General features: G+C 36.3%; 47 protein-coding genes. 20 read left to right on the top strand and 27 right to left on the bottom strand.

Annotated elements, in window-relative coordinates; translation table 11 throughout:
* Positions 1 to 2,931 (top strand): T9SS type A sorting domain-containing protein (locus tag ACFO7M_RS16025; RefSeq protein WP_379736847.1); only part of this gene is annotated, 2,931 nt, incomplete at its 5' end.
* 32 nt (positions 2,932 to 2,963) lie between these two features.
* Here the strand turns inward: ACFO7M_RS16025 and ACFO7M_RS16030 are convergent.
* The 5 genes from ACFO7M_RS16030 to ACFO7M_RS16050 all read right to left on the bottom strand — a co-directional run bounded on the left by ACFO7M_RS16030 (position 2,964) and on the right by ACFO7M_RS16050 (position 10,694).
* A complete protein-coding gene (locus ACFO7M_RS16030; RefSeq protein ID WP_379736849.1) occupies positions 2,964 to 3,413 on the bottom strand; it encodes a hypothetical protein in 450 nt (149 codons plus the stop codon).
* Between the two features lie 68 nt (positions 3,414 to 3,481).
* Positions 3,482 to 3,898, bottom strand: a complete 417-nt coding sequence (locus tag ACFO7M_RS16035) for a response regulator (RefSeq protein ID WP_379713044.1) — start codon at positions 3,896 to 3,898, stop codon at positions 3,482 to 3,484.
* Positions 3,885 to 5,006, bottom strand: coding sequence for an ATP-binding protein (locus ACFO7M_RS16040; protein ID WP_379736851.1), 1,122 nt, complete (start codon positions 5,004 to 5,006; stop codon positions 3,885 to 3,887). Before ACFO7M_RS16040 ends, ACFO7M_RS16035 begins: the two co-directional genes overlap by 14 nt.
* A 271-nt stretch (positions 5,007 to 5,277) precedes the next feature.
* Positions 5,278 to 7,680 carry an alpha-ketoacid dehydrogenase subunit alpha/beta gene (locus tag ACFO7M_RS16045; RefSeq protein WP_379713040.1) on the bottom strand — a complete coding sequence of 801 codons (2,403 nt, stop codon included), beginning with the start codon at positions 7,678 to 7,680 and terminating at the stop codon, positions 5,278 to 5,280.
* A gap of 182 nt (positions 7,681 to 7,862) precedes the next feature.
* A complete protein-coding gene (locus tag ACFO7M_RS16050; protein WP_379736852.1) occupies positions 7,863 to 10,694 on the bottom strand; it encodes an aminopeptidase in 2,832 nt (943 codons plus the stop codon).
* Positions 10,695 to 10,873: 179 nt separating this feature from the next.
* Here ACFO7M_RS16050 and ACFO7M_RS16055 point away from each other — a divergent pair, with 179 nt between their 5' ends.
* Entirely contained in the window at positions 10,874 to 12,853 is a 1,980-nt protein-coding gene (locus ACFO7M_RS16055) for an endonuclease (RefSeq protein WP_379736854.1), read from the top strand.
* Positions 12,854 to 12,877: 24 nt separating this feature from the next.
* Here the strand turns inward: ACFO7M_RS16055 and ACFO7M_RS16060 are convergent, their stop codons facing one another.
* From ACFO7M_RS16060 to ACFO7M_RS16070, 3 genes are all read right to left on the bottom strand, one after another.
* Entirely contained in the window at positions 12,878 to 13,228 is a 351-nt protein-coding gene (locus ACFO7M_RS16060) for a hypothetical protein (protein WP_379736855.1), read from the bottom strand.
* 113 nt (positions 13,229 to 13,341) lie between these two features.
* Entirely contained in the window at positions 13,342 to 14,205 is an 864-nt protein-coding gene (locus tag ACFO7M_RS16065) for a bestrophin family protein (RefSeq protein ID WP_379736857.1), read from the bottom strand.
* Complete coding sequence (locus ACFO7M_RS16070; RefSeq protein ID WP_379713030.1) at positions 14,206 to 16,179, bottom strand: KUP/HAK/KT family potassium transporter; 1,974 nt, start codon at positions 16,177 to 16,179, stop codon at positions 14,206 to 14,208. It lies immediately after the preceding gene.
* Between the two features lie 112 nt (positions 16,180 to 16,291).
* Between ACFO7M_RS16070 and ACFO7M_RS16075 the strand changes: the two genes are divergently transcribed.
* Positions 16,292 to 17,347: a WD40/YVTN/BNR-like repeat-containing protein gene (locus tag ACFO7M_RS16075; protein ID WP_379736859.1), complete on the top strand. Its 1,056-nt coding sequence runs from the start codon at positions 16,292 to 16,294 to the stop codon at positions 17,345 to 17,347.
* Positions 17,348 to 17,373: 26 nt separating this feature from the next.
* Here the strand turns inward: ACFO7M_RS16075 and ACFO7M_RS16080 are convergent, their stop codons facing one another.
* Genes ACFO7M_RS16080 through ACFO7M_RS16090 form a run of 3 tightly spaced genes read right to left on the bottom strand, consistent with a single transcriptional unit; the run spans position 17,374 to position 18,793 of the window.
* The gene (locus ACFO7M_RS16080; RefSeq protein ID WP_379713026.1) at positions 17,374 to 17,829 is read right to left on the bottom strand and encodes a sensor of ECF-type sigma factor; all 456 of its coding nucleotides are present in this window, start codon (positions 17,827 to 17,829) and stop codon (positions 17,374 to 17,376) included.
* Between the two features lies 1 nt (position 17,830).
* Positions 17,831 to 18,220, bottom strand: a complete 390-nt coding sequence (locus ACFO7M_RS16085) for a hypothetical protein (RefSeq protein ID WP_379736860.1) — start codon at positions 18,218 to 18,220, stop codon at positions 17,831 to 17,833.
* Between the two features lie 30 nt (positions 18,221 to 18,250).
* Positions 18,251 to 18,793, bottom strand: a complete 543-nt coding sequence (locus tag ACFO7M_RS16090; RefSeq protein WP_379713022.1) for an RNA polymerase sigma factor — start codon at positions 18,791 to 18,793, stop codon at positions 18,251 to 18,253.
* Positions 18,794 to 18,896: 103 nt separating this feature from the next.
* On the opposite strand from ACFO7M_RS16090, the gene ACFO7M_RS16095 reads away from it, so the two are divergent.
* Positions 18,897 to 19,556: an HAD family hydrolase gene (locus ACFO7M_RS16095; protein WP_379736862.1), complete on the top strand. Its 660-nt coding sequence runs from the start codon at positions 18,897 to 18,899 to the stop codon at positions 19,554 to 19,556.
* On the opposite strand, the gene ACFO7M_RS16100 is transcribed toward ACFO7M_RS16095, so the two are convergent.
* Together ACFO7M_RS16100 and ACFO7M_RS16105 are read right to left on the bottom strand one after the other, a co-directional pair.
* The gene (locus ACFO7M_RS16100; protein ID WP_379736864.1) at positions 19,553 to 20,851 is read right to left on the bottom strand and encodes a cryptochrome/photolyase family protein; all 1,299 of its coding nucleotides are present in this window, start codon (positions 20,849 to 20,851) and stop codon (positions 19,553 to 19,555) included. The genes ACFO7M_RS16095 and ACFO7M_RS16100 overlap by 4 nt on opposite strands.
* Positions 20,841 to 21,308, bottom strand: a complete 468-nt coding sequence (locus tag ACFO7M_RS16105; protein WP_379736866.1) for an SRPBCC family protein — start codon at positions 21,306 to 21,308, stop codon at positions 20,841 to 20,843. The genes ACFO7M_RS16100 and ACFO7M_RS16105 overlap by 11 nt, the downstream gene beginning before the upstream one ends.
* A gap of 119 nt (positions 21,309 to 21,427) precedes the next feature.
* Between ACFO7M_RS16105 and ACFO7M_RS16110 the strand changes: the two genes are divergently transcribed.
* Positions 21,428 to 22,273, top strand: a complete 846-nt coding sequence (locus ACFO7M_RS16110; RefSeq protein ID WP_379713016.1) for a DUF2911 domain-containing protein — start codon at positions 21,428 to 21,430, stop codon at positions 22,271 to 22,273.
* 50 nt (positions 22,274 to 22,323) lie between these two features.
* Here ACFO7M_RS16110 and recG read toward each other — a convergent pair whose 3' ends face one another.
* Positions 22,324 to 24,429: an ATP-dependent DNA helicase RecG gene (gene recG, locus ACFO7M_RS16115; RefSeq protein WP_379736868.1), complete on the bottom strand. Its 2,106-nt coding sequence runs from the start codon at positions 24,427 to 24,429 to the stop codon at positions 22,324 to 22,326.
* A 173-nt stretch (positions 24,430 to 24,602) separates the two neighbouring features.
* Here recG and ACFO7M_RS16120 point away from each other — a divergent pair, with 173 nt between their 5' ends.
* Both ACFO7M_RS16120 and ACFO7M_RS16125 read left to right on the top strand, forming a co-directional pair.
* Entirely contained in the window at positions 24,603 to 27,461 is a 2,859-nt protein-coding gene (locus tag ACFO7M_RS16120; RefSeq protein WP_379736870.1) for a LodA/GoxA family CTQ-dependent oxidase, read from the top strand.
* Between the two features lie 2 nt (positions 27,462 to 27,463).
* Positions 27,464 to 28,573, top strand: a complete 1,110-nt coding sequence (locus ACFO7M_RS16125; protein ID WP_379736872.1) for a tryptophan 7-halogenase — start codon at positions 27,464 to 27,466, stop codon at positions 28,571 to 28,573.
* Positions 28,574 to 28,597: 24 nt separating this feature from the next.
* Here the strand turns inward: ACFO7M_RS16125 and ACFO7M_RS16130 are convergent, their stop codons facing one another.
* From ACFO7M_RS16130 to ACFO7M_RS16140, 3 genes are read right to left on the bottom strand one after another with little or no spacing between them, the layout of a single operon-like run.
* Complete coding sequence (locus ACFO7M_RS16130; RefSeq protein ID WP_379736874.1) at positions 28,598 to 29,293, bottom strand: aspartyl/asparaginyl beta-hydroxylase domain-containing protein; 696 nt, start codon at positions 29,291 to 29,293, stop codon at positions 28,598 to 28,600.
* Between the two features lie 2 nt (positions 29,294 to 29,295).
* A complete protein-coding gene (locus ACFO7M_RS16135) occupies positions 29,296 to 29,787 on the bottom strand; it encodes a hypothetical protein (protein ID WP_379713006.1) in 492 nt (163 codons plus the stop codon).
* A 3-nt stretch (positions 29,788 to 29,790) separates the two neighbouring features.
* Positions 29,791 to 30,528 (bottom strand): diphthine--ammonia ligase, encoded by a 738-nt coding sequence (locus ACFO7M_RS16140; RefSeq protein ID WP_379736876.1) that lies wholly within the window; start codon positions 30,526 to 30,528, stop codon positions 29,791 to 29,793.
* Between the two features lie 76 nt (positions 30,529 to 30,604).
* Between ACFO7M_RS16140 and ACFO7M_RS16145 the strand changes: the two genes are divergently transcribed.
* Entirely contained in the window at positions 30,605 to 32,674 is a 2,070-nt protein-coding gene (locus ACFO7M_RS16145) for a M1 family metallopeptidase (protein WP_379736880.1), read from the top strand.
* A 29-nt stretch (positions 32,675 to 32,703) separates the two neighbouring features.
* Here ACFO7M_RS16145 and ACFO7M_RS16150 read toward each other — a convergent pair whose 3' ends face one another.
* Positions 32,704 to 33,225, bottom strand: coding sequence for a hypothetical protein (locus ACFO7M_RS16150; RefSeq protein WP_379713000.1), 522 nt, complete (start codon positions 33,223 to 33,225; stop codon positions 32,704 to 32,706).
* A gap of 94 nt (positions 33,226 to 33,319) precedes the next feature.
* On the opposite strand from ACFO7M_RS16150, the gene ACFO7M_RS16155 reads away from it, so the two are divergent.
* The 3 genes from ACFO7M_RS16155 to ACFO7M_RS16165 all read left to right on the top strand — a co-directional run bounded on the left by ACFO7M_RS16155 (position 33,320) and on the right by ACFO7M_RS16165 (position 37,111).
* Positions 33,320 to 35,659, top strand: coding sequence for an ATP-dependent helicase (locus ACFO7M_RS16155; protein ID WP_379736882.1), 2,340 nt, complete (start codon positions 33,320 to 33,322; stop codon positions 35,657 to 35,659).
* Entirely contained in the window at positions 35,652 to 36,323 is a 672-nt protein-coding gene (locus ACFO7M_RS16160; RefSeq protein WP_379736884.1) for a hypothetical protein, read from the top strand. The genes ACFO7M_RS16155 and ACFO7M_RS16160 overlap by 8 nt, the downstream gene beginning before the upstream one ends.
* 167 nt (positions 36,324 to 36,490) lie before the next feature.
* Positions 36,491 to 37,111: an L-threonylcarbamoyladenylate synthase gene (locus tag ACFO7M_RS16165; protein WP_379736886.1), complete on the top strand. Its 621-nt coding sequence runs from the start codon at positions 36,491 to 36,493 to the stop codon at positions 37,109 to 37,111.
* A gap of 229 nt (positions 37,112 to 37,340) precedes the next feature.
* Here ACFO7M_RS16165 and ACFO7M_RS16170 read toward each other — a convergent pair whose 3' ends face one another.
* From ACFO7M_RS16170 to ACFO7M_RS16185, 4 genes are read right to left on the bottom strand one after another with little or no spacing between them, the layout of a single operon-like run.
* Positions 37,341 to 38,174: an OmpA/MotB family protein gene (locus tag ACFO7M_RS16170; protein WP_379712992.1), complete on the bottom strand. Its 834-nt coding sequence runs from the start codon at positions 38,172 to 38,174 to the stop codon at positions 37,341 to 37,343.
* Between the two features lie 25 nt (positions 38,175 to 38,199).
* On the bottom strand, positions 38,200 to 39,189 hold the full coding sequence (locus ACFO7M_RS16175; RefSeq protein ID WP_379736888.1) for a glycosyltransferase family 2 protein: 990 nt from the start codon (positions 39,187 to 39,189) through the stop codon (positions 38,200 to 38,202).
* Complete coding sequence (locus ACFO7M_RS16180; RefSeq protein WP_379736890.1) at positions 39,182 to 40,084, bottom strand: hypothetical protein; 903 nt, start codon at positions 40,082 to 40,084, stop codon at positions 39,182 to 39,184. The genes ACFO7M_RS16175 and ACFO7M_RS16180 overlap by 8 nt, the downstream gene beginning before the upstream one ends.
* A 2-nt stretch (positions 40,085 to 40,086) precedes the next feature.
* Positions 40,087 to 40,530 carry a type I restriction enzyme HsdR N-terminal domain-containing protein gene (locus ACFO7M_RS16185; protein WP_379736892.1) on the bottom strand — a complete coding sequence of 148 codons (444 nt, stop codon included), beginning with the start codon at positions 40,528 to 40,530 and terminating at the stop codon, positions 40,087 to 40,089.
* A 42-nt stretch (positions 40,531 to 40,572) separates the two neighbouring features.
* Here ACFO7M_RS16185 and ACFO7M_RS16190 point away from each other — a divergent pair, with 42 nt between their 5' ends.
* The 5 genes from ACFO7M_RS16190 (at position 40,573) to ACFO7M_RS16210 (ending at position 43,100) form a co-directional block, all read left to right on the top strand.
* Positions 40,573 to 40,974 carry a four helix bundle protein gene (locus tag ACFO7M_RS16190; protein ID WP_379736894.1) on the top strand — a complete coding sequence of 134 codons (402 nt, stop codon included), beginning with the start codon at positions 40,573 to 40,575 and terminating at the stop codon, positions 40,972 to 40,974.
* A 23-nt stretch (positions 40,975 to 40,997) separates the two neighbouring features.
* Positions 40,998 to 42,002, top strand: coding sequence for a DNA polymerase III subunit delta (holA, locus tag ACFO7M_RS16195; RefSeq protein WP_379712984.1), 1,005 nt, complete (start codon positions 40,998 to 41,000; stop codon positions 42,000 to 42,002).
* Between the two features lie 6 nt (positions 42,003 to 42,008).
* Positions 42,009 to 42,374 carry a hypothetical protein gene (locus ACFO7M_RS16200; protein ID WP_379736896.1) on the top strand — a complete coding sequence of 122 codons (366 nt, stop codon included), beginning with the start codon at positions 42,009 to 42,011 and terminating at the stop codon, positions 42,372 to 42,374.
* 15 nt (positions 42,375 to 42,389) lie between these two features.
* On the top strand, positions 42,390 to 42,803 hold the full coding sequence (locus ACFO7M_RS16205; protein ID WP_379736898.1) for a hypothetical protein: 414 nt from the start codon (positions 42,390 to 42,392) through the stop codon (positions 42,801 to 42,803).
* A gap of 120 nt (positions 42,804 to 42,923) precedes the next feature.
* Positions 42,924 to 43,100, top strand: a complete 177-nt coding sequence (locus tag ACFO7M_RS16210; protein WP_379714984.1) for a CAL67264 family membrane protein — start codon at positions 42,924 to 42,926, stop codon at positions 43,098 to 43,100.
* Between the two features lie 124 nt (positions 43,101 to 43,224).
* On the opposite strand, the gene ACFO7M_RS16215 is transcribed toward ACFO7M_RS16210, so the two are convergent.
* Together ACFO7M_RS16215 and ACFO7M_RS16220 are read right to left on the bottom strand one after the other, a co-directional pair.
* Positions 43,225 to 44,103, bottom strand: a complete 879-nt coding sequence (locus tag ACFO7M_RS16215; RefSeq protein ID WP_379712978.1) for a hypothetical protein — start codon at positions 44,101 to 44,103, stop codon at positions 43,225 to 43,227.
* Between the two features lie 118 nt (positions 44,104 to 44,221).
* A complete protein-coding gene (locus ACFO7M_RS16220) occupies positions 44,222 to 44,974 on the bottom strand; it encodes a hypothetical protein (RefSeq protein ID WP_379736900.1) in 753 nt (250 codons plus the stop codon).
* 304 nt (positions 44,975 to 45,278) lie between these two features.
* On the opposite strand from ACFO7M_RS16220, the gene ACFO7M_RS16225 reads away from it, so the two are divergent.
* The 4 genes from ACFO7M_RS16225 (at position 45,279) to ACFO7M_RS16240 (ending at position 51,100) form a co-directional block, all read left to right on the top strand.
* Complete coding sequence (locus ACFO7M_RS16225) at positions 45,279 to 46,319, top strand: hypothetical protein (protein WP_379736902.1); 1,041 nt, start codon at positions 45,279 to 45,281, stop codon at positions 46,317 to 46,319.
* A 17-nt stretch (positions 46,320 to 46,336) separates the two neighbouring features.
* Complete coding sequence (locus ACFO7M_RS16230; RefSeq protein ID WP_379736904.1) at positions 46,337 to 46,705, top strand: hypothetical protein; 369 nt, start codon at positions 46,337 to 46,339, stop codon at positions 46,703 to 46,705.
* Between the two features lie 343 nt (positions 46,706 to 47,048).
* Positions 47,049 to 48,737: an energy-dependent translational throttle protein EttA gene (gene ettA, locus ACFO7M_RS16235; RefSeq protein ID WP_379712970.1), complete on the top strand. Its 1,689-nt coding sequence runs from the start codon at positions 47,049 to 47,051 to the stop codon at positions 48,735 to 48,737.
* A 128-nt stretch (positions 48,738 to 48,865) separates the two neighbouring features.
* Positions 48,866 to 51,100 (top strand): ATP-binding protein, encoded by a 2,235-nt coding sequence (locus ACFO7M_RS16240; RefSeq protein ID WP_379736907.1) that lies wholly within the window; start codon positions 48,866 to 48,868, stop codon positions 51,098 to 51,100.
* Positions 51,101 to 51,130: 30 nt separating this feature from the next.
* Here the strand turns inward: ACFO7M_RS16240 and ACFO7M_RS16245 are convergent, their stop codons facing one another.
* The 3 genes from ACFO7M_RS16245 to ACFO7M_RS16255 form a co-directional block, all read right to left on the bottom strand.
* Positions 51,131 to 53,056 carry an OmpA family protein gene (locus ACFO7M_RS16245; protein ID WP_379736909.1) on the bottom strand — a complete coding sequence of 642 codons (1,926 nt, stop codon included), beginning with the start codon at positions 53,054 to 53,056 and terminating at the stop codon, positions 51,131 to 51,133.
* A gap of 16 nt (positions 53,057 to 53,072) precedes the next feature.
* Entirely contained in the window at positions 53,073 to 53,990 is a 918-nt protein-coding gene (locus ACFO7M_RS16250) for a type IX secretion system membrane protein PorP/SprF (RefSeq protein WP_379712964.1), read from the bottom strand.
* Between the two features lie 7 nt (positions 53,991 to 53,997).
* Positions 53,998 to 55,401 (bottom strand): gliding motility-associated C-terminal domain-containing protein (locus ACFO7M_RS16255; protein ID WP_379736911.1); only part of this gene is annotated, 1,404 nt, incomplete at its 5' end.

Here is a 55,401-nt window from a genome sequence, read left to right on the forward strand (position 1 = left end):
TCGTTTACTGATGTTCCCGGCGGAACGGCACATTGGACGTTCTCGAATCCGAACTATGAAGACGAATCGGGTGATGTAGCCATAGTGATTAACAAAGCCGATGCGAATATAACTGTGAATGGTTACACTGGTGTTTATGATGCTCAGGCACATGGTGCTTCGGGCTCAGCAACGGGTGTAGGCGGAGTGGTTTTAACCGGATTGGATTTAGGCGCTTCGTTTACTGATGTTCCCGGCGGAACGGCACATTGGACGTTCTCGAATCCGAACTATGAAGACGAATCGGGCGATGTATCCATAGTGATTAACAAAGCCGATGCGAATATAACTGTGAATGGTTACACTGGTGTTTATGATGCTCAGGCACATGGTGCTTCGGGCTCAGCAACGGGTGTAGGCGGAGTGGTTTTAACCGGATTGGATTTAGGAGCTTCGTTTACTGATGTTCCAGGAGGAACGGCACATTGGACGTTCTCGAATCCGAATTATGAAGACGAATCGGGCGATGTAGCCATAGTGATTAACAAAGCCGATGCTAACATAACTGTGAATGGTTACACTGGTGTTTATGATGCTCAGGCGCATGGTGCTTCGGGTTCAGCAACGGGTGTTGGCGGAGTGGCTTTAACCGGATTGGATTTAGGAGCTTCGTTTACTGATGTTCCCGGCGGAACGGCACATTGGACGTTCTCGAATCCGAACTATGAAGACGAATCGGGTGATGTAGCCATAGTGATTAACAAAGCCGATGCGAATGTAACTGTGAATGGTTACACTGGTGTTTATGATGCTCAGGCACATGGTGCTTCGGGCTCAGCAACGGGTGTAGGCGGAGTGGCTTTAACCGGATTGGATTTGGGAGCTTCGTTTACTGATGTTCCCGGCGGAACGGCACATTGGACGTTCTCGAATCCGAATTATGAAGACGAATCGGGCGATGTAGCCATAGTGATTAACAAAGCCGATGCGACTATAGTAATTATGCCGTATTCAGCTATTTATGATGCTCAATACCATACTGTATCAGGAACTGCAACCGGTATTATGGGAACCAATTTGAATTCAGGTTTGAGTTTTGTAACGACTTTTAGAAATGTTCCCGGAGGATCCACGGTTTGGAATTTTAATGGAGGTATCAATTACAATAATGCTTCAGGTTCGTCATCGGTTGTTATAAGTCCGAAAGATTTAATCGTATCAGCTTCAGGAATTAATAAAATTTATGATGGTTCAACTGCAGCAACAGTAAATTTGACATCTGATAAAATTGCAGGTGATGCCTTAATTCCTTTGTATGCCAATGCTTATTTTGCCAATTCGAATGTGGGAACATGGACTGTAAATGTAAATGGAATTACTATTGAAGGGGCGGATAAAGACAATTATACATTAACAAATACAACTGCTGTAACGTCGGCATCAATCACTTCGGCTACCACTGCATTGAGTCTTCAACTTAGCGCAGCGAGTGTACGATATATGGATAATCTGACTTTTACAGCCAAAATAATTCCATTAAACTCAGGAAGTCCTTTAACAGGTTCAGTAAAATTTACAGTAAATGGGGTGGATTATGGAACTTATCCTGTAGTACCAATACCTGGTGCAGCGGACGGATCAGTTCAAGCGATGGTTAGTAAACAAATTGTGAATTTACCGGGAAATTATATTGTAAAAGCAGAGTTTTTAAGTGGCAATGTCAATTATGAAGGCAGTTATCAGGAAAAAGCGATTGTAGTAATTGCTAGAAATGCAGCACCATATAACGCAACTGGATATTATACTGGCGATTTGTTTGCATGGACAACTGGACCAAACACGAGTACGGCAACTTTAACTATGTCAGCTGTTATAAAAGATAATAATATTCCGAAAGGTGATGTAAGAGGTGCTAAAGTTAGTTTTTATATTGTAAATGGATCAACAATGTCACCAATACCAAGTGCTCAAAATTTACCCGTAGGGCTTGTAGATGTTTCAGATGGAAGTTATGGTTCAGCTAGCGCTATCGTTCAATTGAATATTGGTTCGGCCAATGCAGCAAGCTTTCAAATTGCTGTGAAAGTAAGTGGTGCCTATGAAAATAATCCATGGTCAACTCTTTCTCAGTGTATTGTAACGGTATCTAAGCCAGTTGCAGGAGGTTATATTGTTGGTGGTGGAAATCTATTGAATTCCAATTCTTCGGGCTATGTGAAAGGTGCGAATGGGCAATTAACAGGATTTCAGTTTGATGTGCAATTCAATAACAAATTAACCAATCCGCAAGGTAAGGCAATGATTTATATATCTAGTTACAATAAACCTGACGGGACTTTAGACAATAAACTGCATACCTATATCATTACAACCAATGCGATTTCACTATTGAATATAACGCTCCCAAAAGCGCAGTTTAGTAGTAAAGCCAATATTGTTGAGCAATTGGAAAATGGTACTATTGTAGCGCTTGAAGGTGGTGCAGCATTTCAAATGTCAATGACGGATAACGGAAATAGTATTTCACAAAAATCGATTGGGATAACATTAAATCGTAAAGCTGGAGGTGTTTGGTTTTCAAGCAATTGGAATTTGAGTCAGTCCAAAACCATTGAACAACTACTAAACGGTGGCTCTTTACAAGTAAGAACTTCATCAAGTACCACGTCAAGAGAGGAGTCCGAACAACCAATTGAAGAAAATGAGAAAATTGATTTTAGCGTTATAGTGTATCCTAATCCTACGAATAACAAATTCCAATTTGAAGTTAATAACGACTGGAGTGGATTGACAACAGTCAAAGTTTTCGATCTTTCCGGAAGATTTGTCCAACTGATAGAAAGACAAAACGAGAAAGAGTTTTCTTTTGGTGAGGATTTGCCACCCGGAGTCTATTTAGCAGTAATTGAACAAGAAAAAATGTCAAAAAAAATAAAACTAGTAAAACAATAAAATTGAGAAAGTCCCGCTTTTTGCGGGACTTTTTATAATGGTTTTGGCTTTATTTCTTTGGTAGAGATGGCTGATACCTTATTTTCTTTATTGATTGTTACAGAAAGTTCGCGCATGAAATATTTTTTTTCATAATCAATTTTGTATCGGAATATATAATCATCGGATGATTTGATATAAGTAATATCAATAAGTTTGATGAAATTGAATTTTCCATTCCTCTGGCGGATTTTTTTACAGGTAGCTGATATTTTATCTAGCGTAGCATTTTCTATAACTTTTTCTGTAGCTTCTTCTTTTGAAAAGGGTTTGAATCTAGATGTATTACAAGATTCAAGCAGTCGCGTTCCTAAATCAAAAGCTCTATTTTTCTTTATAGCTTCTACTTTGCTGGATTCGACAATGACTGCCGTATTTGATGTCTTTCCAGTTTTACAGGAAATAACAAGCAATAGCATAAAAAGGGCAAATTTGTATTTCATTTAAAACGTTTTAGATACAACGCTTTAAAAATGAGTATAGTATATAGGTGTAAAAAACAGATAATATATTAATGTATTTTTTTTGGTGCATAGGAATGCATGATTTGTAAGAACATTTCTTTTGTCATCGGTTTCACTATAAAATCAATTACAGAATTGATTGATTTTGATTTTTGGATATCAATAGGATCAATAGAAGAGGAGATGATATAGATGGGTATTTTTTTGGGCAGTTTGGACTGAAGATCCATATACGCTTTTAAAAAACCCCAACCATCCATTACAGGCATGAACAAATCCAATAAAATGATGTCCGGCAGTTTTTTCTTATCAACACTAACGGATTCTAAAAATTTAAGGGCATCCAATCCATTCGAAAACACATCTATTTCTTTCACAAGATGTGTATCCGAAATTATTCTGTGAGTCAGATACTGAAAAATTTTGTCATCATCAATTAAACAAACATTTTTAATTTTTCCCATGTTTCCCCATTTTATATAGTTGAACTGTAAATATACTTCCTTGATCGATGTTACTTTTTACCTGTATGTTGCCACCTGATGCTTCTACATGAATTTTGGTTATGAATAACCCAAAACCTTTTGCTTTTGGATGATCGTGGAATGTTTTATGAAGTTTGAATACGTCATTTTTATTTTTTTTGAGATCAATTCCCAATCCGTTATCTTTTACTTCAATACAAATCCAATCGTCTTTTTTATAACTGGAGATGTGTATTTTTGGACTTCTTAGTGGCGATCGGTATCTTAAAGCATTACTGACAAGATTTTTCATGATAGAACTAATATACTTCTTCGAATAGAAAATATTTTTTACCTCTGTAAAATCAACTGTAATAATCGCTCTTGTGGATTGTATTTCTTCGTCAAATTGGTCTTTTGTTTTCTCAACAATCCTATCCAAATCAATCAAATTCTTTTTGATGGTTGAATCCATTTTGATTTGTGTAGCGTCAACTAATTCTTCAAAGGTTTGCTGTAGTTTTGCAATGATTGGTTTTTGCATCTCAAAATAGTTGAGCTTTTCCTCAATAGTATGATTTTCGGCAAGCATTTCGCCCAAAAGCAAAAGATTACAAAGTGGCGCTCTCAGATTATGGGATATAATTTGGCAAAACTCCTCCAATTGTTTTTTTTGATTGGATATTTGAGTGAGCAATTCATTTCGTTCATTTAATTTTCTCTTGAGTTCAGCTTCAGTTTTCTTAAGTTTTGTAATATCAGATGAAAGTATCAGAATTCCCTCCGGAGCAGGCTGTATACTCAATTCAAACCAACCTTTGGAACCATCCGGGAAATCAAATTCTGAAGGGATTTCCAAAGGAATACGCTCTATCATACATTGTTGTAAACATTTGAACATTTCAGTAGATTCAATCCCCGGATATTTTTCCATCATCGTATGTCCTAAAAGTTCTTTTTTGGTTGATTGACCTTGAATCACAATAGATTTGTTTACATAAAAATAACGCCAGCCGAAGTCGATAACTTGAACACCTTCAATCATGTTATCGAAAACGGCGTACTTCTGATGGGTTAAATCAAACCCGTCTTTTACTGTATATGGCATTTTTTTCACGATAGCCAAATTTATATTAGGATATAAGAATGCTGATTTTTTAATAAGGCGCATAAGTGATCATAAAAACACATTATTATGATACTTGCGAGATAAATGTAATGTGAATTGTAACTTACCCAACTTAAAATTAATTCATTATGGGTTACTTGTTGTAAGGTTTTGCCGTATAAAGTGTTAAAGCAGAGTGGATTATAAATAAAAAATCTTAGCTATTCATGAAGTGTTTAGCTAAGATTTTAAAAAATGTTATTTGAAGTCTTTAGTATAAACTAGGATATTTGGAAGGGTTGCTTTCGTGCATCATAGCATATACTTTTTCAAATATATCTTCTGTAGAAGGTTTAGAAAAATAATCTCCGTCTGTTCCATATGCTGGGCGATGTGCTTTCGCAGCCAATGTTTCTGGTTGACTGTCAAGATATTTGTATCCTTTTTGCTCGTCGATAATTTGTTGTAATAGGAATGCTGAAGCTCCTCCCGGAACGTCTTCGTCAATCACTAATAATCGGTTAGTTTTGGCCAAAGATTTTACAATATCATGATTAATATCAAATGGTAACAACGACTGGATATCAATGATTTCAGCATCAATTCCTACCTCTAATAATTCTTTAGCAGCTTGCTCCACTAAGCGTAAAGTTGAACCGTAAGAAACTAAAGTAATATCAGAACCTTCTTTGATGGTTTCAACAACACCAATTGGCGTTTTAAATTCACCTAAATTGGTAGGCATTTTTTCTTTTAAACGATATCCGTTCAGACATTCAACAATTAAGGCTGGTTCGTCAGTTTCTAATAATGTATTGTAAAAACCGGCTGCTTTGGTCATATTTCTAGGAACTAAAACATGAATTCCTCGAATAGCATTAATAATCATACCCATTGGTGAACCTGAATGCCAGATTCCTTCCAAACGATGTCCTCGTGTTCTGATAATTAATGGTGCTTTCTGGCGACCTGCTGTTCTATATTGTAACGTAGCTAAATCATCACTCATGATTTGAATTGCGTACAATAAATAGTCTAAATATTGAATTTCAGCAATTGGACGTAAACCGCGCATAGCCATTCCAATTCCTTGACCTAAAATCGTAGCTTCACGAATACCGGCATCGGCAACACGGAATTCTCCGTATTTTTCCTGCATTCCTTCCAAACCTTGATTCACATCTCCAATGTTTCCTGAATCTTCACCGAAAATTAATGTTTCCGGGTATTTAGAAAATAAGGCATCGAAATTATCTCTTAAAACCAGACGAGCATCTACTTCTTCAGCAGTTTCATCATAGGTTGGTGCTACTTCCGCAACAGAAAAAATGTTGTTTTCAGATTGTGAAAATAGGTGAGAACTGAATTTAGGCTGAATTTTTTCTGTATAGGCTGTAATCCATGATGCCAAAGTTGCTTTTCCACTTTCTTTAACAATCATGCGTAATACTTTACGTGCCAAAGTAATCAAATCTTTACGAATAGGCTCTTTGACAGCTGCTAAGTCTGCAGCATATTTTTCAATAAATATTTTATTGTCTGAAGAAGCTGCTACTGAATTCAACAACGCAACTAATTCGTCTCTTTCTTCTTTGATTGGAGTCGTAAAATTAATCCAAGCCGCTTTTTTACCTTCTAAAACGTCTTTTTTAGCCTGGGTATCAATTTCTTCTAACTCTTCTACAGTAGCTAAATTATTTTCCAATAACCATTTGCGCATCTGAGCCAAACAGTCAAATTCAGCCTCCCATGCTAATCGCTCTGCATTTTTATAACGCTCATGAGAACCAGATGTAGAGTGACCCTGAGGTTGTGTTAATTCATCCACATGAATCAATACCGGAACATGCTCGGCTCTGGCAACAGCAGAAGCTTTTTGATAGGTTTCCACTAAAGCCGGATAATCCCATCCTTTAACGGTCATAATCTCATAACCGTTATTCTCTTCATCACGTTGGAATCCTTTTAAGATTTCAGAAATATTTTCTTTGGTGGTTTGATGACGGGCGTGAACGGAAATACCATATTCGTCATCCCAAACACTCATAACCATTGGCACTTGTAAAACACCGGCAGCATTAATTGTTTCAAAGAATAAACCTTCCGATGTCGATGCATTTCCGATAGTTCCCCATGCGACTTCATTTCCTTTATCAGAGAAATTGGTCTGGTCAATACCTTCTACATTTCTGAATATTTTGGATGCCTGAGCCAATCCCAACAAACGAGGCATTTGCCCAGCAGTAGGAGAGATATCAGCACTTGAATTTTTTTGTTGGGTAAGATTTTTCCAGTTTCCTTTTTCATCCAATGAATGCGTAGCAAAATGTCCGCCCATTTGACGACCGGCACTCATAGGGTCAAAGTTCAAGTCGGTGTGACCATATAAACCAGCAAAAAACTGCTCGATTGTCATTGCTCCAATGGCCATCATAAAGGTTTGGTCACGGTAATATCCGGAACGGAAATCACCATTTTGAAATGCTTTGGCCAAAGCCAACTGTGGCACTTCTTTACCATCGCCAAAAATTCCGAATTTCGCCTTTCCGGTAAGCACCTCTTTTCTTCCCAAAAGACTACATTCGCGACTAATTCTTGCAACTTTATAATCGTTGATTACTTCTGTTTTGAAATCTTCAAAAGTCAAATCTTTTTTATCTTCCACTTGTATCATATTGTGTACATGTAATTACGACAAATTTAAACAAAAACACGATATATTCTAATCTTACTGAAAAAAAAGTAATTGAATAATTCTTATAAAGAATGTTTATATAAAAGGTTTTATTTTAATAATTCAATAAAAAACAGTTATTTGTTAAATTATATTTAATAATCGGTGTGTTTTTTTAACTATTAAAACCATTTTCTGGTAAAAAGATTTATTAGCGTTTTTGGATTTAATGTAGCCATAAATCTGATTTTCTGAGGATAATTGTTTTGAGACGGTTCAAATCCGTTGGATGAATATAATGGAAAAAACAACTCAAAATAATCGGGTACTAGATTGAAATGAATTCCGCTATCATAGACAAATTGGGCTTTACTGCCTTTATTTTTATAAAATCCTGCATCTCCGTACAATTGTATCCATTTCCAAATCGAGGAAGTAGTATTTACTGTTGAAATCCATTGATTGGCGTATGGATTAATGAATTTTGACTTGAAGCCTCCTTCGGCAAGTATGATCTGTTGACTGAAAATTCCTGAATTTTCCGAACGCCCATAATATTGGTAGTCAAACAAATAATCTTTGGGTCTGTCTAGTGCAAAATTGAAGTAATCGGTTGTCGTTCTTTTGTATAAGAATGTACCCGTATAAAAACGTAACCCAAGTTGGTAATTGTTTTCAAAAAGTTTTCGATAGATACCTTCAATAGTAAACTTTCCAAATTGATCCGAAAATTGTAAATTACCCGAAAGGCTATAGGTTTTGGCTGTTTCACCGTCACCAATTCCATATCTGAGATCAAACACCGAATAGTGTAACGGATTCAAATCATTAACCAATAATGGACTGGATTCTTTGCTTACCGTTACTTGTCTCAAACTAATGCTCTGCCAGAAGTTATCTCTTAAATTGTCATTATTTCTAAATTTGAATAAGACAGACGGTGTTACTCTTAAATAACTGGCATCTTGGATGTAATGAAAATAGGCACTACCTAATGAATAGCGTATTTGAAACAGATCGGAATTTTTTCTTTGTTGTGTAAAATTCGCAATACCAAAACCGGTAACCGAACCTGTATTGGTTGAAAAACTTGGACTAACCGTAAATGAAAAAGGTTTTTCAATGAGCGCTTTATTGTTGAAACTCAACGAAACGATGGCACCATCATATACATTGAATCCAATTTCGGGAACATAAAAAATTTGAAAATAGGCCGGATTTTCAATGTCTTTCAGGAAAGAAAACTTAATAGGTTTGTTGAGACTGAAAAAACCTTTCAATGACTTGAAGTTATTACGGTTATTGATTTCAGGAATATCATTTTTATGATTTAAGATGATTTTGTCAACATCTGTGTTTTGTATAGTGATGGTGGTATCCGATGCTGTGGGCGAATACCACTGTTCAAATACTTTCTTTCGTTTTTTAAATCCCGATAAAGAAAACGGAACCGCCAAATGGGTTTTGTTTTGTACTTCAACTGTAAGATCATCTCCGTTTTTTTTGACTTCGCCAAAGGTAACATCAATCTGGTCTGGAGCTGTAACAATGTTGTCAAAGAACCAAGTAATATCTGCACCCGCATTTTTTGTCAGTTGTACTTTAAAATCTTCGGCAGTAGTTTTTTGTTGTTTGTTTACGTTAAAAAATGCTTTGAAACCTGCCTCAACACCATTATTTCTTAAATATTTTCTTAGAAACGAATAAGCAATACCGGCTTTGTATTTATTGGCTATTTGCTCGTTAAATTTGACAAGGTTTTCTTTAGAGGTCACGAGGCTCTGATCCAAATTTTTTCGGGCCATAAGCATATAAAGTAATTGGTATTGGTCATTGAAATTGGCTTTGGCAACCTGGTAACCTTTTATGATTTTGAGCTGACCCAAACCGCCCAATAACTTCAAATCAGGATAGTTCTCTTCAATGTAAGTCATCAGTAAATAGGTTTGAATGGCGTCGAAAAGATGATGATCTTTCCTGAAATCAATATTCAAATTTTGACGTAAATAATTTCCGGTGTAGGTTTTTAGGAATTTGAGCTCAAAAAGAAAGGAATTTGGAAACGGACTCAGAAAATTAGGTAGCTGATTTAGACCGTAAAAGGGATTTCTGTCATATTCGGCTTGGGTTATAAGGAATTTCGATGGGAGTGTTTCGCCTAAATTCGCTGCCGTAAAATTGATGACTTTGTCTATAATTAGTGCTTTTTGATATTCCGTAATTTTGGAATCGTACAGATTGGTTTCTACTTCTGCTTTCTCATTTCGGTAGGATTCAAATGTTTTCTTCTTTTCAATGATTATTTGAATGTCGTTTAAGTGCTGACCTTCGAATAGCAATTCTTTTTGTGTCGTATTGTTTTCTGTTAGTAAAGTTAAATTAGTAGAGGCTACATATTCTATAGGTACTACTAATTTTAATCGGGCAAAATCTGTTTTCTCGTACGATGCATCATCGATGTTTTCATTGCTATATTGGACCGAATTCCCATTCGTATCAATGCGTGCGATATTCAGCAAAAAATCCTTCAGATAGTAATTCCCTTTGTCAATGCCGTATCTGGTAAACTTAGCTTCAGGAAGTTTTAGAATATATTCCAAATGGATGTTTACCGCCTCCGCTGGATTTAATTTTTGTTGTAACGGAATTTCTATTAAATCAATTTGATTATTTACTCTTCTCCAAAATGTTTCTGTATTGTTGATACTAATCGTTTTGATGGTCGTAAAACCTCTCTCGCGTTCTCTGGAAAGATGAAAATTTCTGGAAAACTCATCGGAAAATCTTCGCCCTAAATGGGAATCTTTATCCGAATACGCATGATTCCAATCATTTATAATCAAATGGTCAATGGGTTTTTCAGAGGTATTGACAAAGGCTATATCCTGTACAACGAGTAAATGTCCTGTTTCACTGTCTAATGTCAAAACAGCGTTCACATTTTGTTGACTCAATCCAATAACCGAATTCAGTACAAGTAGTATAAAGTATATTTTAGTTAGGCTAATCTTCAATTTTCAAAATAAATGCAATGTAACATTAAAAATGCAGATAACAGTCATAAAAAATATAAGTTTTTTCTGATGAATTTTACAACTACAACGTTGTAGTTGTGATTTATTGATAATTTAACGGTAATTAATACGCTAAATCTTTGCTTTTGTCTAAATTGCTCTTCCCAAATTTAAAGGATATGGTGAAAAAAATACTCTTCTTATTACTTTTTTGTAATGTGTCTTTCGGTCAGGTGGTTATCAATGAATTGGATGCCGATACGCCTAGTACTGATGTCTTAGAATTTATTGAACTGAAAAGCACCACACCTAATTTTTCTCTCGATGGTTATGTTTTGGTCTTTTTTAATGCAGGTAACGCAGATACAGCCTACATGTCATTAGATTTGGATGGTCTTACCACAGATGTTAATGGTATCGTCACTCTCGGTAATTCGGCAGTAAGCCCGTCACCGGATCGTGTAATCAATAATAATACTATTCAAAACGGCCCCGATGCTGTGGGTTTATATTTGGGTAATCCTTCCGATTTTATCAACGGAACTACCGTGGCCAATACAAACAATCTGATCGATGCTTTGGTACATAAAACAAACGATGCGAATCCAACGAGTCTCATGACTGCACTGGGGGTTTCAATCGCTTATGATGAATACATTAGTGCAGCTAGTCCAAGTGATGTGAATTCAATTCAGAGAAAAGAGGATGGTACTTACGAAACAAAAACACCAACTCCAGATGTTCCTAACGATGGATCGGGTGTCGTGTTCAATACAATGACTGTAACGATTTCTCCTACTGGTGAACAAACCGAACCCAATAGCTTTACCATTCAATTTTCGTTGACTTCAAATGTTACTGGTTCTAATCTTGATTTTACGTATACATTAGCAAATGGAAGTTTCACTACTGCAGATTATACTGCCAATCTAAATGTAACAATTCCAGTGGGTGCCAATTCGGTAAGCCGAGTTGTTGCTTTGGTTGATGATGCCATCAATGAAGGCGATGAAACCTTAATTATTAAATTGGGGGCATTACCAAATGGATATACTAAATCAAATGATAATATTGAAGTACGAATTCATGATAACGATTATGAGATCAAGCCTTGGGGACCACCCAACGCTCCAACGTACGGTTTGTGTCCCAATTTAACTCCGGCAGGTTATTATGATTCGTTGGAAGGTAAATCGGGTAACCAACTCAAACAGGCTATTCAAGACATTATTGCGAATCCGGCGGTGGTGAGAGAACATAACTATGCTGAAGTTTGGGATATGTTGAAAGAAGCCGATCAAAATCCTCTAAACAGCAGTCAGGTTTGGTTGATGTATGTTGAACAACCAAGATCGAAATTGGACCAACAATCTGGACCTAGTGGTGTCGGAAAGTGGAATCGTGAACATATTTACTGTCAGTCCCGAGGAAATTTCTTCTTAGACGATATGTTGCCTAACGATGGTATCGATGTATGGACTAGTACTGATGCCAATGATATTATGGCAGGTGGTGCCGACGGTCATCATTTGCGTGCCGAAGACAGTCAGGAAAATACGTCCCGTAATAATAAAAATTATGGGGTAGACCCAACAGGTACCGACGATTATAACGGTCCTGCCGGTACTTCAGGTAGCTGGAGAGGTGATGTGGCACGATCTTTATTTTATATGGCGGTACGTTACAACGGTTTGAATGTTGTTAATGGTTTTCCTGGTGAACCAACTGGAAATATTGGTGATTTGGCAACTTTGCTAACTTGGAATGCTACTGATAAAGCCGATGATTTTGAAATGAATCATAATAATGTAATCTACAATTGGCAAAGAAATAGAAACCCTTTCGTGGATTATCCTTTGCTGGCCGATTTCGTTTTCGGAAGTAGAGTAGGGGAAACCTGGTATTCGTCTCTTTCGAATGATGATTTTGGATCAACTTGGAAGGTGAATGTATATCCAAATCCTGCCAAAGATGTTATCTCTATCAGCGGATTGAAAGAAATCGCTACAGTTGAAATCTATTCGATTTCAGGTATGAAAATGTTTGAAGGCGAATACACTCCGGATGCTCAACTAAATTTGAACTTGTCAAGCGGGATTTATATGGTGAAAGTTACCGAAGCCAATAAAGCAATCGTGAAAAAGTTAATCGTTAGATAGTACTGTTTTTGTGAAATTTGAATACTAAGAGTCCTGATCTTTCGGGGCTCTTTCTTTTTTGGTAAATGATATAACTGCCAAAAGAAAATGAACTCCTGTCAAAAGGATTTTTGCTTCTGTCAAAAGAATTCTTGCTTCTGTCAAAAGGATTCTTGCTTCTGTCAAAAGGATTTTTGCTTCTGTCAAAAGAATTCTTGCTTCTGTCAAAAGGATTCTTGCTCCTGTCAAATGAAAATTAGCTCCTGACAAATAGAATCTTGCTTCTGTCAAGTTGGAATTTGTTCCTGTCAAAAGGATTCTTGCTCCTGTCAAAAGGATTCTTGCTCCTGTCAAATGAAAATTAGCTCCTGACAAATAGAATCTTCCTTCTGTCAAGTTGGAATTTCTTCCTGTCAAAAGAAAATCCCTTCCTGCACAAAGAAATTTTCTCAGTACAAAAAAGGATTTTCTTTTATCAATTAGAATTTGGAATTTTGATCTTGGAATTTTTACAAAATCTCTTCAATATTTTTCTTAATGTTTTCCGCTATTCTTTCTGTCGGTAAGTCATTTTCATCATTCCCGAAAGGATCTTCAATTTCTTCAGCAATTAATTCCAAACTCGCCAAAACATAGAATATGAAAATAACGACAGGTATGGTATAATACCCTAAACTGAAAACATATCCAAAGGGTAAGGTCATGACATAAAAGAAAATGAACTTCTTCAAAAAGACACTATAAGAAAACGGAATAGGAGTGTTTTTGATACGTTCACATGCTCCGCAAATATCAAGTAATGCGGTAATTTCAGGATTTAAAATCAACAACTGCTCGTCGGATATTTTTCCCTGCTTTTTCAGTTCATTCAGCTTTTTGAAAAGTAACTTAACAATCTGATTCGGTTTGTGCTTCTTGTGCTCAACATTAATATTGAATTCTTCAAAAAGCTCCTGACTTATTTGTTCGTCTTTCAAATGCAAATTCAATGCATACGCATAATAAGGAATGGTTTTTCTGAAAAATAGTTTGTCTTCTTTAGTTTCTAAAATTCCTGATAATTTTACCGCTAAATTCCGACAGTTATTTACTAACGCTCCCCATTGTTTTCTTCCTTCCCACCAACGATCGTAAGCAGTATTCGTTCTAAAAACCAACAACAATGAAATCACAAAACCCAGCATGCTGTGCATCATGGTAATGTTCTTTACATGACTTGTTTCTGCTAATTTAAAATACTCAATCTCGAGATATGCAATAACACCACAATAAATAGCAATGCTAATAATCAAAGGCAATAATGCTCTGAAAGTATCTGCTTTGTGGAATTTAAAAATAAAGGTAAACCAGTCTTTCGTATTATATGAAATCATCTATTCTTGTCTATAAACTCTAGTCATTTCAATTTTCTCTGGAGCATGAAGTACCATTGGGAATTTTTCCACTTTTACAGAACTACTATCTAAACCGAAAGCTCTTTCCTCAGATAATGAGAATTTCTTGAAGAAGAAATACGCGTTCATAATGAACTTCTCATAATAACTCATAAAGCTGTCGTACGAAAGGAATTTCTCAGAAAGTACAAACTTAAAGTCACCAATAATGTTATTCTTATGTAACGATTCGTAACGGCTAGTGATATCTACTTCTCCCTTCGCTACCATGTCTTTGATTACTTCTTTGAACATCAAATTGATTTTGGTAGGTTCCCTGAAACCAAGATTGAAATCAATTCGATACAAATCGTCTTTCAAAATTTCGGTTACTTTGTATTCTTTTCTATACGGTTCATTAGTTACATTCACGTGAATGAACCAATACATATCTGCTCTTTTCGGTCTTTTTTGTAAGATCGAGTACATCACTTTCTCTTCTATTTCATCAACACGGTTGGCATTCGTCATATATACTAAATGTGTAGCATATTTCGGGATGGTAAGATCCACACTTAACTCGGCCAATACTTTTTTGTAATGGTCAATTTTTACAATTTTCGTATATTCTTTACTGATACGTTTTGCCGTATGCCAAATGGTCATTACAAATATCAATACTGATGCAATGATTAAAGTAACATATCCACCATGAGCGAATTTATCCAAACAAGCAACTAAGAAACTGAATTCAATTGCTAAATACAATAAAATGATAGGGATAATGATATAACTAGCAATACGTTTCATTACCATGTAGTACATCAATAATAAGGTAGTCATAATCATACATAATACGATTGCCAAACCATATGCTGCTTCCATTTTACCCGATTCTTTGAAGTACAATACAATTCCAATACAGCCTGCTAATAATAACCAGTTAATCGAAGGAATGTACAATTGTCCTTTTAAATCGGTTGGGTATTTAATTGTAACTTTTGGCCAAAAACTCAAACGCATAGCTTCATTGATCAATGTAAATGATCCCGAGATTAAAGCCTGGGAAGCAATAACTGCAGCCATTGTTGCAATTACGATTCCGAAAGGTAAAAACCAATCCGGCATGATAAAATAAAACGGATTCACATTGTTCGCATTGATGCTTGTCAATACTTCACCTTCGTGTTTGATTAAGTAAGCACCTTGCCCGAAATAGTTCAATAACAAAGCAACTTTTACAAAAATCCAACTGATACGAATGTTTTTTCTTCCACAATGTCCCATGTCGGAATACAAGGCCTCAGCTCCCGTTGTACATAAGAAAACAAAGCCTAAAACATAAAACCCTTCAGGATGTATTTTTAATAAGTGAATAGCATAGTAAGGATTAACAGCACACAAAACATCAGTATTATGACTAATTTGGATAACGCCCAATACCGCTAACATACCGAACCAAATCGTCATCATTGGCGCAAAAAACTTACCTACTAAACTGGTTCCGAATTGCTGAATGATAAACAATACACACAAAATGGCAATTACAATTGGAACTGTATTAAGTTCTGGATAATAGGTCTTCAATCCTTCCACTGCCGAAGATACAGAAATAGGAGGAGTAATGATACCATCTGCCAAAAGTGCCGATCCACCAATAATGGCAGGAACAATTAACCATTTTATTTTAGTACGTCTAACCAGTGCATAGAGCGCAAAAATTCCACCTTCGCCGTTGTTATCTGCCGAAAGGGTTATGATAACATATTTTAGAGTGGTCTGTAAAGTAAGTGTCCAGAAAATAGCAGAAATACCGCCAAGAACAACGTCTGTTGCAATAGCATGCGTACCTATTATGGCTTTCATTACGTACAAAGGCGATGTTCCAATGTCTCCATAAATAATTCCTAATGTGATTAAAACTCCTGCAAAAGTGAACTTACTATGAAGATCGTGATGATTTGAAGAACTCATTAAAATTTGATTTAAAACACCAAAATTATAACATTTTAAGAATCCTAAAGTCTTTTTATTTAAAAATTATAAACCTAATTTTACAAAATATTGTTAATTAGTTCGTTATAAAATGAAAAAAGGAATCATTATATTGTTTATTGTCGTTTTAACCCTCTCTTGTTCAGCTGATAAGAGCTATATGGCTAACCCCAAATTTACTAGCGTCCGTATTGATACAATTTTGAATGAGAAGGTAAGTTCAAGAGCAATTCTTATCGATAATGAAAAGGTTTGGTACGCAGGTAACTTTGGAAAGTTTGGAGCAATTGATTTGAAAAATCCAAATGATAAATATAATGGACTTATCGAACGTGAGAATTTGAAATTGGAATTTAGAAGCAGCGCACAAACCAAAAAATATATTTTTATACTCACAGTAGCGAATCCGGCATTGCTCTATCGTATTGATAAGGAAACTAAAGAAATCAAACTGGTATACGAAGAAAAACATCCAAAAGTATTTTACGACAGTATGCAGTTTTTAAATGATAGTGAAGGTTTTGCTATTGGTGATCCAACCGAAAATTGCCCTTCATTTATCAAAACCTCTGACGGTGGTGAAACTTGGCAAAAAGTTTCCTGCGATAACTTGCCAAAATTTGAAGATGGAGAAGCTTTTTTTGCCGCCAGCAATACCAACTTGATTTTAAGAGGAAATTCTATGTTTATGGTATCTGGAGGGAAGAAATCTAGAGTTTCGGTTTCTGAAGATAAAGGTAACAATTGGTCAACGTACAATACACCTATAGTGCAAGGCGAAGCGATGACTGGTGCCTTTTGTGCTGATTTTTATGATGAAAAAACGGGTATCATTGCGGGAGGAAATTATCAGAAGTTGGAACAAAATTTTAAAAATAAAGCGATTACTACCGATGGAGGCAAAACTTGGCAATTGGTTGCAGAAAATCAAGCCTTTGGATATGCTTCCTGTATTCAATATTTGCCAAAAAGTAATGGTAAAGCCATCGTTCAAGTTGGCGCAAATGGTGTATTCTATTCACGAGACGGTGGAACTAAATGGAAGCAATTGAGTAAGGATACAGATTTTTTGACGATACGATGTATAGACAATAAATCGGCTATTGCTACAGGTAAAAACAGAATTGTAAAATTGACATTTCAGTAAAAAAAAAAGAGTCAAACGACTCTTTTTTATCTTCTAAATCTTCCGCCTTCCCTGCGTTTTTGAATTTGTTTCAATAGTTTTTGTTTGAATTCTACTTCAATCTGACGTAGCATTAAGATTTTTTGGTTTGGAATAACACCTTGTAATTCCTTAACCAACTGTCGGCGGCTATTTTGAATGTCATTTTCCAGACGCTCGTCTTCTTCCATCAGTTTTGCTGATTCTTTTTCTGAAAGCGTACTCGCATTTTCCGGACGCAGTTTCATCATTAATTGTCGCTTTTGCTTCTGTAATTCAGATTGTCTATCATCAAACTGATTGAAAATTGGCCAGAATTTCTGAGCTTCATCCGGAGTCAGTTGTAACTTATCTGAAATATAGGCTATTCGGAGCGCTTTGATTCGCTCAATTCGATCTTCTGCATCTTGACTATAAGTTACAAGTGTTGCTAATAATAAAAGTAGTGTATATATTTTTTTCATTTTAATTCAAATATTCGTTGATGTAGGTTTCTGTTTTGGTATCATAAAGCTGCATTTCATTTTCTAAGGAAGCAATATCTTCGTCGGTCAAATGTTCAGCAATATCTTCAGTGGTTAAATCATTTTCATAGGCCAAATATTCACTTGATGAAATCATATTGTTCGCATTCGTTTGCGCAAAATAAGTCCAAATACCAAAGCTGAGTAGGAAAACCGCTGCAACACTCGAAATCCAGAATGATTTTCGTTGCCACAATTGAATTACTTTGGTGTTATTTTCTTCAAACGGAAGTTGTTGCATCAATCGTTCTTCGAAGGTATCAAAGTAATTGTCTGGGATTGTAAAACCGCTTTCAATTTTTGGATCGTTATGTAAATCAAACTTCTTCATATTCGTAAGACAAAATTAATAGTAAAAGGTTTAATTGGAATTTAAAAATTCTTCGATTTTTTTAACAGCATGGAAATAAGATGCTTTTAGAGCGCCAACCGATGTCTCTAATACTTCCGACATTTCCTCATATTTCATTTCTTCAAAGTATTTCATTTTAAAAACCAATTGCTGTTTTTCGGGTAATGTAGCTACTGCTTTTTGTAGTTTTAATTGAATTTCATTACCGTCATAATCCACATCAGCTTCCAGTTTGTTAATCAGACTGTCTTTCAGTTCGCTACTCGAAATACCACTTTTTTTTGCTCTTGTATTGATAAAAGTAATGGCTTCATTTGTTGCAATTCGATACACCCATGAATACAATTTGCTTTCTCCTTTGAATGATTTGAGATTTTGAAAAACTTTTACGAACGTATTTTGTAAAACATCATCTGCATCATCGTGACTTAAAACCATATTCCGAATGTGACTATACAGCGGACGCTGGTATTCGCGTACCAATTTTCGAAACGCTTCGTTCTGCGTTTTGGGATTTAATAATTCGGCTATGAATATTTTTTCGTCCTGCAATTTGACTGATTTTCAGATAAGACTAAAGATATTGAAAAAGGTTTAACTATCATGTGGAAAAAATATTTCGCTTTGTATCTTTGGCCTTTCCAAATCAAGAAAAATGATAAAAACAGTTATTTTCGACATGGATGGTGTAATTGTTGACACTGAACCTGTGCACAAGTTTGCTTACGATCAGCATTTTGATGAATTGAATATTGAAGTGCCTGCGGAAATGTATGCGACTTTTACAGGAAACTCAACTCGAAATGTTTTTCAGAAATTAAAAGAAACTTTTCTATTGGAGCAAGATGTCGAAGAATTGATTTTGCGAAAACGAGCATTGTTCAATGAAGCTTTTGATACGAAACCTGATTTGGAGTTGATCGAAGGAGTACTGACTTTAATTCAGGATTTACACCGCAACGGAATGCAGTTGATTTTGGCATCTTCGGCATCTAAAAGCACTATTAATAGGGTATTTAACCGATTCAATTTGAATCCATACTTTACACATAAAATTAGTGGTGAAGATTTCCCAAAATCCAAACCACATCCAGCCATTTTTTTGCATGCTGCCTCATTATCCGTTGCTCCTAAGTCAGAATGTATTGTTATTGAAGATAGTACTAATGGTATTATCGCCTCCAAAGCTGCAGACATTGTCTGTATTGGTTATGATAGTGCCAATTCCAAACATCAGGATTTGTCATTGGCAGATTATGTCATTCAGGACTTCAGTGCAATCAATTTTGAAAAATTACAGCAATTACAATTCTAACCGACTGCCTTTTTGTAGGTAGTTAGGCATTTTTCTCTAGCTTGTTTATGATCCACTATGGGTTTCGGATACAGCGTTGTATTCAATTCCGGAATCCACTTTTTGATATACTTTAAGTCTTTATCAAATTTTTTAATTTGTTCTGTAGGATTGAATATGCGGAAGTAAGGTGCCGCATCTACTCCTGATCCAGCAGCCCATTGCCAGTTGCCCACATTGCTGGATTGTTCATAATCTAATAGTTTGGTTGCAAAATAAGCTTCGCCCCAACGCCAATCAATTAACAAATGTTTGCATAAAAAACTGGCCACAATCATGCGTACACGATTATGCATATGACCTGTTGAGTTCAATTCTCTCATTCCAGCATCAACAAAAGGATAACCCGTTTTGCCTTCACACCATTTTTTGAATAAGGTCTCGTCATTCTCCCAAACGATTGCATCGTATTTTGGTCGGAACGATTGATTGACCGTTTGAGGAAAATGCCATAAAATTTGCATGAAAAATTCCCTCCAAATTAATTCGTTTAGAAAGGTGTCATTGGTTGAAGTAACTATTTCTTTAATTATTTTCCGAATGGAAACTGATCCAAATCGTAAATGAGGCGCCAAAAGGGAAGTACCGGAGATGGCAGGAAAATTACGGGTTTCGGAATAATTATCAACAAGATTTGGTTTGATATTGAATACAGGAACTTTTATGGTAGATTCAGTGAAACCGATAGCTGCTAACTGTAAAAAAGGGTAGTTGTGCTTTTGAATTCGGTGTAATAATTCTTCAGACGGATGATGTGGTAAGGGATTGTGCTTGAATCTTTCTTTCCATTTTTTAGAATAGGGAGTGAATACAACATAAGGTGTTCCATCGTCTTTAATGACTTCATTTTTTTCAAAAATCACCTGATCCTTACAGGTTTTGAATGCAATTTGATGCGTTTTAAACAATTCGTTGAGTTCTTTGTCGCGTTTTCGGGCATAAGGCTCGTAATCGTGATTGGTATAAACAGAATGAATGGTTTGATTTGCAATCAGTTGTTTAAATATTTCCATCGGTTTACCATGAAATACCGCTAATGATTTGCCTTTCGCATTTAGTTTTGATTGAATCTCTGAGAGTAAGTCATGAATGAATGTTACACGTGCATCATTTGGCTCTAGTTGAGATAAAATAGAGGAGTCAAAAATAAAAATAGGTAATACTTCATTCGTAGATTCTAATGCATGAAATAATCCAACATTGTCTTCCAAACGCAAATCTCTTCTAAACCAGAAGATAGTAACTTTATTTTCCATCGTATTCACCAAAAATTGATCGTAATTTTTCTGTTCTGAATGCAAATATTTCTTCCAATTTTGGACGAACTACAATTGGATGCAAAACGTTGCCCAAAACTCCGAAAGGCATTTTGTAATGTACGATATCTTCCATTAAAATTCCATTTTCTATTGGTGTAAAGAAATGTTTGTGATGCCAAAATTTATAAGGACCAAAACGTTGTTCGTCTACAAAGAATTCATTGTTTTTGACATGAGTGATTTCAGTTACCCATTCCATTGATACAAACGGAAATGGACTAATCTTATAATGTATGATCTGTCCCTGAAACATTTTGCGATCATCTCCTGAAAGTGTTTCAAATCGCATTGAATCGGGTGTGATGGTATTCAGATTTTTGGGATCGCTAAAAAAAGACCATGCTTCTTCGATGGTGATTGGTAATTTTTGAGTGCTGTGTAAACTGTATAACATAGACGAAGTATTGTTTAACAAAATTACAAATATCTTAAACAAATTTATTGTATTTTTATACTTTTATTAACAATCGATATCCAATTGAAATTTTAACTTTGAAAAAAATAACAAACAAAATGGTAAGAGTAATTATAGCACTGGCTATGTTCGTCGCTTCATTATCAATTGAAGCACAAGTAAAAGTTCCGCAAGCAAGCCCTAAATCGACGTTAACACAAACAGTTGGTTTGACAAATGTTGAAATTGAATATTCACGCCCTAGCGCAAAAGGAAGAGTGATTTTTGGTAATTTGGTGCCTTTTGGAACGATTTGGAGAGCTGGAGCCAATGCGAATACAACGATTTCTTTCTCGGATGATGTTGTGATTAGTGATACTACCTTGAAAAAAGGTAAATATGCTTTGTATGTTTCGCCTAAAGCAGATGAATGGGAAATCTACTTCTACACTACTACAGACAATTGGGGTACACCGGAAAAATGGGATGATTCTAAAGTTGCTTTAAAGACTAGAGTGAAAACTGAATTATTAACCAGAAATGTTGAGACTTTTACGATTGGCATCAATAATACAGATAATAACTTCGCTTATTTGGAACTATCTTGGGAAAAAACTTTAGTGGCATTAAAATTTGAAGTGCCAACACATAAGATTGCGAGTGCAAGTATTGACAAAATACTTGGTGGTCCATCTGCTGCTGATTATTATTCAGCTGCCCAATATTATTTCCAATCTAACGGTGATTTGAATAAAGCATTGAGCTATGTGACTAAAGCTTATGATATGCACGAGAAAAAACCCTATTGGTATAGTCGTTTGAAATCACAAATTCAAGCGAAATTGGGTGACAAAAAAGGTGCAATTGAAACGGCTAAACTATCTTTAGCAGGTGCGCAGGCTGAAAACAATCAAGATTATGTAAAAATGAACATGGACAGCATCGCTGAATGGTCAAAAAAATAAATATAAAGAATTATAATAAATTAAAGCTCAGGTTTTCCTGGGCTTTTTTATTAACTGATATAATTCCAAATGTTTTTCTTTTTTCCTAATTCAATGAATATTTCTCGTAATTTCTGATGTTCTGGTTTCGTCATTGAAGCATCATCTTTCAATAATTTAATGGCATGATGACGTGCCAATTGTAAAATATCACGGTCTTTTACTAAGTCAGCAATTTGTAGATTTAAGACACCACTTTGCTGAGTTCCCATGATATCACCAGGTCCTCTCAGTTTTAAGTCGACTTCCGCAATTTCAAATCCGTCATTAGTTTTACACATCGTTTCCAATCGGGTTTTACTTTCATTACTTAATTTATGCCCCGTCATTAGTATGCAGTAACTTTGTTCGGCGCCACGTCCAACACGACCACGTAACTGATGCAATTGTGACAAACCAAAACGCTCTGCGCTTTCAATAATCATTACTGAGGCATTCGGCACATTTACTCCAACTTCAATTACGGTGGTAGCAACCATGATGTTGGTTTTTCCTTCAGCAAAACGACGCATTTCTTCGTCCTTTTCAGACGGTTTCATCTTACCATGAACAATAGATACAGAATACTTGGGTAAAGGAAAATCTCTGGAGATACTTTCATAACCATCCATTAAATCTTTATAATCCAATGTTTCCGATTCTTGAATCAACGGATATACAATATAGATTTGTCTCCCTTTTTCAATTTCATCCCGAATAAAACGCCATACTTTTAAACGATTACTGTCATAACGATGAACAGTTTGAATGGGTTTTCTTCCCGGAGGTAATTCGTCAATCACAGAAATGTCTAAGTCACCATATAAACTCATTGCCAATGTTCTAGGAATAGGAGTGGCAGTCATTACCAAAACATGTGGCGGAATAGTATTTTTTTTCCATAGTTTACTACGTTGTTCTACGCCAAATCGATGTTGCTCATCAATGATAGCCAAACCTAAATTTTGAAACTGTACTTTGTCTTCCAGTAAGGCATGGGTGCCAATTAAAATATGTAAATCTCCATTGATTAATTCTTCGTGTATGATTTTTCGATCTGAAGTTTTAGTAGAACCAGTAAGTAATTTTATATTGATATTCAATTCTTTAGCTAAAGAAGTAATTCCGTTAAAATGTTGGGATGCCAAAATTTCAGTAGGTGCCATTAAACAAGCTTGGAAACCGTTATCCATTGCCAATAGCATACACATTAACGCCACAATTGTTTTTCCAGATCCTACATCTCCTTGTAGCAAGCGGTTCATTTGCGCATGACTTCCTAAATCATTTCGAATTTCTTTTAGTACTTTTTTTTGTGCATTCGTGAGTTCAAAAGGAAGATGATTATTGTAAAATCCAGTAAAATAATCGCCTACTTTTTCAAATGGATGCCCTTTAATTTTGTGTTTTCGGATTAAATTTTTAGTAATCAATTGCAATTGAATAAAGAACAATTCTTCAAATTTCAGACGAAATTGAGCTTTACTCAATAAATCCTGATTCTTTGGAAAGTGTATATTGAATAATGCTGCATTTTTAGGAATCAATTGTAATTCCTGAATCAGATAGCCCGGTAATGTTTCGGTGAATAGGCTATGGGTTTCAATGAACAATTGCTGCATCATTTTATTGATGACTCTATTCGAAATCCCTTTATTGTTTAGTTTTTCAGTACTAGGATATACGGATTGCATCGCACTTCGTAAACTTGCTTTGTGTTCTTCTAATCCTTCCATTTCCGGATGAGGCATCGAATATTGTCCATTAAAATGATTGATTTTTCCAAAAATGACATAAGGAAAATTTACTTTTAGACTTTCCCGAATCCACTTTATTCCCTGGAACCAAACTAATTCTATTTCTCCGGTATCATCAATGAAGGTTGCTGTAAGTCGCTTTTTTCCTTTCCCGAATTCAACCGTTTTAATATGGATTATTTTTCCAATTATCTGAACTTCAGAGGTAGTATTCTGCAATTCATTGATTTTGTAATACCTTGTTCTGTCAATATAGCGATTCGGATACAAATTGATTAAATCACCATATTTATGAATACCAAGCTCCTTACGTAACAATTCGCCACGCTGCGGTCCTACGCCTTTTAAATATTCAATTGGGGTTTCCAGAAGGTTATTCATTCCTAAATCAAAGCTTTCAATCTATGCGAAGATAAGTTTTTAAAGAGAGATTTTAAAATAGATTGTTTCATCTCAATTTTGAAAACACGTAAAAATACCTGTTATCTGAAACTAAGAATTCAATACTTTAGTTTGTAAGTAAATACATAAATAAACAACTAAAAAAAAGTAGTATGGAATGTTGGAATGATAGAAATTCTTCAGAAAGACTCAAGGAAATGTTTGTTGATATTGTTCAGCAGAACCGCATTAACTTAGGGCAGTCTCCAGCCATGAGACCCGTTTTCTTAAAACCACATGGCGTTGCTCATGGTTATTTTGAAATGGTTCATGACTTACCGAATGAAATGAAAGTAGGTGTTTTCGCCTTGAATAAATTAGAGGCATGGGTGCGCTTTTCAAGCGATACAACGCCTTCTTCTGCCGATTTAAAAACAACCTGTGGAGTAGGTATAAAATTGTTTGATGTAAAAGGAGAAAAGTTACTGGGGGATGGTGATACCCAAGATTTCATTCTTCAAAATTATGACGTTTTTTTTGTTGATAACGCTAAAGAAATGGCTGATTTTACCTCAGCTGGAGTAATCGATAAAGATTATGATGCTTATTTGGCCAAACATCCTAAAACAAAACGTATCCTAGATGAAATGGCTCAGGTTGTAGGGAGTACATTAACTACCAATTATTGGAGCGTTTTGCCGTATGCTTTCGGTGATAATAAATATGTAAAATACAAATTAGAACCCGTCGATCAGCCTGAAGCTGTTCCTTTTAACGATCCAAATTACTTGGCAATTGATTTGGAAAACCGACTGAGACAAAGAGCGGCTTCGTTTCGTTTTATGGTACAGTTTAGAACAAATCCAGAGAAAATGCCTTTGGATGAAGCTACTGTTCGTTGGGAAGAAAGCGAAAGTGAACCAATTCATATTGCGACACTTCACCTTCCTCAACAAGATATTTGCGCGAATGGGCAACCGGAATACGGTGAAAATTTATCCTTTAATCCATGGCATTGCTTAAGAGAACATCAGCCACAAGGTAGTATTTCGGATGCAAGGAAAGTGGTTTATCAGGCTTCTGCCGAAAAAAGACACGATGCCAATGGTATTCCTACACAAGAACCACAATGTCCATACCATTTTAAAAAAAATAGTGTTGAACCAAAAGTAGTTGATGATTGCATTGTTACAGCTGCAATTTATCCTCCAATCGGAGTATGCAGAGTAGGTAACAGTAAAGAAGGGTATTTTATTGGCCCCGAAGTTACCGATCCACTACCGGAGCTACCTGGGTTTTATAGAGACGAGACTGGAGCTATAAAAAGACAGGCCGCTCGATTCCGTATTTATGGATTGAATGCTAAAGGGGAACCTGTTCGAGAATTAACAGCAGAGGAAGCTAAAATCAAATGGAATGTGCATCTTGCCAATCATAAGGCAGCTTGGTATCAGTTCCAATTGGCTTTAGATATTCCAGAAGCAAAAATGGCACCACCCACACTTTTAAGGAATTCTACAGTTACTGACCGTAAACGTTTAATTGTTGATCCGGGTGAACATACTATCTCTGGAATTAATTCCCAAAGTAAAGCGCTTAATGGACATTTTATGGATATTGAAGTTTATTTGGGTGAATTGAAAACAGACGAAAAAGGACGCTTAATTGTTTTGGGAGGTCACGGAAAATCGGGTTCTTACGATGGAAGCAAAGCGGTAACTTTTGCCAACAATGAAGGCTGGTACGATGATACCTCAGATGGTCCGGTTACAGCCGAAGTGGAATTCAAAGGGGAACTTTTGAAGGTTCAACCGGCTTGGGTAATTGTAGCACCTCCAAATTATGCTCCAATGCAAAAATCGGTGAGAACCATGTGGGACTTAATGCGAGATACTTCAATTCAAGCCAATACATTGCCTTGTCCTCCAATGCCTTCGTTTACTAACGATATTCTACCAATTTTTGAACGAATGACTCGTTTACAATGGGTAAATGCCGGATTCGCCTCTGCTTTTGGTTTTGGCGGCCCTTTTAATTTTACAACATCGGAATGGGTTCAAAAATTGAATAACCCAAATCCAGCTTATAGGGAATTAAGAAAAAATTTAGCCAACCAATTCAGGGTTTTTGAAAGAGATTCTTGGTCTCCTGTTCCATTTCCTTGGTTATATGGTGACGCAATGAATATACCTCCAGCACCAACACCGAGACAACATGCCGCATTGACCGATACACAACTTAAATTCTTACAGCAATGGGCTGCAGGCGATTTTATTGCTGATTTTGATGAAAATTACCAACCACCAAGATCTATTGATGATGTACCACCAAGTCAGCAGCCGGATATGCTTACAAAAGCCGCAATGGAGTTCTGTCTCGCCGATGCTTTTCACCCCGGTTGTGAAATGACGTGGCCAATGCGAACTGCAAGTATGTATATGGCGCCGTTCCGTTTAAAACATGCCACAAAAGGATGGATTGAACCCGGATATGGTCCGCTTTTAAATAGTGATGTCTTAACCTTACCAAGAGGTCCTTTGAGTGGAGGGCAGCTTCCAGGTGGTGTTACCCGTTGGATGGCTATTCCATGGCAAACCGATACAGCAAGTTGTCGTTCTGGTTATGATACTACGTATGATCCTTACGTACCTACGTTTTGGCCCGCAAGAGTTCCAAATCAAGTCATGTCTGAAGAACAATACAACACGGTAATCAATTCGAATAACGAATTAGGACTACGTTTACAGGCTTTTGCAAATAGAGCGAATTGGCTGGAACCACTTGGTTTAGATAAAGGTTATACTTATCAGATCAATCATATGATTCACCATTTTGATGAAATGGGAATTGTAGAAGTTCGAAAAGGGGTAACAGATAATCCAAACTTTCCCGCAATAATGGAAGTGGAAAATAAGAAAGTACAAAAAGAAGTGAAATTGTTAGCTAAAACACTTCACTTGGAAGAAAAAGAAGAAGAAGCTGGAGATATCTACGATTTATCATTGATAGAAAAAGTAAAACGTTTCCGATAAGAATGATAGATATAGATGTGTTTATATTAGGTGCTGGTCCCGCTGGTTGTAGCGTTGCGCTCAATTTATCTCCTTTTTTTAAAGTGATGATGATTGATAGAAATGCTTCACCGCAGCCACGTGCCGGTGAATCTTTGCCACCAGCAGCCAATAAACTTTTGATGGATATGGGCTTATGGGACGATTTTATACAACAAGGTCATCTCCCAAATTATGGCAACCAATCCGTTTGGGGAACCGATGAAATCAATGAAACGGATTTTATTAAAGATCCTTTTGGACACGGATGGCATCTCAACAGGCAAAAATTTGAAATTTGGTTGCAAGAAAAAGCAAAACAAAGAGGCTGCTTTTTTCTAAATGATACCCAAATGGTAGATTTTAATTGGCGAGAAGGTTTCTGGGAAATCAATATTTCGAATGATTCCAAAACGCAAAAACTGAAATCAAAACTATTGATTGACGCCAGTGGAAGAAATCCTTTTATCGCTAGACAGCTTGGAGCCAAAAGGATTGCCTTGGACCACTTGGTATGCGGTTGGATGATTGGAAAAGATAATCCAGTGAAGAGTTTACAAGGAAGGAGTAAAATTCAGGCAGACTCTGAAGGTTGGTGGTATACCACTGCGGTTCCGGGAAACAAAAGAATCATTGCATTCCATACTGATGCACGTATTCCAACCATCAAATCGATTCGTTCTAAAAGAAAATTGTTAGCACTGATTCAAAAAAATAAGACACTGTCCGAAAATGTCTGTCTGGAAACTTTTACATCGTTCGTCGACGAAATCGAGTATGGTACAACAGCCGCTAACTCAGCATTTACGAAGCCTTTTTCGGGAAATTCTTGGCTTACCGTTGGGGATGCTTCCTTTAGTTTTGATCCTTTATCGTCACAAGGGATTTTTAATGCTATGTATACTGGCTTGGCCGCTGCAGAATCTTGCTATCGTTTTTTAAATAATGAAATTGATGATTTTCGCGACTACGATGCTGTTTTAGAGAATATAATGAATGTATATAAAAACAGGATTTACCACTGGTATGCCATGGAAAAACGATGGGAAAGCAGTCCGTTTTGGAAAAATCGGCATGAAAAAATAAACCTCTAAAGTAACTTCATAAAGATTGATGACTTATTGTTGCAATAAGTCATCAATTAATTTTTGGGATGCTGCTGTATTCATTCGTTGTAATTCAGCAATTATCTGATTTTTTTCAGTGTCAGAAAGTTTTTTTTCAGGCTTGATAAATCGGCTTTTATCGGCATGCTTAAAAAATAATGCATCAGTCCATTCATTGCGAATACCATCAATAACGAGATGAATTCGGTCTTCCGTTCCTCTGTTGGCAACCGAATGCGTAAAATTCGCATCAATATACCAGCATTCTCCTTCGTTCATGATAAGTCGTTCACCATCCAAAATGAATTCAACTTCCGGATTAGTTACAATAGGAATATGGATTCTGAAACAACCGTCTTCATAACCTAAGCAATGATCGCTGTGGGGTTTTACTTCGGCACCAACTGCCAAACGCAATAAACGAACCGCCGTTTTTTTAAATTGCAATTCGTCTAGGATTTGTTCGAAATAAGAACAGTAAGTTAAAATTTCGGTAGCTTTAATGATAGTATCTCCTTGATTCAATGCATAAATACTATCCGATTTGCCATCCTGCGACATCAGAGCAACAGAAGTCCAATCTCCCGTGTAATCATTCGTGTTGTAATGATGTGTCCATGGGGTTTGCATCACTTTCTGCAAGTCTTCTTGAAGCTTTGCAACATCCAATTGCATTGGAAATTGTAAATGTCTGATAAGTTGATCCATACTTAATTACGTATCCATTTGAGCATTACGGGAAAAGGTGGTTTTTGATTCTCCAAGGCTTTTTCTTTTCCGTAGGCAAGTCCAATCCACTCTAAAAAGGGTAATCCAATGTAGGTTTCATTTTCAAAACTTTGAATCAACCATTCGGAACTGTTTTTATAACCATCAGAATGAAATACAAAATCCAACGGTAATCCCAAATGAATAGAGGCAGCATACGACCACAAAATAGCACCCATTTCTTCTCCACCGTCCGGCCATCCTTCAGGTACTTCTGTTGTACCAATTACGGCTCTGGTTTCAGGCGATGCTACTGCAATATGTCCAGCTTCATGTAAAATATCACCAGGATATTTCAACTGATCATAATCAATTATGACTGCGTTCGACTTCATCGTTAAACCCGGTAAAAAAGTATCATTTCCCAGTTTTTCTTCACGAACTTCAATTCCGATTTCGTTTAAAAAGCGTACTATTTTGTTAATTGTTTCCATTGTTTATTTCGGAATTAAATCACAATACCAAAATCCATAATCAAATGCGGTAGTATCTGCAGTGTTATCGCAGGCCGTATTGGAACTTTCGGTTTTTGGCCGTTCATATTTGCGGTGTACAATTTCTCCAATTTCGAAAGCAATCGGTTGTGAGAAAATTGGCCCGTCGAAAGTAAAGGTATGAAATTCACCGTTCTCTCCACAAACATCTACAGTATCGGGTAAGTCTTTAATGAATTGTTCGTCAATTATCCTACCTACAAAGCTTTGATCCAAATAGCGTTCGTTTACACAGGTAACAATGGTTTTGAAACCTAAACCTAAAAATTCCTGAATCAATGCTGATGTATCTTTTTTCCATAATGGGAATACACCTTTAATTCCGGCAATAGCCAACTTCTCTTCACGATATTTTCGTAAATCTTCCAAGAAAATATCTCCAAATATAGAATGAGTAACACCTTTCGATTGTAATTCCAGCATTTTACCTTTCATCACCTCATCGTATAGTTCCATGGTAGGCATTTCAGGAATTTCCAATTTATAAAGTGGAATTCCAATGCTTTCTGCCTGAGATTCCAGTAATGCTACACGTACTCCATGCATCGAAATACGCTGGTACTGTGTGTTGACACTGGTTAGAAGTCCCACAATGTCATACTCTTTTTCGAGTAAAGTTGTATATAATGCGAGTGCCGAATCTTTTCCGCTACTCCAGTTGAATATTGCTTTTGGTTTCAAAACAAACTAATTTTGGAAGTAAACTTACAAAAAAGTCAATTGTTACTTTGTACATTTGAACATCAATTATAGCCTAATGAAGTATATTTTTCTATTTGTCTCTCTTTTTTCTTTCGCACAACAAGGTTCAAAGGCAGATTTTCTGTCACTCAATGCATTAGTGAAACCGAATGCCATTGAAAAATCGGTTAGTGGGGAACTGACCTATGTTTTTAAAGTGAATACCTTGCCTGATACGATTAAAATCGATGCTGTTCGAATGGAATTTAATGAGGTAAAAATAAATGGCAAGCCGGTTGCATTCAAGAATTCGGGAAAAGCATTGCTTTTGTTTGAAGGCTACAAAAAAGGGAAAAATATGCTAACTTTTGGATATTCTGCCCACCCCAAACAAGCAATGTATTTCGTAGGTGATCTCAGTTTTGAAAACAATCAGATTTGGACACAAGGACAAGGGAAATATACTTCCCATTGGTTGCCTAGTTTTGATGATGTCAATGAAAAGTTGGTTTTCAATTTAGCGATTGAATTCCGTAATGATTATCAAGTACTATCTAACGGAACGCTAAAGGAGGTTCGATATAATTCGAAAGGGAATCTGAAAACATGGGAATTTCAAATGAAACAGCCTATGAGTTCTTATTTAGCAATGTTGGCCATTAGTAAATATGATAAATACGAGCAAAAATCAAACTCGGGTATTCCTCTAGAAATGTATCTAAAACCTACAGATGCTTCTAAATTTACCTCAACCTACAAATATTCAAAAGAGATTTTTGATTTTCTGGAAAAGGAAACGGGAATAAAATACCCATGGCAAATTTACCGACAAGCTCCAGTAGATGATTTTTTATACGCCGGTATGGAGAATACTTCAGCGACTTTGTTTTCCCAAGAATTTGTGGTAGATGAAATTGGGTTTAACGATATGAATTATATCAATGTTAACGCACATGAATTGGCGCATCATTGGTTCGGTGACTTGATTACTGCAAAATCATCAAAACACCATTGGTTACAGGAAGGTTTTGCTACTTACTACGCACTTTTGGCGGAAAGAGAATTGTTCGGTGAGCATTATTTTCAATTTGAACTATTGAATTATGCAGAAGAATTGCAAAATGCGAGTAAATATGATTCAATTCCCGTGATGAATGAAAAGGCGAGTACATTATCTTTCTATAAGAAAGGTGCTTGGGCTTTGCATTATTTGCGTGAAAACATTGGTGCTGAAAATTTCAAGAAAGTAGTCAAAACCTATCTGAAAAAATACCAGTATAAGAACGTCGAAACGGAAAATTTTTTAGCTGAAGTCAGAAAAATAACCCATTTTGATACGGCTAAATTTCAAAAGGAATGGTTGGAGTCTACCACTTTTAATAAAGAGTTGGCGGTTGCCATTTTAAGTAAAAACAAGACAATACTTACCTTTTTTGAATTGCAGAGGATGGAAAGTTTGCCATTGGAAGAAAAGAAAAATAGTTGGATAAGTATTTTGAATTCGGATGCGTATTTTCCATTGAAACAGGAAGTATTATACCAATTGGTAAATGTACCTTTTGAAGAAAAGAAAATGTTTTTACAACTGGCTTTACAATCAAATGATATACAGGTACGTCAAGCTTTGGCCGCAACTATGAAAACCATACCGTTAGAGTTTAAAGCCGAGTACGAGTCGTTGCTCAACGATAAATCGTACCGCACCAGAGAAATCGTTTTGCAGCAATTATGGTCAAAATTTCCAGAAGATAGAATGCGTTATTTGGAATTGTCTAAAGATTGGCAAGGTAATAATGACAGAAACCTTCGTATCATATGGCTTACATTGGCTTTGGCAACCAAAGAATTTACAAACGAAAATAAAAAAGGATTTTATAACGAATTAATCGCTTTGGCTTCTACCGAATACGACGGAACCATTCGTCAAAATGCCTTGGAAGTGTTATTGCAAATTAATCCTTCCGATGAAAAAGTACTGACTTCCTTGCTCAACGGGACAACGCATCATAAATGGCAATTCGTTAAATTCGCTAAAGACAACATTCGTAAACTGATTAAAAAACCACAATTCAAAACCCAATTGGAAGGGTTACTGCCTAATCTACCGGAACGCGAACAAAACTTCCTGAAGAATGAATTGAAATAAAAAAATCCCCTCACCGAGGGGATTTTCATTTATATAATCTGAGTAACTTCTTTCTTTAAATAAGCCAAAGCTATGGTTGTTGCCGAATCCGAATCCAATAAATCACTCAATATGGTTTCACGTAATTTATCTGCCGAAGTCACTTTATCACTCATATTCGTTTTACGGATATTTTGAATAATCGTGTTTTTTGCCGTTAAGATTACATTCCAGCAATCATCAGAAATGTAAATCTGTTGTGTCAGATTATGCTCAAATTCCTGCTCAATATGATCAATTAAAAACGATTCGTATAAATTTTTGTCTTGCGACATGGGTACCACTCTAATCAATAACTTGGAAGGATTGATACGCTCTAAGAACAATGCCATGCGCTCATACGCTTGTAATTTTAGCGGTAAAGCCTCTTTTTGTGTATTTCTTAGCAATAGATGATTCCTTCTTTTTTCTTCATTGCTGAAATAAGACTGTAAAAAATAATAAGCTACACCACCAGTAATAACCGATGGTAAAGTATACGCAGCTACTTCGATAATTTTAGAATAATCCATTTGTAGTTCTTTGTGATTAGTACTGCAAATAAACTTAAAAAATTAATTGTAATACAACTTTTGTAAACGTATTTTTGAACTTTCGATTATGAGTATGATTCAGCAAATTATAGAGAAATTAAATGACGCTCAGAAAGCCCCTGTTTTACAGAAAGATGGGCCAATGATTGTAATTGCCGGTGCAGGTTCGGGAAAGACACGTGTACTAACCGTACGTATCGCTAACCTGATGAGTCAGGGGGTAGATGCGTTTAATATTTTGTCCTTAACTTTTACCAATAAAGCAGCACGTGAAATGAAGAAACGTATTGCGGATATTGTGGGTAATAGCGAAGCCAAAAATTTATGGATGGGAACATTCCACTCGGTTTTTGCTAAAATTCTTAGAATTGAAGCAGATAAATTAGGATATCCTTCCAATTTTACCATTTATGATTCTCAGGATTCTACCCGTTTGATTGGTCAAATCATCAAAGAGATGCAATTGGATAAGGATATATATAAACCGAAACAGGTGTTCGGTCGTATCTCTCAATACAAAAACAGTTTAATTACTGTGAAAGCGTATTTCAATAACCCTGAACTTCAAGAGGCGGATGCGATGAGTAAAAAGCCGCGAATGGGTGAAATTTATCAGAATTATGTGGAACGATGCTTCAAAAGCGGTGCCATGGATTTTGATGATTTATTATTGAAAACCAATGAATTGTTAACGCGTTTTCCTGATGTATTGATGAAATACCAAGACCGTTTCCGATACATACTTGTAGATGAGTACCAAGATACCAATCACTCGCAATACCTTATCGTACGTGCTTTGTCTGATCGTTTCCAAAACATTTGTGTGGTGGGTGACGATGCGCAAAGTATCTATGCTTTCCGTGGTGCGAACATCAATAATATCCTGAACTTCCAAAAGGATTACGAAGGAGTGCAAATGTATCGTCTGGAACAAAATTATCGTTCATCTAAGAACATTGTGGAAGCAGCGAACAACGTTATCGATAACAACAAAACGAAACTCGATAAAATTGTTTGGACGGCCAATGAGGACGGACCCAAAATCAAAGTACACCGTAGCTTAACCGATGGGGAAGAAGGTCGTTTTGTGGCTTCTACCATTTTTGAAGAAAAGATGCAAAAGCAAATGCATAATGGGCAATTTGCAATTCTATACCGTACCAATGCACAATCCCGCGCCATGGAAGATGCATTACGGAAACGAGATATTCCCTACCGTATTTATGGTGGATTGTCTTTCTATCAGCGCAAAGAAATCAAGGATGTATTGTGTTACCTGCGTTTAGTGGTGAACCCAAAAGACGAAGAAGCGTTAGTACGTGTAATCAATTATCCCGCAAGAGGTATTGGTGATACTACTGTCGAGAAATTAACAGTAGCAGCCAATCACTACAAACGTTCCATTTTTGAAGTAATGGAACATATCGATAAAATCGACCTGAAACTGAATTCGGGAACCAAACAGAAATTACAGGATTTTGTAACCATGATCAAAAGTTTCCAGATTATCAATGAAAATCAGGATGCTTTTGTGCTTACCGAACACGTAACCAAAAAAACGGGTTTAATTCAGGAATTGAAGAAAGACGGAACACCGGAAGGTATCGCCCGTATTGAAAATATCGAAGAATTATTAAACGGTATCAAAGATTTCACCGAAGGACAAAAAGAAGTCGACGGAGCACGTGGCGCTTTGTCTGAGTTCTTGGAAGATGTGGCTTTGGCAACCGATTTGGATAACGATACCGGTGATGATGACCGTGTCGCATTAATGACAATTCACTTGGCAAAAGGTCTGGAATTTCCAACGGTTTTCATTGTGGGAATGGAGGAAGATCTATTTCCAAGTGCCATGAGTATAAATACCAGAAGTGAACTGGAAGAGGAACGCCGCTTGTTCTATGTGGCATTAACCCGCGCCGAACATCAGGCGTATCTAACCTATGCACAGTCACGCTATCGTTGGGGGAAACTGGTAGATAGCGAACCTTCACGTTTTATTGAGGAAATCGACGGGCAATATCTGGAATACTTAACGCCAAACGAAAACAATTACCGTTACAAACCGAGTATCGATGTGGATATTTTCGGCGATGTGGATAAATCCAAGTTGCGTTTAACAAAACCAGTTGCCGGTACGCCACCAAAATACATATCAGACAACGCACCTAAACCGAACTCGAATATCCGTAAACTAAAACCGATGTCCGGTCAGGCGCCATCCGCAGGATCTACCAATTTGTTTGATAGTAAACTTACGGTAGGCAACGTAGTCATGCACGAACGCTTCGGAAAAGGCCAAGTGTTAAACCTTGAAGGTGTGGGCGCCGATAAAAAAGCAGAAATCAAATTTGAAGTGGGTGGTATTAAGAAATTACTATTACGCTTTGCCAAACTGGATGTGATTGGGTAATTCTTTAATGAAAACAGCAAAAAAGGATAGTACTCAGCAAAAAAGAAAACGAGTTAAAGCGGAAAAGAAGAAAGAAACACTAAAAGCAAGAGCATTTATTGTTATCTCAATCTTATTCTTAATCTATTCGTTTTTTTTTCGAGAAGAATATATCGGTGGGGATTACAGGTATTTTCTTTATATTTTAATTTTCCCAATTATAATCGGCGCAGTAATAGTGGCCCGATATTTAATAAATGATGTTTGGTTGGATGCACCTAATGTAATTCAACAAGAAAAATTTATTTTTAGCAAGATAATATATTTGCCTATTCTCTTTTTTTCTAACTTAATTTTGGCATATCTGTTTTTTTGTTTTCCTGTAGATTTTGTCTGGAATTATCTTAATGTAAGTGAATCGAAAAAAAATCCAATTGAAATAGTAGAACTTCCTGTTGTAGAGTTTAGAAAATCAGGAAGAAGATCCTCTAATAAGGTATCTTTCATATTCAACAATAAAAATGAATATGTTCCTGTTAGCAGCGAATTTATCAAGCCATATCTGAGTAAAAATGCGGAAGATTACAAAGCAATTTTAAAAATAAAAAGAGGTATTTGGAATGAATACTTGGTTCAGGATATAGATATTGTTAAAAGGGAAATTTCAAGAAATAAATTGTATTAAAAACAGTACCCCAAGTAGTATACTATGAATATCACGAAATCTACTGTAGTAGGTGTACAAATAAATACTTTTGTCCACATCGCCATCCAAATGCAATTGAAAAAGGAATTGTAATAAGTAAGAAAAAGCGTAACTTTAAACTTTCAACGTTAAACTTTTAAACCTGAATGGCTCAATTCATTAAAATATACCCGGAAAACCCCAACGAAAAGGAAATCGCTAAAGTGGTGAAATCGCTAAGAGATGGGGGTTTGGTGATCTATCCTACCGATACTGTCTATGGTTTAGGGTGTGATATCACCAATACCAAAGCATTGGAACGTATCGCGAAAATCAAAGGTATCAAACTCGAAAAAGCCAATTTCTCTTTCGTTTGCTCGGATTTGAGCAATATATCCGATTATATCAAACAAATTGATACTTCTACTTTTAAAATTCTGAAAAGAGCTTTACCAGGGCCGTATACTTTTATTCTACCCGGTAATAACAGTCTTCCAAAAGAATTTAAAAAGAAAACAACCGTAGGTATTCGTGTGCCGGACAATAATATTGCACTCGAAATTGTAAGACAGCTTGGAAATCCTATCGTATCAACTTCCATCCATGATGAAGACGAAATAATCGAATATACAACCGACCCGGAACTGATTTTCGAGAAATGGCAAAACTTAGTAGATGTGGTAATCGATGGGGGGTATGGCGATAACGAAGCATCTACAATTATTGATTTGTCAGACGGAGAACCGGTAGTTATCCGTGAAGGTAAAGGAAGCCTGGATATTTTGTAGTGATTAGTCCTCAGTGAACAGTTATTAGTAAGTATAAAAAAACGCCTTGAGTCATCAAGGCGTTTTTTTATATCTAGTAGTCTAAAGATCTAAGAAGTCTAAAGATCTAAGAAGTCTAAAGATCTAGTAGTCTAAAGATCTAGTAGTCTAAAGATCTAAGAAGTCTAAAGATCTAAGAAGTCTAAAGATCTAAGAAGTCTAAAGATCTAAGAAGTCTAAGCTGTCTAAATTACTTGCTCAAACTTTTCATTTCCTTCTCAATCATATCATAAAATTGATCGATTTTAGGCATGATGATGATTCTTGTTCTTCTGTTTTTAGCTCTGTTTTCTGGCGTATCGTTATCATTCAATGGAATGTAGAAGCTTCTTCCTGCTGGAATCAATTGCTTCGGATTTACACCCAAATCATTCTGTAATACACGCACAATCGATGTTGATCTCTTCACTGATAAATCCCAGTTGTCTAACAATACCGCATTTTTAATCGGCACATTATCCGTATGACCTTCTACCATACACTCAAAATCAGGTTTACTGTTGATGACTTTGGCTACTTTGGCTAAAACACCTTTCGCTCTGTCGCTCACATCATAACTTCCAGACTTGAATAAAAGGTTGTCTGCAATAGAAATCATTACCACTCCTTTTTCTACATTGATGTTAATATCCGGATCATCAATGCCTACTTCACGTTTTAAACTGGTAACCAAAGCAAGGGTAACCGAATCTTTTTTCGTTAAGGCGTCTTGTAATCTCGAAATTTTAAGGTCTTTTTCTTTTAAACTTTCTAATGATTTCTCAAGGTTTTCTGCCCCTTTAGTAGTCAAAACAGTCATCTCTTTGGAGCTGTTTATCAAATCAGAATTGTTCTTTTTCAAGTATTCATTCTGACTGCTCAATCCTTCTTTTTCAGTTAAGCAGGTATTCAATTTAATAGTACAGGTGTTTAATAAATCCTGAATTTCCTTGTTCTTCGCTTCTAATTCTGCTATTTTCTTCTTACTTCCACATGAAGTCGTTACAATAGCTAAGGCCGATAATAATACTGCTACTTTTCTCATTATATAACGTTTTTTTATTTTTACTTTATTCCGCAAATAGCTTGCCATTCTTTATAAAATAACGGTAAACAATGGACTTTATTTTGTAATAATTTTCCCTCTGGTTCAAGTCTCTCTTTTTCAGAAACTTATAAAAATAAAGATACAAATTGAAGTGGGCGCGGAGTATCGCCCATAAATGACTAACTTTCCCTTGCATTAAAAAGCGTACGCCTGCAACACCATCCAATACCATGCGGATAAAGAGTACGGGGATCAATTTTCCTTTCGGTAGGTTCTTGGTCATCATCCACAAGGAATTCCTGAAATTCAAATAGGTTTTGTGAGGACTACCAGTTTGTAAAGTAGCGCCACCTACATGGTATACCGTAGATTGACCACAATACTTTATGGTAAGGTTTTTATTGAAAGCCCGCCAACACAAATCAATCTCTTCCTGATGGGCAAAGAAATCGGAATCAAAGCCACCTAATGTTCGGTATACTTCTTTACGGATAAAGAAACATGCACCTGATGCCCAAAAAATGGTTCGGGTATCGTCATACTGTCCATGATCTTTCTCCAAGGTTTCAAAAATACGACCTCGACAATACGGGTAGGCATATTGATCAATGAATCCACCACCGGCTCCGGCATATTCAAAATAGGCTTTGTTCTTAAAATCCAATATCTTGGGTTGAATAATGGCTGTATTCGGCTCCTTTTCAAATAAGGAAAGAATCGGGACCAGCCAGTTTTCGGTAACTTCAATGTCGGAATTGACCAACGCATAAAGGGGTTCTTCTACCGTAACCAAAGCTTCATTATATCCTTTGGCAAATCCGAAATTGCCTTGGTTTTCTATGATTTTTACGGAAGGGTAATGTGCTTTGACAAAGGCTACGGAGGTATCAGTGGAGGCATTGTCTGCTACATAAATGGTAGCTTCAGGTGAATACTTTACCACCGACGGTAGGAATTGCTCCAGCAATTGTACTCCGTTCCAGTTTAATATGACGACTGCTATTTTATTCATTAGTAGTGATTGGGTATTTCAAATAGTCTTGCTCTATTTTTTTATGCAATTCATCTCTTTTTAGATTGTTTTGAATGCCTTCCAATAAGCTGATAACTATTTTTGAAGTGATTGATTTTGGATTCTTGGAAATGAAACGCTCAAATTCTTTTTTATTTTCAGCATTGAGTTGGTTGTCTTCGTTGCCATAATCTTCAAATGTAGGAGTATTGTCCAGACCAAAAAGATAGATGCTCAATAAATTTTTATAATTCTCTTTTACTTCCGCATACAATTTACTATTCGGGTATTTCAATAAAAATTTTTCCCAGTTTAAAACCAAAACGGAAAGTTCCTGAAAGGTTATAACTAAACCGGCATCAGCACCTATTAAATCCTTGTTTTCAAAAGCTTCTAGCTTTACAAACTCATTGTAATCAGGTGGCAACTTGTTGTCGAAAATTGTTTGATAAAAATCGGCCTTTGGTCTTATTTCAATATAACCTTCTCCAATTTCCCAAAACTCTATATGCGCTTTCTCTAGGTTTTTAAATTTGGTTTGTAACGAATCTGGCAGTTCTAATGCATGGCTTTTTTCAGATATATGGGTGTAATAATTATCGATTATATAGCCGTTGTCGTTGTTTATTTTAGTAATCAAATCGGTAGTGTTTTCTCTGAATTTCAAATACAAAGCCAATGCATTGCTAGTAGTGAGATGCTTTTTAACCGAATCGGTCTTGAAAATAATTTCCTGTAAAGCGCTTTCTGTTGCCGAAATGTGATTTTCTTTTGTATCGGGTTTTGAACTTATGCTTGTAGGTAAAGTTGTTGTTGTAGTGGTAGTTTTACTGTTGTTATCTTTCCCACAGGAAACCAAAAGGAGTACGATTAAGGTGTAAAGGCTGTTTTTCATGTTTAGTTGTATTCAGGTAAATCCCTTAGGAAATTGTACTGTTCGTTCTTGAAATCCATCTGGCAAAAATAATGCTGTAACCCATTGGTCACCATCAAATAGTTGGCTTGCAATACCATATTGTAACGCGCTATCTGATCAAACACATTCTGAGTAATGGTTACTTCTGGCGCTTTGCACTCAATCAATACAAAAATGCTTCCATCCGGATTGAATACTACAACATCATAGCGTTTGGTCATTCCATTAATAGTAATCCTCTTTTCAACATTGATATAGGATTTGGAATACTTTTTTTCTTCCAGAAGATAACGTACTACATGTTGCCTTACCCATTCCTCAGGGGTGAGAATCACAAATTTTTTCCGTATTTCATCAAAAATAGCCACTTTATTTTCACTATTTTTGAACCGAAAGTTGTATGTTGGAAAATTTAATTGCTGCAAAGTAGACAGTTTGTGGTTTATTGTTAATTGTTTTTGATTGCTATGGCAAAAATAGAAAAATTTGAGGACTTAGAAATTTGGAACAAAGCAAGGGAAATTTGCTATGATATTGAACAATTATTTGAGACTACAAATTTAGGAAAAAGATTTTCACTCAAGGATCAGATGGACAGAAGTTCGGGCTCAATTATGGATAATATTGCTGAAGGTTTTGAAAGAAACGGAAACAGAGAATTCATTCATTTTTTAAGTTTTTCAAAAGGTTCCTGTGGCGAGTTGAAATCTCAATCATATAGAGCTTTTGACAAAAAACTAATAACGCAAAACGATTTTGAGAGTATAGCTTTAAAAATTGAATTGGTAAAAAACAAAATAGTAGCTTTTATGAAATATTTGAATAATTCTGAAATTAAAGGGTTGAAGTTCAGTAACAACAAACAATAAATAATAAACAACAAACCATATAAATGGAGGAAGTTCTAAAAATCATAAAAGACATTCAAGCCGGAAATATCAAACCCATTTATTTCTTAATGGGAGAAGAACCATACTATATAGATAAGCTCGCAGAATACTTCGAACAGAATATACTACAGGAACATGAACGTGATTTCAATCAAACGGTTTTGTACGGTCGCGATGTAACGATAGAAGATATTGTTGGGAATGCAAAACGGTATCCTATGATGGCCGATCGTCAAGTGGTAATTGTCAAAGAAGCGCAAGAATTGTCACGAACTATTGACAAGTTAGAATCTTATGCCGAAAATCCACAGGACACAACGGTTTTGGTCATCTGTTATAAATACAAAACACTCGACAAACGTAAAAAGGTTACCAAGGTGCTAGAGAAAAACGGACTGGTATTCGAAAGTAAAAAGTTATACGAAAACCAGGTAGCCGATTGGCTTAAACGTGTTCTGGCTGGAAAGAAATTATCTATAGAACCAAAAGCGGCCGCCATGTTCGTGGATTTCTTAGGTACTGACTTGAGCCGTATTGCCAATGAAATAGATAAACTGACCATCATCCTAAAACCTGGGGAAGTTATCACCCCGGCGATTATCGAAGAAAATATTGGCTTTAGTAAAGATTTCAACCCGTTCGAATTCCGAAAGGCTATCGGGGAACGCAATCAACTAAAAGCGTACCAAATTGCCGACTATTTTGCCCAAAACCCTAAAGATAACCCGCTAGTACTTACGGTAGGCCTTGTTTTTAGTTTCTTTTCGCAATTGCTCCAATACCACGGTTTAAAAGACAAGAATCCTAAAAATGTAGCTTCTGCCTTAAGGGTCAATCCTTATTTTGTCAAAGACTATGAATTGGCTGCCCGCAATTTTCCCATGAAAAAAGTAAGTGGTATCGTAGCGACTTTAAAAGATATCGACTTGAAAAGTAAAGGGGTTGGGGCCAATAACCTGCAGCAATCGGACTTGCTGAAAGAAATGTTGGTCAAAATTTTTAATTAAGAGGTAATGAAGTTGAAGAAGTGGTACTGGTTGGTTTTTCTTATCGTTGCAATGCTTTTACACTGGTTTGCAATGCCGGATGTTATTTTGAACGATCATAGTGGCGGCTCTTGCTACCAAGGTATAACTCGAGGTATCACTCACTTTTTATTTGTGGTTTGTATTTTCTTCGCACTAATTAGCTTTCTTTTACTACTAGGAAATAAAAGAAGTTTTTCAATACTAACGGGACTGACTTCCGCAGGGATATGGATACTATGGAGTTTTGTTTTGATTAGCGAATACCATGGCTATGGGTTCTTATATGCCGCACCATTTTTACTTTATATTACTTCGTATCTTTATGGTTTGTTTTCGAATAAAGTACTTTAACTTACATCTAATGCTATGAAAATTCTAAGAAATAGTATCGTGGTTATTCTCGGTTTGATAATCGGAATTATCATTAATATGAAAATAATTGTATACGGATCATCAGTTGTACGATATCCTTCCGGTGTAGATCCTACCAATGCTGAAAGTCTTAAAACGGGTATTCATTTACTCGGGTTCAAACATTTTATGATTCCTTTTGTAGCACATGCTATTGGATCATTAATAGGTGCCTTTATCGCCGCAAAATTTAGTGCTTCCAAACATTTTACGTTAGCTCTTATTGTAGGTGGCTTCTTCATGATTGGAGGTATTTCTATGGTATTTATTCTTCCCAATGCGCCGGTTTGGTTCTGTCTATTGGACATCTTATTGGCTTATATTCCAATGGCCTATTTAGGATGGAAATTCTCAGGAAAAGGCAAATAAATACAAAAGTATCACAACGATTACTGATTTTGTGAGACATTAAATTTTAGAAAAAGAATATAAATTCCGATATTTGTTGACCAATTTTACAAACCAAATAGATTTATTATGAGTGTAGGAATGAATAAAAACACTGTGTTAGGCTGGGCAACATTAATCATGATAGTAATGGGATTATTACTAATAGGACTTGGTGTTTACAGATATGCTGATGTTGCCGGATGGGGATTTAGTGCCGTTGGAGTAGGTTTCTTAGCGAATGCATGGGTATTCAGTTCATTAAAAGGAAGAGTATAAAGAAATGATACTTCTAGTAAAAAAGGAACCTTATAGGTTCCTTTTTTTTTATTGGTGTAATTCCACGATCCTCTAATTTCATTACCGATACCACTAGGTTATAAAAAAGAGGGCGAATTTCACGCTATTGGTAGTTATAATTGAATTCTTCTTTTAGTGGTAGATTATTGGGAGTCTGGATCAATCGATTCTCCTTTACAATTCGATTTTGATTGTTTAACACATACTCTATTGTTGCTTCATGAACTCGGATGCCATTGTTGTCTTGGGTAAAACCTGAAGGTAAATTTTTAGAGACGGCTTCCATAGTGTAGGCCATGCTCTTCCCGGAAACATAATTGTGTAACGAATAATTCATTTTCCACTCTTTCCCATATAGGAATTGATGGTAATTGGAATTGTTGAGTAAGGTGGTATAGGTATAGTTTCTAGTGATGGGCGTAGCTGCTAAACTATTGTCGGTATACGAGGTCAAATTACCATTGGTGTAAACAAACGTGCATTCGTGATCAATTATCCCATTTTCATCGAAATAGCGCTCACTTGTTATGTTGTTGTTGGCATCAACCGTTAGTTCTGTAAGTATTCTTGCTTCTGGTGTGCCGAAACGAACAAGTATTTTGCTGCCGGTATAAGTAAAATAGTAAAGATTTACTCTTTCTTGATCCTCCGTAATAAAGGTTTTACTTAATGTTATTATACGTCCTTTACTGTCGTAGGTATACGCTATTTTTGAGGTCAACCTAGTGGATATGGAGTTGCTGATTTTTGAAACTAAATTGTTCTGATAACTATAGTCTTCACGAAATCCATAGCTATCCTGACTATTCATTAGTTTGCCCTTGTAGAAGCTTAATTTTTTTTCATAAGTGGTACCGCTTTGCTCATCATGTGATAGCGCAGTAATCGAGCTCAATTGGTTGTTTTGAGCAGAAGTGGCTTCGTCGTCGTTGGAACAAGAAACAATCAGTAATCCTGTTACCAAAAGAAATAATTTTTTCATAGGTTGGCTTTTAGTATTGTATATACCCTATAGTCTTTCTTTTTTTTAAAGGTTGCGTCAACGCGAAACTTTTTTTTATTTTGGTTGCGAGCCGAGTGAAATGAAGTGGCTTTTGTTGTTATGGATAAACTTCCAAGCAGTTGAGATGTAAGGTATTGTCTCCTTTTAAAATATACGGCACATCATTTATTTCCTGATAAAAACGAATCCCACAAAATACAAATAGGGTAGTGTTGTGATCAGGAACGCTTGTAGGAACCAACGAATTGCGGATTGCCGAATGGTGTCTTGATACAACCCAAGGCAAACTCTCGTGTAGGGTAAAGGTCAGATTCGTAAAATCAAATGCCAAGACACCAAAACGTATTTCTACATGGGTCGAAGCCGAAGGAAAGGCTACTTTACTAATGTCAAACCGGTCAAGCGTGAGTGTATGATCAGTAGGGGTGTAGCGACAGTCACACTGTAGGGTATTCTTGACGGTGTTGCCATCAGTAAAGGCAAAATCGGCAAATAGTTTAGAACCCATAGCGGTTTGCAATCCTTCATGCACTGTACGTTGCCCACGCTTCGATACGGAATCACAATTCTTCACTTCCTGGAGCATGCGCATCATTCTGCCATGAAAACTGCTGTCGTGATGCAATCCCATAAAAGGAAGTAAGGCCAACCGCAACTGTTTTTTTACTTTGGAACAATGCCCAAATTCACTCCCGTTTTCCCTTACACGCACCATAGATGGATTGGTTTTTATTGACTTGGATGTAAATCCTCCTCCTGCTTTCCGCGCCACCGGTTTTCCTTTGCGGATATAAAAATTAATGCCTTCCAATGTCCCGTCTAATGCGATTAACCCTTTTTGATTGGCCATAAGTATACTGTTTTAATCAATAATCAATTTGTAAGTAAATTCGTAAACAAATACCTTGCCGGAATTTAGTCGATAGTCATTAAAGGGGGTGTTGTTATTTATTGTGGCTATGCTCATTCAAAATGACTAACGGTAATCTCTGTTCCCAAATACTAATGGATAAAAATGAAGAGTAAAGAGTAAAAAATGTAAAACGAAAAGCAATGAACATAGTTTAAGGATTGCTTGCTAAAGCACTATATTTGTAAACAACAGAGGGCGTTGTGTTTAAGATTAAGCACTAGGCTAATTGAAGAAGAGGAACATGATTAATAATAAAGCAGTAGAATTTTATTTGAAAAACGCAGAGGAGAGATTCATCAGAAATGAAAAGTATATACTCCATAATAAAGAGGTTGTATTTCCAACCGAAACTGTTTTCTTCGACATTTTCGAATGGCTGCAAAATGAAAAAATAGTAGCTTTTTTGCATCGGAAGACTAAGATTGGAAAAGAGGATATTGAGGCAATTTTTTACGAAATAAACTATACGTTCCTGATCTTTCTTGATGGCAATGCGGTTAAAAATCCTTTGATTCAGAGGATTTCAATCGAGTTGTTTAAGTGTATGATGTTTTGCAACATCTCAAAGGACAGACGGGTAGTGGTCAACAACCGTATCATTCAAGAATTGGCGTTATTGAATTCCTGGGAAGAAAAATCAGATCTTTTATTTAAAAGAGACGGAAACAATATCAGCTTATTTTATAAGGAAATTAATTTGTCCGAATGGCTGACAGTTGTTTTTTCTGATAAAGAATTGATGGGTTTGTTCTCTTCTGAATTCAATGAAACTGAGGTACGGATGGCTTTTGATTTTTTATTGGAAGCTTTGACAATGGCTGCTGTGGAAAGGGAGGAAAAAGGAATAACGGATAAGGATATAAAGGAAGTAAAAGAAGCACTGGAATTTTATCTGTTGGCCGACTATTGGGACAGTAGCCTTAATGAGATGAATAAGCCCGATAAGTTAACTATTACGCCTACAAAAAACGTCATTGATCTGGATAAATATAGCGCTGATTTACCCCAGTCCCAAAAAGACAATTTTGATGTAGAAAAAATTTATGAGAGTAGTTTTATCATAACGCAATTTATAATTCGTTTTTGTTTTCTAAATCACGAAGCAATCTCGTCCATTTTTAATTACTTCAAAGAGGATGAGAAGTCGAAAAAAGTGTTGATGATAGCATTGATTTTTCACGATATTTTTAACTACAATGAAAGAATGGAATTCTATCGATTAAGGAATGAATTGCCTTCCGGCCTTTGGCTCAGTTATTTTGATGATATAGAGGATAAATGATAAAACGATAAGTAAAAATGTCTTTAGAAAGATTAAACCAATTGTGCGATAATTTAAAAAGTAACAGGAATAGATTTCAATTTTTAGATCCTGATTCCGGTGAAATTATGGAGTTTCCTAGCAATGAACTAAATCATACTGACGAAGGTATTCATTGGCAAATATATAAAAGGGACGTAACCCAAAAAATAGATTTGTATTTTTCGATAGCCAATTGGTTAGGTCTTTATAACCGCAATATAAATGATATCTCGAGTTGTAATGTTTGGCATAATGGTAGTTATACCCATATTGAATTGTATTTTTCTAAAATCAACTCAAAGGCTTGGAAACTCGATATGGAAGAATTTATCACAGCTTTAAACGATTTCGAAAGCACACTTTAATAATGTACTTTTTATAATGGAGCAAAAGTAAGATTTACTTCTTCACAGTATACTATTTCATCTTATCCAAAGTGGGATATATGGCGTATATATGGCGTATATATAGCGTGTATATGGCGTGTATATGGCGTAACAACCTTTTTAATTTATAATAACTGGATAATAGATACTACCCATCAAAATTTACAATCATTGGGCTACTCTTTGCTGAAGACTAAGGACTAAGGACTCTTCACTAATTACTAAGGACTAAAAGCCAATTACTCTTCACTAATTACTCTCAAATTCTTATATTTGTAACCTTTGTAATAAAAACGAATAATAAATAAACAAATCCATTACTATGTCTGACGATAAGAAAGTAATCTTTTCCATGTCGAGAGTAAGCAAGACTTATTCATCAACAAACAAACAAGTATTAAAGGATATCTATCTGAGTTTCTTCTACGGTGCTAAAATTGGTATCTTAGGTTTAAACGGTTCAGGTAAATCCTCTCTATTGAAAATCATCGCTGGTGTAGATAAAAACTACCAAGGGGATGTAGTGTTCGCTCCTGGATACACTGTAGGGTATTTAGAGCAGGAACCACAATTGGACGACAATAAAACCGTTATCGAAATTGTTCGTGAAGGTGCTGCTGAAGCAGTAGCTTTATTGGAAGAATTCAATACCATCAACGATCAATTCGGTCTTCCGGAAGTATACGAAGATGCCGATAAGATGCAAAAATTGATGGATCGTCAGGCTGAATTACAAGATAAAATCGATGCTTGCGGTGCATGGGAATTGGACACCAAACTGGAAATCGCAATGGACGCTTTACGTTGTCCTGATGCCGATACGCCAATTAAGGTATTATCAGGTGGAGAACGCCGTCGTGTTGCTTTATGCCGCTTATTATTACAAGAGCCGGATGTATTGTTACTGGATGAGCCTACCAACCACTTAGATGCGGAATCTGTTCACTGGTTAGAACAACACTTGCAACAATACAAAGGAACTATCATCGCTGTAACGCACGACCGTTATTTCTTAGACAATGTTGCCGGTTGGATCTTAGAATTAGATAGAGGTGAAGGTATTCCTTGGAAAGGAAACTACTCGTCTTGGTTAGACCAAAAGTCGAAACGTATGGAGCAAGAGGAGAAAGTGGCTTCAAAACGCCGTAAAACATTAGAACGTGAGTTGGATTGGGTACGTCAGGGAGCGAAAGGCCGTCAGACGAAACAAAAAGCACGTCTACAAAACTACGACCGTTTATTGAACGAAGATCAAAAAGAACTAGACGAGAAATTGGAAATCTACATCCCGAATGGTCCACGTTTAGGTACGAACGTAATCAATGCACACAATGTAGCAAAAGCTTTCGGAGATAAATTATTATATGATAATCTTGAATTTACGTTGCCTCAGGCAGGTATCGTGGGTATCATCGGTCCGAACGGTGCCGGTAAAACAACCATTTTCAAAATGATCATGAATGAATTACAACCGGACAGTGGCGAATTCAGTACGGGTGAAACAGTTAAGATTGCCTATGTGGATCAGTCTCACTCTAACATCGATCCTGAAAAATCCATCTGGGAAAATTTCTGTGAAGGTCAGGAATTGATTATGATGGGTGGCCGTCAAGTAAACTCTAGAGCCTACTTGTCTCGTTTCAATTTCGGAGGAAGTGACCAAAACAAGAAAGTAAACACGCTTTCTGGGGGTGAACGTAACCGTCTGCACTTGGCCATGACGCTTAGAGAAGAAGGTAACGTATTGTTACTGGATGAGCCTACGAATGATTTGGACATCAACACACTTCGTGCTTTGGAAGAAGGTTTGGAAAACTTCGCAGGATGTGCCGTAGTAATCTCGCACGACCGTTGGTTCCTTGACCGTATCTGTACGCATATCCTTGCTTTTGAAGGAGATTCACAAGTGTATTTCTTTGAAGGTGGATTCTCAGAATACGAAGAAAATCGTAAAAAACGTTTGGGTGATACTGCTCCAACCAAACTGAAATATAAAAAATTAGTACGCTAATTCATTTAAACTCCGCTTTTAGCGGAGTTTTTTTATTAGTATTTGTTTGGAAATTAGTACATTTAGCCAAATTAAATGGCTTTGTTTTACAATTATGTCTCTTTTGAAGAGGTATAGAAAGACAATCTATGATTAAAACACTACCTTTTTATATTCTTGTGTCTTTGTTTGTTTTGGGAACCGCCTATTCTCAAGACAAGACTCCGTCTAAAAAAGAAATTCAAACCAAAATCTCCAATGCACGTAATGCGCTATCGGATCTGGATTGCGAAAAATCATTACGCATCGCAGAAGAAGCATTAAAGGATTCCTATGCTATCAATGATAACTTACTAATCGCTAAATCCTACAATGTTATCGGCTCTAACTTTCTTGAATTTCTAGATACCAAGAAAGCCAAAATGTATTACAATAAATCGCTTCAATATGCCAATCTAACCACTAATGATACCATAAAAGATTGGGTGTACAATAATCTTGGTGCGCTTTATTCGTACTATGAAAATGACTTTGAAAAGGGAATAGAATATTATAAAAAAGGATTAATCTACACCGAGAAAACCAAAGATCCTATACAGATTACTTACAACTCTTTGAACATAGCGGGTGCTTATTTTTCTGAGGATTTGTATGATGAAGGTTTACCCTTTTTACAAAAAGCAGAACGAAATTTGGGACAACACAATGAAGTAGAAGCCCGAATTACCTATTATTCTCAGTTGGGTTCGTATTTAAGTGCCAAAGGTAAAAACCAAGAAGCGGAAGCCAGTTTCCATAAAGCAATTTCTTTTGGAGAACATGAAAAGACCAATTTACTGGATTCCTATTTGGCTGAGGTATACAGTGATTTTTCACTACACTATTTGAAGAATAAAAACTACCAAAAGGCATATCATTACCTGGATTTGAATAATAAACTCAAAGAAGAAATTTACAATGCAGATCGTACCGAAAAGGTAAGAGCTTATGAAAATAAATTGGAAATTGACGAATACAAAAGACAAATCGATTTTATAGAAGGTGAGAAGCTTCGTAAAGAGAAAAGTTTGCAACAAACCTGGATTATAATTATTTTATGTTTGGTAAGTATCACCATATTGATTGCTTTCGCCTTTAATTTATTCCGAAATAATAAATTGCGTAAGAAGAATTACCGTGAATTGGAACAAGCCAATCATGAATTGGAAGAGGCAAAAAATAAAGCCGAAGAAGTCAACCAATTGAAATCGCAGTTTGTCACTACCATAACTCATGAATTACGAACGCCTTTGTATGGTGTTATCGGTATAACCGATATCATTTCGGAAGAATATCCTGAACTGAACAAAAGCAAATACTTGAGTTCGTTAAAGTTTTCAGCAAAATACCTCTTGTCTTTGGTGAACGATATTCTGCAAATGAATAAGATTACGGAAAAGAAAATCATCCTGGAGAATCTACCTTTCGATTTACGCTATGAATTGGATTCTATCAAAAACAGCTTACAGGTGATAGCACAGAAAAATCGTAATGAAATAGTGGTTACGATTGATGATTCGGTACCGCAATATATCATCAGTGATAAGATAAGGTTGTCACAAATTTTCATGAATTTAATTAGCAACTCTCTTAAATTTACAGAGAATGGTAAGGTTGAGGTTGTGGTAAATGCACTGGAAAAAGATTCTACAACCTGTCGTCTACAATTCGAAGTGATTGATAATGGTATCGGAATTTCAAAGGAAGATCACGATAAAATATTTGAAGAGTTTGTTCAGATTGAACGTAGAGAGGACGATTATCAGGGAACTGGTTTAGGTTTACCTATCGTAAAAAAATTAGTGGAGTTATTTGGAGGTGAAATCAATTTGGAAAGCGAAGAAAACATAGGAACTAAAATAGCTTTCACTTTGAAGTTTGATTACGATGCGCAGTTCTCACCGGATGCTTTCCCTGGGGTGGTAGATACATTACACAGCGCCCAAAATAATGGGATGAAGGTGTTGTTAGTAGAAGACAACAAAATCAATCAAGTCGTTACCGAAAGAATTCTAAGCAATTTCGGATTTGAAACCGTTATTGTCGAAAGTGGGGCAGAAGCGATTGCACAATTGCAACAGCATGCATTTGATGTGGTCTTAATGGATATCAATATGCCTCAAATGAATGGTTTTGAAACCACTAAACTAATTCGGTCGCAGCAAATAGATGTTCCTGTGATTGCTTTAACCGCTTTTGACAAACAGGAAATCAATGAGGATATCATTAACTCAGGAATGAACGGGGTAATGATTAAACCCTTTGAGCCTTCTGTACTACACAAAATGATTGTTCAAATTATAACCGCTCATAAAAAAGAAAACCTTTCAACCAAGAGTAGTTGAAAGGTTTTCAATGCAATAAGCGTATGAAATTTATTGCATTTTCAATACAGTGAACACGGAACGTCTGTTCAATTGGTGTGCATCTTCCGTACAATCGACACCATCTTTACAATCATTCACTAAATTGTATTCACCAAAACCTTCATATTTTTTTATTCGCTTCGGATCAACTCCTCTAGATACTAAGTAATCATGAGTTGAATTTGCTCTTCGGATACCCAGCGCTTCATTGTATTTGAAACTACCACGGCTGTCCGTATGGGAACCTATTTCAATAGCCATTTGTGGATAAGTCAGTAACATTAAATCGGCTACTTTGTTCAATTCGGTTTTCGCATCCTGACGTATACTATACTTGTCAAAATCAAAATAAATGTTTTCAATATTCACACCGGCAAGAACATCAACATCCGGCACGGGGTCCAATTCGAAGTCAACCACAACGAAAGTCTTGCCCTTTGAGTTGTGGGTGTCTGCGATTTTAGAAGGCTCCGGCTGGTATTTCGGATGTGATGCCTCAACAGTGTACGTGGTTTCTCTATCTACATTGATGCTGTATTCGCCTTTATCGTCTGTAACTAAATCGGCAATTTGGTTACCGTCTTTGTCTTTAATAACAATTTTAGCATCTTTTATAGGTTGCTTATTAATGGCATCGGTAACAGTTCCTTTGATATAAAACAAAGGCACTTTATCAAAGCCGTAGATGTCATCATCCCCAATACCACCTTCACGGTTGGAAGAGATGAATCCTGTTTCACCGCTTTCATTCAAGAAAAACGAGAAATCATCCATAGGAGAATTAACAGGTACCCCAAGGTTGATAATTTCTTGAATAGTACCCTCCTGGTCATTCACAGTGGTAAAAATATCCAATTGTCCCAATCCTTGTAAACCATCAGAAGAGAAAAATAAGTTTCCGTCATTATGAACAAAAGGGAACAACTCATTTCCTTCGGTATTAATTTTGTCTCCCAAATTAACCGGGGTACCAAAGTTATCGCCGTTTACACTCACTTTATAGAGGTCGGATTTTCCTTTTCCTCCCGGCATATCGGAAGCAAAGTACAAGGTTGTACCATCGGCTGACAAGCTAGGATGTCCAACAGAATAATTATTGGAGTTGAAAGGTAATTCTTTAATATTGGTCCATTTACCTTGGTCGTTTAAAGTAGCTTTGTATATTTTTAGATTATTAGTGCCACCTGCATCTGTTGCTTTTTTACCTTCATTAAAATTATTGCGGGTAAAATACATGGTCTTACCATCTTTGGATACTGAAACCTGTCCTTCGTGAAAACGTGTATTCACATCACCTTCTACTTTTTTGGGATCAAGATATTTTTCACCCTCTTTCTTTGTGGTAAACAAATCAAGGAAGGGTTGTTGGTTCCAAGAATAGGTCCGTTTAATTCCAACGCCTTTGTCTCTACTGGAAGCAAAAGTTACGACACCATTTTTTTCAACAGCGCCAAAATCACTCAATTCCGAGTTAAAAGTTACCGGTTTAGAAAAATACTGTTGTTTAAGACCGTAGATATTGGTGATAAAATTTTTGTCTTCTATGATACGTTGCGTTCTCGAATCGACTACACCGGTTTCTTTGTATTTATTTAGCCACACTTCAGATTCATCATATTTTTTCAAAGCTCGTAAGGCTAAAGCATGTTTTAAATAATATTCAGGATCAATATTGGGTTGTTTCACAGCATCGGAATAATACAAAGTAGCATTTTGCGGATCACGAAGCATAGAATAACAATCGCCCAATCGTCTTTTAGCATACTCAGCGTTGTAATTGTTAGCTAACATCTCTTTGTAAACATCTATCGCTTTTACGTAAGAAAAACTGTTATAGAGGGCATCTGCTTTTTTCTGTTTCCCAAATTGAGCTGAAGCTGAAGGGATACATCCTAAAAGTAGAACGACTACGAATATTTGTATAACTTTTTTCATAATTCAGTCTATTAGGTTAGAAATAACGAGGTGATTTGTATTTTGACTTATCAAATTTGAAGTCAAACATTAACATGATTTCATGTGACCCCGAAGTATATGGCTTCAAATCAGACATCGGATAATCATAGGCATATCCAATTGTCAATTGTTTAGATAATTGGAAACTAACCAAAGCTCCTGCAGAATCTTCAAATCGGTACGAACCACCTATCCAGAGTTTATCGTTGAATAAGAAGGAAAGCGTCGCGTCGTAAGAGGCTGGTGAACCTTTTGTAAGTTTCACCAGTCCTGTCGGACGCATTTTAACACTTCCACTGTCATTCAAGTCAAAAACATACCCGGCTATAGTGTAAAAGTGTATTTGTTCAAAAGAAACATAACTTCCTAATTTGTTGTAATCGTTTTCGATAAGTTTTGGCGATGAAACACCGATATACCATCTTGGTTGATGAACATAGATTCCAGCTCCGATATTAGGTGTCCATCGATTTAGTTTTTCCTGAAAATAAGGATCGTTATAAACGTCTGGATCATTGAATAGTGCTTCGTCAATACTATAATAACTAAATCCTCCTTTTACCCCAAAAGCCATTTTGGTTTCTTGCGAAAGGTTAATAGTATACGAGAAATCGGCATACAAATAATTGAAATTTTCATAGCCCAGTTTATCATTTATAAATGAAAACCCGACACCTACTTTTTCATTTCTCAATGGAGAATGAATAGAGAACGTTTGTGTGGTTGGACCTCCGTCCATACCTACCCATTGACTTCTGTGTAGTCCTACAATGGTTAAAGCTTCACGGCTTCCTGCATATCCTGGATTAACAGAAATCGTATTGTACATATATTGGGTAAATTGTGGTGTTTGTTGTGCATTGGCACAGAACGTTACTACACCTATTACTAAGGTTATTACTATACGTTTCATATGGTGATTAGTTTTTGGTTCCTAAATAAAAATATCCATTGAATATGTCAAATCCGCTATTCACAATGTTAACCACATAATAGTAAGTACCTGCAGGCAAATTGCTGCTAGAAATAGCTTGATTCGCAATTCCACTCCAATCATTTTGATAATTACGATTTTCATAGAGTAAAGCACCCCAACGATTGAAAATTTTGACATCATATGTGAAACCACATGTCTCAAGTCCAGTTATTCTGAAGTAATCATTGTGACCGTCATCTCCAGGAGTTACCACTTTAGAGATTTTCAAATCGTTGATTGTACATGGTAATACCTCACAATCATCGTCAATTGTCATGTATACTTCTATGATTCTAGGACATGGCCCATCTGAAATTGTGTATCTGTAAACATAGAAACCTGCGTTAATTCCTGCTGGATTAAGAATGCTGCCAGTTAAACCACCGGTATTATTAACATCTACCCAAACACCTGTTGTTTCGGTTCCTTGAGGTAAGAAAGTGAATAAATCGATAGGAGCATCACCATTACAAACTGAACCGGTAACATAGGAGAACGGTTGGTCAATTGTTACGTTAATTACTTGATTGAACTCAGCTCTGTTTCCACATTGATCTGTTGCAACCCAATTTCGTATAATAACGTAACCATATTCACTTTGATCAGTTGTTGCTTCTGTATAAACTACAGAAACATTGGTTGAGCAATTGTCATTGAATATAATTTCTGGAACAGGAGGTATAGCTCCACAATTCACGTTAAGTACAGGCGGAATTTCCACATTTGGAATTGGTGCAATTGTGTCTTGAACTTGAATCGTTTGCGAATGTGAAATTGCATTTCCAGCACAATCCGTAGCTGACCATGTTCTAATTAATGTATAGTTAGATAAACAATTTCCTTCGTTGTTACGTCTTTCTTCATTGTACACAATTTGTACACTGTTGTCACAATTATCGGAAGCAGTCAATACAGCTGGAGCCGGAACATTATCACATTGTACCGTTACATCGCCAGGAAGTTGACCATTGAATACTGGTTTTGTAGTATCTTGAACAGTAACGATTTGAGTGTGTTGCTCGTTGTTACCGGCACAATCGGTTACCGACCAGTTTCTGGTGATAGTGTAATTGGCTGAACACGCATCGTCTTGTCCTGCGAAAGTTTCAGAGTATACGACTTGTACATTGTTGTCACAATTATCGGAAGCAGTCAATACAGCTGGAGCCGGAACGTTATCACATTGTACCGTTACATCGCCAGGAAGTTGACCGTTGAATACGGGTTTTGTAGTATCCTCAACAGTTACGATTTGTGTGTGTTGCTCGTTGTTACCGGCACAATCGGTTACCGACCAGTTTCTGGTGATCGTGTAATTGGCTGAACACGCATCGTCTTGTCCTGCAAA

It is taken from the genome of Flavobacterium sp. GCM10023249 (genome assembly GCF_042653365.1).
Classification (GTDB): domain Bacteria; phylum Bacteroidota; class Bacteroidia; order Flavobacteriales; family Flavobacteriaceae; genus Flavobacterium.

Excerpts from the sequence above, each read along its gene's own strand:
- ACFO7M_RS16030 (WP_379736849.1), bottom strand. The coding sequence starts at position 3,413 with ATGAAATACAAATTTGCCCTTTTTATGCTATTGCTTGTTATTTCCTGT.
- ACFO7M_RS16035 (WP_379713044.1), bottom strand. The coding sequence starts at position 3,898 with ATGGGAAAAATTAAAAATGTTTGTTTAATTGATGATGACAAAATTTTT.
- ACFO7M_RS16040 (WP_379736851.1), bottom strand. The coding sequence starts at position 5,006 with ATGCCATATACAGTAAAAGACGGGTTTGATTTAACCCATCAGAAGTAC.
- ACFO7M_RS16045 (WP_379713040.1), bottom strand. The coding sequence starts at position 7,680 with ATGATACAAGTGGAAGATAAAAAAGATTTGACTTTTGAAGATTTCAAA.
- ACFO7M_RS16055 (WP_379736854.1), top strand. The coding sequence starts at position 10,874 with ATGGTGAAAAAAATACTCTTCTTATTACTTTTTTGTAATGTGTCTTTC.
- ACFO7M_RS16065 (WP_379736857.1), bottom strand. The coding sequence starts at position 14,205 with ATGATTTCATATAATACGAAAGACTGGTTTACCTTTATTTTTAAATTC.
- ACFO7M_RS16070 (WP_379713030.1), bottom strand. The coding sequence starts at position 16,179 with ATGAGTTCTTCAAATCATCACGATCTTCATAGTAAGTTCACTTTTGCA.
- ACFO7M_RS16075 (WP_379736859.1), top strand. The coding sequence starts at position 16,292 with ATGAAAAAAGGAATCATTATATTGTTTATTGTCGTTTTAACCCTCTCT.
- ACFO7M_RS16080 (WP_379713026.1), bottom strand. The coding sequence starts at position 17,829 with ATGAAAAAAATATATACACTACTTTTATTATTAGCAACACTTGTAACT.
- ACFO7M_RS16085 (WP_379736860.1), bottom strand. The coding sequence starts at position 18,220 with ATGAAGAAGTTTGATTTACATAACGATCCAAAAATTGAAAGCGGTTTT.
- ACFO7M_RS16095 (WP_379736862.1), top strand. The coding sequence starts at position 18,897 with ATGATAAAAACAGTTATTTTCGACATGGATGGTGTAATTGTTGACACT.
- ACFO7M_RS16100 (WP_379736864.1), bottom strand. The coding sequence starts at position 20,851 with ATGGAAAATAAAGTTACTATCTTCTGGTTTAGAAGAGATTTGCGTTTG.
- ACFO7M_RS16105 (WP_379736866.1), bottom strand. The coding sequence starts at position 21,308 with ATGTTATACAGTTTACACAGCACTCAAAAATTACCAATCACCATCGAA.
- ACFO7M_RS16110 (WP_379713016.1), top strand. The coding sequence starts at position 21,428 with ATGGTAAGAGTAATTATAGCACTGGCTATGTTCGTCGCTTCATTATCA.
- recG (WP_379736868.1), bottom strand. The coding sequence starts at position 24,429 with ATGAATAACCTTCTGGAAACCCCAATTGAATATTTAAAAGGCGTAGGA.
- ACFO7M_RS16120 (WP_379736870.1), top strand. The coding sequence starts at position 24,603 with ATGGAATGTTGGAATGATAGAAATTCTTCAGAAAGACTCAAGGAAATG.
- ACFO7M_RS16125 (WP_379736872.1), top strand. The coding sequence starts at position 27,464 with ATGATAGATATAGATGTGTTTATATTAGGTGCTGGTCCCGCTGGTTGT.
- ACFO7M_RS16130 (WP_379736874.1), bottom strand. The coding sequence starts at position 29,293 with ATGGATCAACTTATCAGACATTTACAATTTCCAATGCAATTGGATGTT.
- ACFO7M_RS16135 (WP_379713006.1), bottom strand. The coding sequence starts at position 29,787 with ATGGAAACAATTAACAAAATAGTACGCTTTTTAAACGAAATCGGAATT.
- ACFO7M_RS16145 (WP_379736880.1), top strand. The coding sequence starts at position 30,605 with ATGAAGTATATTTTTCTATTTGTCTCTCTTTTTTCTTTCGCACAACAA.
- ACFO7M_RS16150 (WP_379713000.1), bottom strand. The coding sequence starts at position 33,225 with ATGGATTATTCTAAAATTATCGAAGTAGCTGCGTATACTTTACCATCG.
- ACFO7M_RS16155 (WP_379736882.1), top strand. The coding sequence starts at position 33,320 with ATGATTCAGCAAATTATAGAGAAATTAAATGACGCTCAGAAAGCCCCT.
- ACFO7M_RS16165 (WP_379736886.1), top strand. The coding sequence starts at position 36,491 with ATGGCTCAATTCATTAAAATATACCCGGAAAACCCCAACGAAAAGGAA.
- ACFO7M_RS16170 (WP_379712992.1), bottom strand. The coding sequence starts at position 38,174 with ATGAGAAAAGTAGCAGTATTATTATCGGCCTTAGCTATTGTAACGACT.
- ACFO7M_RS16175 (WP_379736888.1), bottom strand. The coding sequence starts at position 39,189 with ATGAATAAAATAGCAGTCGTCATATTAAACTGGAACGGAGTACAATTG.
- ACFO7M_RS16180 (WP_379736890.1), bottom strand. The coding sequence starts at position 40,084 with ATGAAAAACAGCCTTTACACCTTAATCGTACTCCTTTTGGTTTCCTGT.
- ACFO7M_RS16190 (WP_379736894.1), top strand. The coding sequence starts at position 40,573 with ATGGCAAAAATAGAAAAATTTGAGGACTTAGAAATTTGGAACAAAGCA.
- holA (WP_379712984.1), top strand. The coding sequence starts at position 40,998 with ATGGAGGAAGTTCTAAAAATCATAAAAGACATTCAAGCCGGAAATATC.
- ACFO7M_RS16200 (WP_379736896.1), top strand. The coding sequence starts at position 42,009 with ATGAAGTTGAAGAAGTGGTACTGGTTGGTTTTTCTTATCGTTGCAATG.
- ACFO7M_RS16205 (WP_379736898.1), top strand. The coding sequence starts at position 42,390 with ATGAAAATTCTAAGAAATAGTATCGTGGTTATTCTCGGTTTGATAATC.
- ACFO7M_RS16210 (WP_379714984.1), top strand. The coding sequence starts at position 42,924 with ATGAATAAAAACACTGTGTTAGGCTGGGCAACATTAATCATGATAGTA.
- ACFO7M_RS16215 (WP_379712978.1), bottom strand. The coding sequence starts at position 44,103 with ATGAAAAAATTATTTCTTTTGGTAACAGGATTACTGATTGTTTCTTGT.
- ACFO7M_RS16220 (WP_379736900.1), bottom strand. The coding sequence starts at position 44,974 with ATGGCCAATCAAAAAGGGTTAATCGCATTAGACGGGACATTGGAAGGC.
- ACFO7M_RS16225 (WP_379736902.1), top strand. The coding sequence starts at position 45,279 with ATGATTAATAATAAAGCAGTAGAATTTTATTTGAAAAACGCAGAGGAG.
- ACFO7M_RS16230 (WP_379736904.1), top strand. The coding sequence starts at position 46,337 with ATGTCTTTAGAAAGATTAAACCAATTGTGCGATAATTTAAAAAGTAAC.
- ettA (WP_379712970.1), top strand. The coding sequence starts at position 47,049 with ATGTCTGACGATAAGAAAGTAATCTTTTCCATGTCGAGAGTAAGCAAG.
- ACFO7M_RS16240 (WP_379736907.1), top strand. The coding sequence starts at position 48,866 with ATGATTAAAACACTACCTTTTTATATTCTTGTGTCTTTGTTTGTTTTG.
- ACFO7M_RS16245 (WP_379736909.1), bottom strand. The coding sequence starts at position 53,056 with ATGAAAAAAGTTATACAAATATTCGTAGTCGTTCTACTTTTAGGATGT.
- ACFO7M_RS16250 (WP_379712964.1), bottom strand. The coding sequence starts at position 53,990 with ATGAAACGTATAGTAATAACCTTAGTAATAGGTGTAGTAACGTTCTGT.